Raw genomic sequence first — 56,586 nt, 5'->3', positions numbered from 1 at the left:
CGTGCAGATCAACTCGCCGATCATCCGCATCGTCGACGCCTCACGGCTGGAAGCCACGTTGAATGTGCCCGAGCGCGAGATCGCCAAGCTCAAGCCGGGGCAGGCCGTCGGGCTGGCGGTGGATGCACTGCCGGGCAAGAAGTTCACGGGTACGGTGGATCGCGTCGCGCCGGTGGTCGACAACGGAACCGGTACGTTCCGCGTGGTGGCCTCGTTCTCCGGCGACGGCGAATTGCAGCCGGGCATGTTCAGTCGCCTCAACATCAACTACGACCAGCGCGCCGATGCGTTGGTGGTGCCGCGCACCGCCCTGCTGGAAGACGGCGGCGAGCCTGCCGTGTACGTGGTCCGTGATGGCAAGGCGCAGCGCGCTGTACTGAAGCTGGGTTACAACGATGCCGGGTGGGTCGAAGTGCGCGAAGGTCTGAAGCCCGGCGACCAGGTCGTGATCGCAGGCAAGGCAGCGTTGCGCGAAGGCAGCGCCGTGCAGGTGATCGGACAGGACAAGAAGGCTGCCACCGTGGCCAAGGCGCCGGCCGCAGAAGCGAGCAAGCAATGAGTGCGCACGGACCTTCGTCCGGCGGTGGCTTCGACCTGATCGAGTTCTCCACGCGCCGGCGCGTCACCATCGCGATGATGACGCTCACCCTGGTGCTGTTCGGCCTGATCTCGCTGTCCAGCCTGAAGGTCGAGCTGCTGCCGGACCTGAGCTATCCGACGCTGACCGTGCGCACCGACTATGAAGGTGCGGCGCCGGCGGAAGTGGAAACGCTGATCTCGCAACCGGCGGAAGAGGCCCTGGGCATCGTCAAGGGCCTGCGCAAGCTCAAGTCGATCTCGCGCACCGGGCAGAGCGATGTGGTGCTCGAGTTCGCGTGGGGCACCGACATGCAACAGGCCGGCCTGGACGTGCGCGACAAGATGGAAACGCTGCAGCTGCCCCTGGAGGCCAAGGCTCCGGTGCTGCTGCGCTTCAATCCGTCCACCCAGCCGATCATGCGCCTCGCACTGTCTTCGAAGCAGGAGGCCGGCAACGAGGCCGATGCGATCCGCCGACTGATGGAGTTGCGTCGTTACGCCGACGACGACCTCAAGCGCAAGCTCGAGCCGGTTGCGGGCGTCGCCGCCGTCAAGGTCGGCGGTGGCCTGGAAGACGAAGTCCAGGTCGACATCGACCAGCGCAAGCTGGCCCAGTTGGGCCTGTCGCTGGATACCGTGATCCAGCGTCTGCAGCAGGAGAACGTGAACCTCTCCGGTGGCCGCCTGGAGGAAGGCTCGCAGCGTTACCTGGTGCGCACCGTCAATCAGTTCACTACGGTCGAACAGATGCGCGAGATGCTGCTGACCACGGCGGCAGGATCCTCGTCCAGCAGCTCGACCGGCACCAACCAGCAGCTGATGACGGCGATCCTGGGCAGCAGCGATCCCAACGTGATCGCCGCGCTTCGCAGCGACGCCAGCGGTGGTGCGCCCAGCGTGCGTTTGAAGGACGTGGCCGATGTGCGCCAGGGTTACAAGGAGCGCGAAGCGGTGATCCGCAGCGCCGGCCACGAGGCGGTGGAACTGGCGATCTACAAGGAAGGTGACGCCAACACCGTGTCGACCGCCGATGCGCTGGAACAGCGCCTGGAAATCATCCGCAAAGAGTTGCCCAAGGACATCGAGATGACGGCCGTGGAGGACCAGTCGGTCTTCATCCGCCACGCCATCAAGGACGTCAAGGTCGATGCGGTGATCGGTGGCCTGCTGTCCATCCTGATCATCTTCCTGTTCCTGCGCGATGGCTGGAGCACCTTCGTCATCTCGCTGTCGTTGCCGATCTCGATCATCGCCACATTCTTCTTCATGGGCCAGTTGGGCCTGAGCCTGAATGTCATGTCGCTGGGTGGCCTGGCCCTGGCCACCGGCCTGGTCGTCGACGACTCGATCGTGGTGCTGGAGTCCATCGCCAAGGCCCGCGAACGCGGCATGGGCATCCTTGAAGCGGCGATCAAGGGCACGCGTGAGGTGTTCATGGCGGTGGTGGCATCGACGCTGACCACGATCGCGGTGTTCCTGCCGCTGGTGTTCGTCGAGGGCATCGCCGGCCAGCTGTTCCGCGACCAGGCGTTGACGGTGTCGATCGCCATCGCGGTGTCGCTGGTGGTGTCGATGACGCTGATCCCGATGCTGAGCGCCCTGAAGGGCCGTCCGCCGCTGGAATTCCCGGCCGAGACGCCGCGTGAGCCGTGGCGTCCGGAGAGCCGCTGGAAGAAGCCGGCGGCCTATGCGGGACGTGGTATCGGCGCCCTGTTCCGTTATGGCTTCTTCTGGCTGGTGTGGCTGGTGGTGCGGATCTTCCGCGGCCTCGCCGCGGTGATCGGGCCGGTGATGCGCAAGGCCAGTGACCTGGCGATGGCGCCGTATGGGCGGGCCGAAGCCGGCTACCTGCGGATCCTTCCGGCCGCGTTGAAGCGTCCCGTCCCCGTGCTGGGCGGCGCGGCGCTGGCGTTCGCGCTGACCCTCGCTGCGCTGCCGCTGCTGGGCGTGGACCTGATTCCGCAGCTGGCGCAGGACCGCTTCGAAATGACCGCCAAGCTGCCGCCGGGCACGCCGCTCGCACAGACCGACGCCCTGGTGCGCGAGGTGCAGCGTGCGCACGCGGGTGAAGATGGCGTGCGTCTGCTTTACGGGGTATCCGGCACCGGCACGCGGCTCGACGCCAGTCCCACCGAAAGCGGCGAGAACATCGGCAAGCTGTCGGTGGTGATGACCGACAACGCGCGCGAGCAGGGGCTGACCGAACGTTTGCGCGAGACGATGAAGCAGTGGCCGGAGGCCCAGGTCGACTTCGCCCGCCCGGAGCTGTTCGCACTGGCGGCGCCGCTCGAGATCGAGATCGAGGGCAACAACCTGGAGTCGATCCGCGTGGCAGGCAACCGCCTGGCCGAGCTGCTGCGGCAGAGCCCGCACTACGCCGACGTGAAGTCGACGGTGGAGCAGGGCTTTCCGGAAATCCAGATCGTGTTCGACCAGGACCGCGCAGCTGCGCTGGGCCTGACCACGCGACAGATCGCCGATGCCGTGGTCAACAAGGTGCGCGGCAACGTCGCCACGCGCTACAGCTTCCGCGACCGCAAGATCGACGTTCTGGTGCGCGTGCAGGAATCCGAGCGAGCCTCGGTCGACGACATCCGCCGCCTCATCGTCAATCCCAGCGGCAACAAGCCGGTGGAGCTGATCTCGGTGGCCGACGTCATCGCCACCACCGGTCCGAGCGAGATCCACCGTGCCGACCAGCGTCGCGTGGCCATCGTTTCGGCCAACCTGCGCGACATCGACCTGGGCACTGCCATCACGGAAGTGCGCGACATGGTGGCGGAGAACCCGCTGGGCACCGACGTGGGCATGCGCATCGGCGGCCAGGGCGAGGAGCTGGGCGAGTCGATCAAGTCGCTGCTGTTCGCGTTCGGTCTGGCGATCTTCCTGGTCTACCTGGTCATGGCGTCGCAGTTCGAATCGCTGCTGCATCCGTTCGTCATCCTGTTCACCATCCCGCTGGCGCTGGTCGGTGCGGTGGCGGCCCTGCTGCTGTCCCGTTCGCCGGTGTCGGTGGTGGTGTTCATCGGCCTGATCCTGCTGGTCGGCCTGGTGGTGAAGAACGCCATCATCCTGATCGACAAGGTCAACCAGTTGCGCGAAGAGGGCGTGGCCAAGCGCGTCGCGTTGGTGGAGGGCGCTCGCTCGCGCCTGCGCCCGATCATGATGACCACCCTGTGCGCGGTGTTCGGGTTCCTGCCGCTGGCGCTCGCCTTCGGCCAGGGTGCCGAAGTGCGCTCCCCGATGGCGATCACGGTGATCGGCGGCCTGCTGGTGTCCACGCTGTTGACGCTGCTGGTGATCCCGGTGGTGTACGACCTGCTGGACCGCAAGCCGGATGAGTTCTACGCCGAACGCGGTCGTCGCGCGCGACTGGTCGCCGCGCAGGCCGAGCAGGTGATCTCGCACGAGGACGATCCTCTCGGCGGCGTCGAGGGCTGATCCGGATGAACATTACCGAGCTGTCCATCCGGCGTCCCGTCACCACCATCATGCTGTTCGTGTCGATGGTGGTGATCGGCCTGATCGCCTCGTTCCGGCTGCCACTGGAGGCCGAGCCGGAAGCCACCATCCCGTTCTTCTTCGTGTCGTTGCCGTATCCGGGATCGACCCCGGAAGAGGTCGAGCGCAACCTGCTGCGTCCGGTGGAGGAAGCCATCGCCACGATGCCGGGCATCAAGACGATGAACTCGCGCGCCAATGCCGAAGGCGGCCAGATCCAGGTCGAATTCAGCGATTGGGACCGGGACATCGCGATGGCCGCCTCCGAGGCGCGCGAACGCATCGATGCGGTGCGGGACGAGCTGCCGGACGATTTCCGCCGCTATTACGTGCAGCGCTGGAGCACCAGCGACCAGGAGGCGATCAGCCTGCGCCTCAGTAGCCAGGAAGACCTGACGGCCCGCGCCGATCTGCTGGAGCGCAGCATCAAGCAGCATCTGGAGCGGCTGCCGGGCGTGGCACGCGTGGAGGTGGAGGGCGTGGCCAGGCAGGAAGTGCTGGTGGCGCTGGACAAGGATCGCATCAGCGCGCACGGGGTCGCGCTCAACGAGCTGGTCAGCAAGTTGCAGGCGGCCAACTTCTCCGTGTCCGCCGGGCAGATCACCGAGAACGGCCGTCGCCTGCGCGTGCAGCCGCGCGGCGAGTTGCTCGAACTGCAGGCGTTGCGTGACCTGCCTATCGATGGCCGCGGCACGCGCCTGTCCGATATCGCCGATGTCAGCCTGCAGCCGCAGCGCATGAACTACGTGCGCAAGATGGAAGGCAAGCCCAGCGTAGGCGTGGACATCTACAAGGAGCGTTCGGCGAACCTGGTGGACCTGTCGAGGACGGTGGGCAAGGAAGTCGAGGTGCTGCGGCAGGACCCGGCCATGCGCGGGGTCGACATCGAGGTGGCCTGGGACTCGGGCAAGGCGGTGACCAGTTCGCTGCTCGCGCTGGCCGAGGCCGGTGCGATCGGCCTGGTGCTGTCGGTGATCGTGCTGTACGCATTCCTGCGTCACTGGCCATCCACGCTGATGGTGTCGATGGCGATCCCGATCTGCTTCATCATGACGCTGGGCTTCATGTACTTCGTCGGGATCAGCCTGAACATCATCTCGATGATGGGCCTGCTGCTGGCGGTCGGCATGCTGGTCGACAACGCCGTGGTGGTGGTCGAGAGCATCTACCAGGAGCGGGAGAAGTTCCCCGACCAGCCCGAGGTAGCCTCGATCATCGGCACGCGGCACGTCGCCATCGCGCTGTCGGCCGGCACCCTGTGCCACTGCGTGGTGTTCCTGCCGATGATGTTCGGCGAGAAGAACATCATCACGATCTACCTGTCGCAGCTGGCGGTCACCATCTCGTTCTCGCTGCTGGCGTCGTGGCTGGTGGCGGTGAGCCTGATCCCGATGCTGTCGGCACGGATGAAGACGCCGCCTGCGGTGAAATCGCCGCTGATCAGCCGTCTGCAGGCCCGCTACGCACGCGTGCTGCGCTGGACACTGGAGCACCGCGGCTGGAGTGTCGCCGGCATCCTGCTGATCTCGGCGATCAGCGTCTTCCCGATGATGAACACCAGCGGCGGTGGCGACGAGAACGATCCTGACGAGATCAACATCTTCTACCAATGGAAGGGGGCTTATTCGAAGGAGGAGATGGGCAAGGAAGTGCAGCGGGTTGAGGATTTCGTCAATGCCAACCGCAAGGAGTTCCATATCAAGCGGGTGTACAGCCGCTATTCCGAGCAGGGCTGGGCGCAGACGCGGCTCTACCTGGACATCGATGACCGCGAGGTCAGCAAGAAGATCGAAGAGGAGGTCCGCAAGGGCTTGCCGCAGTCGGCGCGGGCCAAGATCGGTATCGGCTGGCCGGGCGGCATGGGCAGCGAAGGCCAGGGCGTACGCTTCAGCCTGATCGGCGATTCCAGCCAGACCCTGCAGGAGTTGGCCGAGGACATCATGCCGATCCTGGCGCGCGATCCGAAACTGCGCGACGTGCGCGTGGATGTCGGCGACGCCAATTCCGAGCTGGCGGTCCAGGTGAACCGCGAGCGTGCTGCGTCCTACGGCTTCAGCGCGCAACAGGTGGCGCAGTTCGTCGGCATGGCATTGCGCGGATCGTCGCTGCGCGATTTCCATCGCGACGACGTGGAGATCCCGGTCAACGTGCGCTTCGCCGGATCGGACCACTACGGCATCGAGGATCTGTCCTCGTTCATGGTGCGCAGCGCCTCGGGTCAGGAAGTCCCCCTGCTGGCGATGGTCGACGTCAACGTCAATCCCGCTGCCACGTCCATCCAGCGCCTGAACCGACAGACCATGCTGCGGATCGAGGCGGGGCTCGCCAAGGATGTGTCGATGGAGGACGCGCGCAAGTCCGTGGAAACCACGCTGGACGGCATGGAGTTCCCGCCCGGCTACGGCTACACGTTCAACGGCGCCGGCTTCAACATCAACTTCGACGGCATGGACCAGATGGTGACCGCGATCATGATCGCGCTGGTGCTGATGCTGGTGATCATGGCGGCGGTGTTCGAGTCGCTGCTGTTCCCGGTCGCCATCATGTCCTGCGTGCTGTTCTCGATCTTCGGCGTGTACTGGCTGTTCTGGTTGACGGGAACGGAGATGAACATCATGGCCGTGATCGGCATCCTGGTGCTGATGGGCGTGGTGGTCAACAACGGCATCGTGATGATCGAGCACATCAACAATCTCCGGCGGCGTGGCATGGCGCGGACGGATGCGCTGGTGGAAGGCAGTCGCGAACGCCTGCGCCCGATCATGATGACGATGGGCACGGCGATCCTGGCCATGATCCCGATTGCGCTGAATACGCAGACGGCCGACGGCATGCCGCCCTACCACCCGATGGCGCGCGCCATCGCCGGTGGCCTGGCGTTCTCCACCGTGGTCAGCCTGCTGTTCCTGCCGACCATCTACGCATTGCTGGACGACTTGCGCAGCGGGACGGCCCGTTCGATCAAACGCGCTCGCCAGCGCCGCGGCGAGTCGCCTGTCGTGGCAAGCGCCGCCAGCCCGCAAGGGGATTGATGCGGACAGCAAAAAAGCCGGGCAATGCCCGGCTTTTTTCTTTGGATGGATATCGCAGGGGACTCAGCCGACCAGCTTGCCCAGCATGCGCAATCCGCCTGTCCATACGCCGATGGCGGTGCCGAGGCTGGTCAGGAAGAAATTCAGCAGCACGCGGGCCACGCGATTCTTCCACCAGCCGCGCATGGTCTGCACATCGTCGCGCAACGCCATGAAGTCGGCGTACGTCGGCTTGCGCAGCGTGGCCTCCACGAAGGCGCTGACCGTGCCCGAGGCGAGCGCAGGATGCAGGGGCGTGAGCGGGGACGAGATGAAGGCGGCGAGGATGCTGAGCGGATGTCCGCCTGCGATCGCGCACCCGATGGCGCCCAGGATGCTGGTGGCCAACACCCATTGCAGCAGCAGGTCCGAACCCACTTCGACGCCGCCCTGCCAGAAGCCCCAGGCGAAACCGCCGACGAGGAACAGGCCGATGATGACTTCCATCCACGGGAAGCGCGACTTGGCCTTCACCACTTCGAGTGATCGACGCAGTTCGGCCGGGTCGGCGGTGTCGTCCTGCAGGTGCCGGGTCAGGCCGGGCAGGTGGCCCGCACCGACCACCGCGAGGACGCGGTAGGGCGATGCGGCGTCGGCCGGCTTTCCGGCGGCGACCTGGCGCAGCGCCGCCGCCATGTACTGGTCGCGCTCGGCGATGATGGTGCGGTACAGCTGCGGGCTTTCGGCGGCGAACTCGCCGAAGCTCGACTCCATCATGTCGCCCTGCTTGAGCTTCTCGATCTCGTCGTCGCCGACTTCCTCGTCGCCGAACATGCTGGCCATGATGCCGGCGCCGACCTTGGTCCGCTGCCACCAGCCCAGCGACTGCAGCGCGCGCTTGAAGGTCAGCCCGACTTCGCGGTCGATCAGGTGCACGGGCAGGCCCCGTGCCTGCGCATCCAGTGCGCCAGCCTTCAGTTCCTCGCCGGGTTCGACGTCGAGTTGCTCGGCCAGGCGCCGCTGGTAGGCGGCCAGCGCCAGGTTGGCGGCGAATAGATGTGTCTTGCCCTCGCGGATCACCTTCACCAGGTCCAGGCGCGCCAGGGTGTCCGGATCGGTCAGCGACTGCAGTCGGCCGGCGTCCAGTTCCACCGCGACGCTGTCGTAGTCGCCACTGGCGACGGCAGCGCGGACGGCGTCGACGCTGGCGCGCGACACGTGCGCCGTGCCGAGCAGGGTGAAGTGCACGCCGTCGCGTTCGACGATCTCGTGGGGCTGGCCGTGCAGCGGATCGGCGACGGCGGTATTCGATTCGGTCATCGTGTCATTCGTCTTGCGGAGGCGCGGTGGTACCGGCGCCGAGGGTTCGTTGCATCTGCACGGTGTCCAGCCAGCGGTCGTGCTTCCAGGCGATGCCGCGGAAGATGCCGACCAGGGTGAAGCCGAACTTCTCGTGCAGCCGGATGGAGGCGGTATTGGTGGGCTCGCCGATCACCGCGATCATCTGCCGGTAACCGCGCGCTTCGCAGGCATCGATCAAGGCCTGCATCAACGCAGCGCCGATGCCCTGGCCCTGCTGGCCGGGCACGACATAGACCGAGTTCTCCACCGTCTTGCGGTAGCCGGCGCGCGCGCGATAGCTGCTGGCGTAGGCATAGCCGACGAAGTGGCCATCGAGCTCCGCTACGAGGTACGGATAGCCGGCGTCCAGCACGCCCTGCATGCGCCGCGCCATCTCGGCGTCGTCCGGCACGTCGTACTCGTAGGTGTTGACGTGGTGGCGGACTTCGTCGGCGTAGAGAGCGGCGATGGCCGGCACATCGGCCGGCACGGCATCACGGACGATCAACGGCACGGTGCGGTCTCAGTCGATGTAGCGCTTGAGCAGGTCGCCGTACGCGTCGATGCGGCGGTCGCGCAGGAACGGCCAGATGCGGCGCACGTGTTCGCTGCGCGCCATGTCGACCTCGGCCATCAGGATGGTTTCATCGGTGCCGGCTTCGGCGATGAACTCGCCCTGCGGTCCGAGCACGTGGCTGTTGCCCCAGAACTGGATGCCGGATGCGCCGAGCGGCGAAGGCTCGTGTCCGACGCGGTTGCAGCTGAGCACCGGCAGGCCGTTGGCGACGGCATGGCCGCGGTGGCTCAGCACCCATGCGTCGCGCTGGCGGTTCTTCTCGGGCTGTTCGTCGTCCGGATCCCAGCCGATCGCGGTGGGATACAGCAGCAGGTCGGCGCCGGCCAGCGCCATCAGTCGCGCGGCTTCCGGATACCACTGGTCCCAGCACACCAGCACGCCAAGGCGGCCGACGGAGGTATCGATGGGCGTGAAGCCGATGTCGCCCGGCGTGAAATAGAACTTTTCGTAGAACCCGGGATCGTCCGGGATGTGCATCTTGCGGTACTTGCCCGCGATGCTGCCGTCCTTTTCATAGACGACGGCGGTGTTGTGGTACAGCCCGGCGGCGCGGCGTTCGAACAGCGAGGACACGAGGACTACGTCGTGCTGCTTGGCCAGCTGGCCGAGGCGCTCGGTGCTGGGGCCCGGGATCGGCTCGGCCAGGTCGAACTCGCTGACGGACTCGTGCTGGCAGAAATAGGCGCCGTTGTGCAGTTCCTGCAGCAGGACCAGCTTCGCGCCCTGCTTGGCCGCTTCGGCGACGCGCGCCTCGATCACCGACAGGTTGGCGTCGGCATCGCCGTGGTTCTTTTCCTGGATCAGGGCAACGGGCAGGGTGGTGCGGCTCATCGTGCGAGGCGGGGGCTATCGAGGGGAGGGCGCATGGTACCGCGTCCTCCGTGACGGCAGGCGTCCCCGGGGTGAACGCGCGGGTCAGGTGACCTCGCGCGCCGCTTCCAGCCGTTTCTGCCGTCGCCCCAGCGCCACACCGGTGATCGCCCAGGCCGCCGCCACGCCGGCACCGATGAACATCGCCGCCGCGGGATGCTCGGCCAGCACATCGAGCGCGCGTTTGACCCAGCCGCTCAGCGCATCGCCGCCGCGATAGACCACGGTGTCGATGAAATTCTTCGCCTTGTACTTCTGCTCGGCGGGCACGACCGTGTACAGCATCTCGCGGCCGGGCCGCACGAAGGCGTATTCGCCCGCGCGACGCACCACCATCACCACCACGAAGACGGCGAACACCGGCGCCAGTGCCAGCCACAGGAAACCCGCTGCGACGACCACCGGCACTGCCGCCAGCAGCACACCGACGCCGAGCTTCTGCGCAATGCGGCCGGTGATGAATACCTGGCTGATGATGGCGAGTGTCTGCACGACGGTATCGATCAGGCCGAAGACCTGGGTCTGCTCTTCCTTGCTGGTGAAGCGTTCGGCGACCAGCTTGGCCTGCTCGAAATAGAGGAACGTGGTCACCGTCGCCAGCAGCAGCACGAAGAAGGCGATGCCGAGCAGATACGGCGACCGGAATACCGCCGTGGCGCCGGCGAACGGATTGCCGCCCAGTGGCCGCTGCCGCTGTTCCGCGGAGCTGGCGCCGGCGGGCAGGGGATGGCGGTCGCGCCAGCGGTGCAGCCAGGTCGCGGTAGCGGCGCTCGCGCCGATCAGCAGCGCCGACAGCAGCATCAGGCCGCCATGGCCCAGCGGTTTCACCAGCAGCGTGGTCAGCAGCGGGCCCGCCAGGCCGCCGAGGCTCGCACCCGCGGCGATCAGGGCGAACAGGCGCTTGGCTTCGTGGCTTTCCATCACGTCGGCCAGCACGCTCCAGGCCAGCGAGATCATCAGCAGGTTGATCACCGAGACCCAGATGTAGAACGTGCGCGCCAGCCACACGTCGTCCGGCGTCGCCAGCATCGCCGCGCCATAGCCCAGCAGGCTGGCAACGACCACGCCGAAGACCCAAGGCACGATCCTGCGTCGCGAGACACGGGACGCGATCCAGCCATACAGCGGCAGCACTGCGAGCGTGGCGACGAACGTGCCCGTGAACAGCCACTGCAGGTTGTCGACGCCACCTGCCACGCCCATCGTTTCGCGGATCGGGCGGAGCATGAAGTAACCCGCGAACAACAGGAAAAACATCGCCAGCCCCGCGCCGACCACGGGCGCTTCGTGGTCGCGGACATTGAACAGACGGGCAAGCCAGCCGGCGGCGCCGGGCGCAGTAGGCGATGGCATCGGGTCAGGCCACGGCAGCGATCAGCGCGTCTCGCTGCGCCGGAGTCAGGTCGGGACCCGTGCCAGCCTTCAGGTTGTCGGTCTGTCGATCGGGCTTGCCCGTGGCGGGAATGACGGCCGTCACCGCCGGATGGCTGAGCGCGAACTTCAGGAAGGCTTGCGCCCACGAGGTGACGCCCGCTTCGGTCAGCGCCGGCGGAACGGGCTTGTCCTTGACCTGCGCGAACAGTTTGCCGTCTTCGAAAGCCCGGTTGATCAGCACGGCGACGCCCAGCTCCTGCGCGAGCGGCAGCACGCGCTGCTCGGCGCCCCGGCTGATGACCGAGTAATTGATCTGCAGGAAGTCGGGCTTCTCGGCCTGCACGACATTGGCGAGTTCGTCCTGGGCGCGTTCGACGTAATGCGTCACGCCGACGTACTTCACCTTGCCTTGTGCCTTCAGTTCGCGCGCCACGGCCATCTGGGTCTTCAGATCGCCCAGGTTGTGGACCTGCAGCAGGGCGACCTTCTCGGTCTTGAGGCGACGCAGTGTGTCTTCGAACTGCGCGATGCCGGCTTCGCGTCCCGTCACGCCGGACAGCTTGGTCGCCAGCCAAGCCTTGCCCGTGAGCGCCTGCTCGGCAAGGAGTGCGCCCATGACGTCCTCGGCGACGCTGTAGGTGGGCGCGGTGTCGATCAGCGTCGCACCGGCGGCGAAGAAGCGCTTCAGCACTTCGCGCAGCGGATCCAGTTCGGCCGTGCTCTGGCCAACTTCGAAGCTGCCCGAGGTGCCCATGCCGATGACGGGGATACGTTCGCCGGTGGATGGGATGGCACGGGTATTCAGCGGCCCCGGTGCGGCTTCGGCTGGGGCGGACACCGCCGTGACAGCAGGCGGTGTCGCACCTACGCCACCTGCCTGCGCCGCGTCGCGGCAGGCGGCCAGCCCGAGGCCGGCGGTGGCCAGCGCAGTGGTCGTCAGGAACTTGCGTCGTGAATACACGGCCGTCTCCTCGATCAATGGGAAACGGTGGTTATCCGGGATCAGGCAAGGCGAGATGTAAACGAAGCGTTCAATCTGCGCCCAACTGATGTCACGGTGCCACGAGCCGTGGCGCCGTGGCGGCAATCAGCCCAGCACGCCTGCCGGGAGTTGCATGGTGATGCAATGCAGGCTGCCGTTCTGCCAGATCAGCGCGCGGCAAGGTACCTGCACGATCTCGCGATCCGGGTAGGCCTTTGCCAGCACGGCGGCTGCCTTATCGTCCGCCGCATCGCCGTAGGCCGGCATCAGCACGGCGCCGTTGATGATCAGGTAATTCGCGTATGACGCCGCCAGCCGGCGGCCGTTGTCGACCACCGGTTGCGCCCACGGCAGCGGGAACGGCGTGTACGGACGGCCATCGGCGGTGCGCAGGGCGGCGATATCGGCCGCCATGGCCTGCAGTTCTGCATGGTGCGTGTCGCTTTCGTCGTCGCAGGCCTGATAGACGATCGCATCGCCCGGCGCGAAGCGGGCGAGGGTATCGATATGGGCGTCGGTGTCGTCGCCTTCCAGATACCCGTGGTCCAGCCACAGCACGCGGTCCTGCTTCAGCCAGCGCGCGAGCTTCTCCGTCAGTTCCTCACGGGAAGCGTCCGGATGGCGCTCGTGCAGGCACTGCCACGTAGTCAGCAGAGTGCCCGCGCCATCGGTCTCGATGGCGCCACCTTCCAAAGCAAAATCAATGCTTTGCACGAAATAGTTGTGAAACAACTGCATGCCGGACAGTTCGCCGACCAGTCGGTCGTCGCGGCTGGCTTCGTATTTGCCGCCCCAGCCGGTGAAGCGGAAATCGAGCAGCTTGAAGCGATCGCCATCTCGCAGGGTGATCGGCCCGGAGTCGCGCAGCCAAGTGTCGTCGTATTCGGCCGGCACGAAACGTACGCGCGCCATGTCGACGCGTGCGGAACGAAGGCGTGCCTCGGCGTAGATCTGCAGGTCGTCGTCGGCGACGCAGATCACCACGTCCTGGAAGCGCGTGATGGCGGCAACCAGGGCGACATAGGTTTCTTCTACGTCGGCCAGGCGGTCGGCCCAGTCGGTCTCGGCGTGCGGCCACGCGATCAGGACCGCGGATTGGGGTTCCCACTCCGCGGGGAAGCGAAAGGCATCGGTCATGGCATCAATGTCGCGGCCGCGCCGCGCAGGTGTCAGCGGATGGGGGGCTTCGGGCCGATTTCCTCGGCGCTGGCCTTGTTGATCACCACGTCAATGACGCGGCTCGTTTCAAAGTATACGGTGAAACCCGGATACACCCAGCGCTGGATCACCGGCCATTGGCGCTTCTGTCCACCGCGCGGCTCAAGCTTCTGCTGCGGGGCGCCGAAGCGGGCTTCGACGTCGGCGGCGGTCTGGCCGCGGACCGGTGCGGCGGCAGGCGTTTCCTGCGTACGCTCGATCAACAAGGTGTCGGCCAGTGCCGGGCCGGACAGGCCGAGCAGGGCGATCAAGGGCAGGGCAAGGACGCGACGGCTCATGGTTGGGTTCCCCTAGGTGACCCGCCATTTATAACAAAAGGTCGAAAACAAAAAGCCGCCGCGCCGCAAGGAATGGGAAGGGTCGGACGGTCGGTGGTTCGCCACAGGTCCGAGCAACGAATGGGCAGCAACAAAAAAGCCGCCTTGCGGCGGCTTTCTGCGCATTGCCTGATCGCCATGCGGCGGTCAGGCAAGCCACGGTTCTCAGCGCTGGCGCGCCTTGAAACGGGGGTTGGACTTGCAGATCACGAAGACCTTGCCGCGGCGGCGGACCACCTTGCAGTCGCGGTGACGGGCCTTCGCCGACTTCAGGGAGGACAGGACCTTCATGAGTTGAAACCTCGGCGTAAAAGAATATGGGGTGAAGCGAAGCCCGCTATTCTAGCGGCAATTCCATTGGCTTATCAAGCGGTTGCATCGCATGACCGCGGAGGCGGCCTCGTCATGCCGCCTCGGACGCCATAATGGCGCCAGAAAATCCTCTGGAGCACCCATGTCCGATACCGTTCCCGTCCTCACCATCGATGGCCCCTCGGGGGCCGGCAAGGGTACCGTGAGCCGCCTGGTGGCAAGCCGCCTGGGCTGGCACTACTTGGATTCCGGGGCCTTGTACCGGGCGGTGGGTGTCGCGGCCAGTTGGGCGGATCTGGACGTTTCCGATCCCGCCGCCCTGGTCCGCTGCGCGTTCGACACCCGGGTCAGCTTTCGGGAGAGTGAGGCGGGATTGCGAGTGATCGTCGACGATCTGGACGCGACCGACGAGCTTCGTCTGGAAACGACCGGCGCCCTGGCGTCCGCCATTGCTGCCATCCCGGAAGTCCGTGCGGCCCTGAGGGAGCGGCAGCGGGCCTTCCGTCAGATGCCTGGGCTGGTGGCGGACGGTCGCGACATGGGGACGGTCATCTTTCCGGACGCTGCTTACAAGGTGTTTCTGACGGCAAGCGCCGACGAGCGGGCGGAAAGGCGCTATAAGCAGTTGAAAGACAAAGGGGTTTCCGTCACAATCGACGGTCTGCTGCGCGAGATCCTCGCCCGCGATGCCCGTGACGCCCAGCGCACGGTGGCGCCCCTGAGGCCGGCCGACGACGCCGTCCTCATCGACACCACCGGCCTAGGCATCGACGCCGTCGTCGAACGCGTGTTGGCCCTGGTGCCTGCACGCAAGGACTGATTCTCGTACTGCAGAAGGTCCGCGCGGAATCCTCCGTGCGGTTTTCCAACCACAACACTCACGGCCATACGCATCCCGCGCAGGCCGACAACGGGTGGACCGTACGCACTTCCTGTGCAGCGGTCTGTGTCATCAACCGAGTATTTTTCAATGACCGAATCATTTGCCGAACTGTTTGAACAGAGCCAGACCCAACTGGCCAAGCTGAAGCCGGGCGCCATCGTCACCGGCGTCGTCGTGGAAGTCCGCAACGACGTCGTGGTGATCAACGCCGGCCTGAAGTCCGAAGGCATCGTGCCGATCGAACAGTTCCGGAACGACGCCGGCGAAATCGACGTGGGCGTGGGCGACGAAGTGAAGGTGGCCCTCGACTCGATCGAGAACGGCTTCGGCGAAACCGTCCTCTCGCGCGAGAAGGCCAAGCGCGCCATGGTGTGGGACGAGCTGGAGCAGGCGCTCGAGAAGAACGAAACCATCACCGGTCGCATCAGCGGCAAGGTCAAGGGTGGTTTCACCGTCGACATCAAGGACGTCCGCGCGTTCCTGCCGGGTTCGCTGGTCGACGTGCGCCCCGTGCGCGACCCGGGCTACCTGGAAGGCAAGGAGCTTGAGTTCAAGCTCATCAAGCTGGATCGCAAGCGCAACAATGTGGTCGTCTCCCGCCGTGCGGTGGTCGAGAGCGAGCATTCGGAAGAGCGCGAGCAGCTGATGGACAAGTTGCAGGAAGGCGTGGTGCTGAAGGGTGTGGTCAAGAACCTCACCGACTACGGCGCGTTCGTCGACCTGGGCGGCATCGACGGCCTGCTGCACATCACCGACATGGCGTGGAAGCGCGTGCGTCATCCGTCCGAAGTCGTGGAAGTCGGCCAGGAGCTGGATGTCCGCGTGCTGAAGTACGACCGTGAGCGCAACCGCGTCTCGCTGGGCCTGAAGCAGCTGGGCGAGGATCCGTGGGACAACATCGCCCGCCGTTACCCGGCCAACAGCCGCGTGTTCGGCAAGGTCTCCAACGTCACCGATTACGGCGCGTTCGTCGAGATCGAGCCGGGCGTCGAAGGCCTGGTCCACGTGTCCGAGATGGACTGGACCAACAAGAACGTCAATCCGTCCAAGGTCGTGCAGGTCGGTGACGAAGTCGAAGTGATGGTGCTGGACGTGGACGAAGAGCGTCGCCGCATCTCCCTGGGTATGAAGCAGGTTGCTGCCAATCCGTGGGAAACCTTCGCGGCCACCCACAAGAAGAACGACAAGGTGTCCGGTCAGATCAAGTCGATCACCGACTTCGGCATCTTCATCGGTCTGGATGGCGGCATCGACGGCCTGATCCACCTGTCCGACATCAGCTGGAACACCACCGGCGAAGACATCGTGCGCAACTTCAAGAAGGGCGACACGCTGGAAGCCGTGGTGCTGGCCGTTGACCCGGAACGCGAGCGCATCAGCCTGGGCGTGAAGCAGCTGGAGCAGGATCCGTTCGGCCAGTACATGGCGGCGCACCCGAAGGGCTCGAAGGTCGAAGGTACGGTGAAGGAAGTGGACGCCAAGGGCGCCACGGTCGAACTGGCCGACGGCATCGAAGGCTACGTGATGGCCCGCGACATCAGCCACGACCGCGTGGACGATGCCAGCCAGCACCTGAAGGTCGGCGACAAGGTCGAAGCCAAGTTCATCGGCATGGACCGCAAGGGCCGCACCCTGCAGCTGTCGATCAAGGCGAAGGACGAAGCCGAGACCGCCGAGGCGCTGGCCGAGTACAACAAGTCGGCCGCCGAAGCGTCCACCGGTACCACCAGCCTGGGCGCGCTGCTGCGTGCACAGCTGGACGGTGGCAAGTCCGAGTAAGCGGCTCGCGCCGTTGCCGTATCACCCGCAGTAACGTTCCCCACCGGCCCGGCGACCCCGGGCCGGTGCGGGTACATCCGCCCGAATTCCGCATGCGATGACCAAATCCGAACTCATCGAGATCCTCAGCCGCCGCCAGCCGCACCTCAAGGCGGAGGACGTGGATCTGGCCGTCAAGGCACTGCTGGAGATGATGGGCGGCGCCCTGTCACAGGGCGATCGCATCGAGATCCGTGGCTTCGGCAGCTTCTCGCTGCATTACCGTCCGCCGCGCATGGGCCGCAACCCCAAGACGGGCGAGTCGGTCGCGCTGCCGGCCAAGCACGTTCCCCATTTCAAGCCGGGCAAGGAGCTGCGCGAACGCGTCAGCGACGTCACGCCCATCGAGGAAAGCGGCGAGTAAGCCCGCCCTTGGCGCGTGTCGTCCCGCGCCGACTCCGTTAAGCTAGGCGCCGTCCTGCAAGGAGTCGCCTGATGAACATGTTCCGCCTGGTCGTCGCACTGCTGTTCTTGGCCTACGGACTCATCATCGGCGTGCTCAATACGCAGCCGATCACGCTGAAACTCCTGTTCACCGAATTCCAGACCTCATCCGGGGTCGGCATCATGCTGTCCCTGCTCCTGGGGGTGGTGGTGGGGGGGCTGATCGTGGTTGCCACCCTGGTGTGGCCGCTGTACGCGAAGCTGCGCAAAGCAAACCGCGCAGCGTCGGTGACGACGAACGCAAACTCTTCCGCCGTTGACGGCGGTCTCTGAGCCATGGCCTTCCTGACCGAATGGTTCTGGTTCTTCCTGTTCCTTCCGCTGGCCGCACTCAGCGGCTGGATCATCGGACGCCGCGGTGGCCAGCGGCACGGTGATACACAGGTCAGCCGGTTGTCGAGCACCTATTTCCGCGGCTTGAACTACCTGCTCAACGAGCAGCCGGACAAGGCGATCGAACTGTTCCTGCACATCGCCGAGCTGGACAAGGAAACCTTCGAGACGCAGGTCGCGCTGGGACACCTGTTCCGCCGCAGAGGTGAAGTGGATCGCGCGATCCGGTTGCACCAGGGGCTGGTGCAGCGCACCGACCTGAGCGACGCCCAGCGCGTCCAGGCCCTGCTGGCCCTGGGCGAGGATTACATGCGTTCGGGGCTGCTGGATCGGGCGGAGACCGTCTTCACCGATCTGGCTCAGATTGATCAGCGCGCGCCGCAGGCGCTCAAGCATCTGATCGGTATCTACCAGGCCGAGCGCGACTGGGAGAAGGCGATCGACAACGCCCGTCGCTATGAAGAAGTGACGGCCGAACCGATGGGCAAGCTGGTGGCCCAGTTCGAGTGCGAACTTGCTGAGCGGCAGCGCACGGCGAACAACATCGAGGCCGCGCGGGCCGCCGTGGCGCGCGCATACCAGGCGGATGCAGGCAGCGTTCGCGCCGGCATCATTGAAGGGCGCATCGAGTCGGATGCCGGCAACGCCGAAGCGGCCGTCCGCGCCTTCGAGCGCGCCGCGCGGCACGATCCCGACTATCTACCCGAGGTGCTGCCCAGCCTGCTGGCCAGCTATGAGCAGGTGGGCGACCTGTCGGGCGCGCGCGCTTTCCTGTCGGAGATGTGCGAGCACTACCGCGGCATCGCGCCGGTGCTGGCCCTGACCAAGCTGGTCGAACGCCAGGAGGGCGTGGCGGCTGCTCGCGCCTATCTCGCCCGACAGCTGAAGGATCGACCTTCGGTCAGGGGCGAGGCGTCGCTGATCGACCTCACGCTGGCTGAGGGAGCGGATCCCGCCGCCACGCTGCACGACCTCAAGCACATCACCGATCAGTTGCTGGTACGCAATCCCAGCTACCGCTGCACGCGTTGCGGGTTCGGTGCGCGCACGCACCATTGGCAGTGCCCGAGCTGCAAGGAGTGGGGGACGGTCAAGCCCCTGCTGAACTACGCGGTGGTTTGATGCCCGGCGTGTATGTCTGGGTGGGGTTGCTGGCCGCGGGCACCGCAGCAGGAACCTGGTTGGCGCGTTACTACGCGCTGCGGGGCAATCTGATGGATCAGCCGGGCGACCGGCGCAGCCATGCGGTCGCCACGCCCCGTGGTGGAGGCATCGCCATCGTGCTGGTTGTGCTGGTGGCAGGCCTTTATCTGATGGTCCGACAGGTGCACATGCCTGCATTGTGGCTGGGGTTTCTCCCCGGTCTCCTGATCGTGGCCGGCATCGGCTGGTGGGATGACCATCGTCCCTTGTCTCCCTGGTTGAGGCTGGCAGTCCAAGCGGTGGCGGCGCTGATGCTGGCTGTCGGAGCGGGGTGGCATAGCGGCCACTGGCTGCCCGCCGTGGTGGCATTCGGTAGCGCGATGGTGCTGGTCAATGTCTGGAACTTCATGGACGGCATCAACGGTCTGGCGGTGACCCAAGCCGGGTTGGCCGCCGCCGGCTACGCCGCCGTACTCTCCGGAGACTGGTACTGGCTGGCACTGGGGTTGTTAGCGGCCTGCGCGGGATTCCTGCCCTTCAATTTTCCCAAGGCCCGGATATTCCTGGGGGATGTCGGCAGCGGCGCGCTTGGATTTGCGCTGGCCGGTCTGCTGGCGGCAGCCCTGGTCAGCGTGCCGGCGGCCACTGCGCCTTTGCTGATCCTGCCCTTCTGCGTGTTCCTCGTCGACGCGGGCTTCACATTGGCGCGGCGCATCCTATGCAATGAGCAGTGGTGGGCGCCCCATGTCACACATGTGTATCAGAGGGCGGCACGCCGGTTCGGGCATACAACAGTCACCCTGGTCTATGCGACCTTGAGTGCCGTTACACTCGCACTGATGCTTGGCTGGTCTCATGTCACTCTGAGTCAGTCCGTCTGGGTAGTGGCGGTTGCCTATCTGGTTGTTTCGTTGTGCTGGTTTGCCGTGCGCAGTGGATTGCGTGATTAGGCGGGGGAGAGGGACCTGATGAATTCCTGGCGGGATCGATTGAGCAGCGGCTTGCCGCGCTTCCTTGTGGCAGCCCACGATCTGGCGATGGTGTGGCTCTGCTGGCAGGTACTGCACCACCTCCGCTATGCGATGGTGGCGCATGCCCCCGATTTCCCGGTCTGGTCCAACGAGATCCTGATCGTCCTGCTCGCCCAGGGTGCCGTGTTCTGGTGGATGGGGCTTTACCGCGGGCTGTGGCGCTTTGCCAGCCTCCCCGATCTTTGGAACATCGTGAAGGCCTGTGCCTTGGGCTTCCTCGGCATCGTCGTAGGCCTGTTCTTCTACAACCGCTTCGGCTCGACGCCGCGTGCCGTCCTGGGCTTCTATCCGTTTGCGCTCGTGGGTTTCCTGGGGCTCCCCAGGCTGATCTACCGCGCATGGAAGGATAGTCAGGTCAAGCGCGCGCAGGACACCTCCTCGCGTGTGATCATCCTCGGCGCGGGCCGGGCAGGTGAGGCCCTGGTGCGTGAGCTGCGCAGGACGGGGGTGTACCACCCCGTCGCGTTCCTCGACGATGCCGTACGCCTGCACGGGTCGAAGCTGCAGGGCGTGCCGGTACTGGGTGGTCTGGAGACCGCCGCTGCGGTCGCACGCGAGACTGCAGCCAGGATGCTCGTCATCGCCATGCCATCACTCGACGCGCCGGCGATGCAGCGCGTCGTGGCGATCTGCGAGAGCACCGGCTTGCCGTTCCGGATGGTCCCGCGGCTGGTCAATGTCCTGGAAGGGCAGTCGATGCCGGGCGACCTGAAAGAGGTCGCGATCGAGGACCTCCTGGGCCGCAAGTCGGTCACGCCGGACTGGAAGCTCATTCGCGGCTGGTTGGGCGGACGCACGGTCATGGTCACCGGCGCGGGCGGCTCGATCGGTTCGGAACTCTGCAGGCAGTGCGCACGCCATGGCGCGCAGCGCATCGCGCTGGTCGAAATCGATGAACTCGCGCTCATCACTATCCAGGGCGACCTGCGGCGAGCCTTCCCCGATCTCGAGGTGCTGCCGGTGCTTGGCAACTGCGGCGATCCCGCAGTCATCGCGCACGCGATGCGCCTGGCGGAACCGGACGCCGTATTCCACGCCGCCGCCTACAAGCAGGTGCCGTTGCTGGAGGGGCACCTGCGCGAGGCGGTGGGCAACAACGTGCTGGCCACGGAAACGGTGGCGCGCGCCTGCCGCGAGGCCGGGGTGGGGACGTTCGTTCTGATCTCGACCGACAAGGCGGTGGATCCGGCCAACGTGCTGGGCGCGACCAAGCGGCTGGCCGAAATGGCATGCCAGGCACTCGATGACGGCCGTTCCAGCACGCGGTACGTGACCGTGCGGTTCGGCAACGTCCTGGATTCCGCCGGCAGTGTCGTGCCGCTGTTCCGCGAACAGATCCGCAAGGGCGGGCCGGTCACCGTCACCGACCCGGACGTGACCCGCTACTTCATGACCATCCCGGAGGCCTGCCAGCTGATCCTGCAGGCGGCGTCGGGTGCGGCGCATGCGTCGATCTACACGCTGGACATGGGCGACCCCGTACCGATCCGCCTGCTGGCCGAGCAGATGATCCGCCTGGCGGGCAAGCAACCAGGGCGGGACATCGCCATCGTCTACACCGGGCTGCGGCCGGGCGAGAAGCTGCACGAGACGCTGTTCCACGCGGACGAGCGTTACCAGCCGACGTCGCACTCGAAGATCATGAAGGCGCTGGCCCGCGATGTGTCGGCGGATTTCCTCGAGCTTTCCCTGCAGCGCCTGCGTGCTGCGTATACCCGGTATGACACCGCTGAGTTGGGCGAAGTGCTGAAGATCGCCGTCCCCGAGTTCGCACCGCTGTCAAATGATCATGACGAGGCATCGGCTAACATCGTGGTCTTCCCAGGCAGAGAAGCACGCAGGATCCGATGACCCACGCCAGAATCCGCAAGGCCGTGTTCCCCGTGGCGGGACTCGGCACCCGTTTCCTGCCGGCGACCAAGACCGTTCCCAAGGAAATGCTGCCGATCATCGACCGGCCGCTGATCCAGTACGCCGTGGACGAGGCGATCGAGGCCGGCTGCGACACGCTGATCTTCGTCACCAACCGCTACAAGCATGCGGTGGCCGATTACTTCGACAAGGCGTATGAGCTCGAGCAGAAGCTGGAGCGTGCGGGCAAGACCGAGCAGCTGGAACTCGTGCGCAACGTGCTTCCGCCACATGTACGGGCCGTGTTCGTCACCCAGGCCGAGGCGCTGGGTCTGGGGCATGCCGTCCTGTGTGCAAAGCCCATCGTGGGCGACGAGCCGTTTGCGGTGCTGTTGCCTGATGACCTGATCTGGAACCGTGGCCCCGGCGCGCTCAAGCAGATGGCCGATGCGGCGGAAGCCAGCGGTGGCAGCGTCATCGCGGTGCAGGATGTGCCGGCGGAACAGACGGCGAGCTACGGCATCGTGGCCACCGACACTTTTGCGGGTCGCGAAGGACGCATCAGCGCCATCGTCGAAAAGCCCAAGCCCGAGGTGGCGCCGAGCACGCTCGCCGTGGTCGGCCGCTATGTTCTGGATGCGCGTATTTTCTCGCTGCTGGAAAGCACCACGCCCGGTGCCGGCGGCGAAATCCAGCTGACCGACGCCATCGCCGCCCTGCTGGCGGAGAAGCCCGTGCATGCCTACCGCTTCCAGGGCACGCGTTTCGACTGCGGTACGCATATCGGGCTGATCGAGGCCACGATCCGCTACGCGCTCGATCACGAGAAGCTCAGCGACGCCGCGCGCGATACGATGCAGAACGCACTGGATGAGCTTGGGGTGCGGGACCTCGGTTGACGGTCCCGGCATCGGCAACGTCCGATGCGTTTCCTGCTTTCAACACCCCCGGAAACGACGCCGTGCAGATGTCGTCACGCAACTACTACGTGGACACGGCGGGCGGCGCGCCCGCCTTGCCGGCGCTTGCCTCTCGAGTGGGCGCTGCGGTTTGCGTCGTGGGTGGCGGCTTTGCCGGCCTGAACACCGCGCTCGGCCTGGCCGAACGCGGCATCCGTGATGTCGTGTTGCTCGAGGCCGACACGCCGGCCTTCGGTGCATCGGGCCGCAATGGTGGCTTCGTTTTCGGCGGCTTTTCGCGGGGCGAGTCGGCGCTGCTGCACGATCTAGGCCCTACCCGGGCGAAAGCGCTGTACGCCGGCACGACGCAGGCCGTGGAGCTGATCCGCGACCGGATCGCACGGCACGGCATCGATTGCGATGACACCCAGGCCGGCATCCTGTGGGCGAACTGGTTCCGCGACCAGGACGTGCTCCGCCAGCGGCAGACGTTGCTTGCCGAGACATTCGGGCAAGACTGGCAATGGATGGGCCGCGACGATGTCCGCCAGCGGCTGCGCACGACGCGTTACCACGACGCCCTGTTCGAACCGAGCGCCTTCCACTTCCATCCGTTGAAGTACGCGAACGGGCTGGTGCGTGCTGCAGGCGAGCACGGTGTCTCGATCTTCGCGCATTCGCCCGCGGTATCGCTGGCGAAGGTTGGCGAAGGCTGGCGTATCACGACCCCATCGGGCAGTGTCGACGCCAGGCAGGTGGTGCTGGCCTGCGGTGGCTATCTGGCGGGCCTGCACCGGCGGGTGGATGCCGGCGTGCTGCCGATCGCGACCTATGTGATGGTCACCGAACCACTCGGCGAACGCATGGATGACGCGATGCACACCCGGGCGGCGGTCTACGACACCCGCTTCGCCTTCGACTACTACCGTCCGTTGCCGGATTCGCGAATGTTGTGGGGTGGGCGTATTTCGATCCTTGATCGGTCTCCGCAGGCGGTCAGGCGCTTGTTGTACCGCGACATGCTGAAAGTCTTCCCGCAACTGGAGGGCATAGGCATCGACTACGCTTGGTCCGGCCTGATGAGTTATGCGCGCCATGAGATGCCGCAGATCGGCCAGGTCGAACCGGGGCTCTGGGTGGCGCAGGCATTTGGCGGACATGGCGTAGCGCCTACGACGCTCGCCGGCGAGGTCATCGCGGCCGCCATCGCGGAAGGCGACGAGCGCTGGCGTGAGTTCTCGGCGTATGGGCTGGTGTCGGCGATGAAGCCGGCAGGCTTCCTGGGCGCCCAGGTGAGTTACTGGTGGGCCGAGGCCAAGGACGCTTGGAAGGCGCGGACAGAGGGGAGGGTGGGGACATGACGGAGCGGATGGACGTCATCGCATGGGATGACTTCATGCGCGTGCAGCTTTGCGCAGGCACCGTGTTGCGGGTGGAGCCGTTCCCCGAAGCGCGCAAGCCCGCGTGGAAGCTCTGGGTCGACTTCGGCCCGCATGGTGTCAGGAAGACCAGTGCGCAGATCCAGGCGCTTTACGCGCCGGGTGACCTGGTCGGCCGACAGATCGTCGGTGTGATCAACTTTCCGCCGAAGCAGGTAGGCCCATTCGTGTCGGAGTTCCTGCTGACCGGCTTCCATACCGATGAGGGCGTGGTGATCACCACGATTGAGCGCCCGGTACCCGACGGCGCACGCATGGCGTGAAGCTCGCCGCTGACGGACAAGGAAATGGCGCCTTTCGGCGCCATTTCTTCTTGCTACATGCAACGGATGCGCCTACAGCGACTCGAAGATGCCTGCCGCGCCCATGCCGGTGCCGATGCACATCGTCACCATGCCGTACTTCTGCTGGCGGCGACGCATGCCGTGCACGATCGTCGCGGTACGGATCGCACCGGTGGCGCCCAGCGGATGGCCAAGCGCGATCGCACCGCCCAGCGGGTTGATCTTCGACGCATCCAGCTCACTGTCGCGGATCACCGCCAGCGCCTGCGCGGCGAAAGCTTCGTTGAGCTCGATCCAATCCAGCTGGTCCTTGGTCAGGCCGGCCTGCTTCAGCGCCTTCGGGATCGCGGCGATCGGGCCGATGCCCATCACTTCCGGGCGCACACCGGCGACCGAGAAGCTGACGAAGCGGGCGAGCGGGGTCAGGCCGTAATCCTTGATCGCTTGCTCCGAGGCCAGCAGCACGCCGGCTGCGCCGTCGCTCATCTGCGACGAGGTGCCTGCGGTCACGGTGCCGCCGAACTGCGGGTTGCGGAACACGGTGCGCAGCTTGGCGAGACCTTCCAGCGACGTGTCGGCGCGCGGGCCTTCGTCCTGCTCGACCAGCAGCTTCTTCAGGCGCACGGTGTTGCCGGCCAGGTCAGGCTGGCGCGAGATCACTTCGTAGGGGCTGATCTCGTCCCTGAATTCGCCGGCTGCCTGAGCGGCCAGTGCCTTCTGGTGCGAAGCGACGGCGAAGGCATCCTGGTCCTCGCGCGAGATTTTCCATTCCTCGGCGACCTTCTCCGCGGTGATGCCCATGCCGTAGGCGATGGCCACGTGGTCGTTGTCGAACACGCTCGGCGCCATCGCGATCTTGTTGCCCATCATCGGCACCATGCTCATGCTCTCGGTGCCGCCGGCCAGCATCAGGTCGGCGTTGCCCAAGCGGATCTGGTCCGCCGCCATCGCCACAGCCTGCAGGCCGGACGAGCAGAAGCGGTTGATGGTCTGCGCGGCGATGGTGTTCGGTAGGCCGGCCAGCAGCAGGCCGATGCGCGCCACGTTCATGCCTTGCTCGCCCTCCGGCATCGCGCAGCCGATGATGGCGTCGTCGATGCGGCTGAGGTCGATGCCCGGCGCTTGCGCCACGACCGACTTCAGCACGTGCGCCAGCATGTCGTCCGGGCGGGTGTTGCGGAACACGCCCTTGGGCGCCTTGCCGACCGGCGTGCGGGTGGCGGCGACGATATAGGCTTCTTGTACTTGCTTGCTCATGTCTCGGTGTCCTGTGTCGTCGGTCAGTTACGCAGCGGCTTGCCGGTCTTCAGCATGTGCGCGATGCGGGCCTGGGTCTTTTCCTGCTGGGCCAGCTCGACGAAGTGCTGGCGTTCAAGCTTCAGCAGCCACTCCTCGTCGACCAACGCGCCGCGATCGATCTCGCCTCCGCAGAGCACGGTGGCGATGCGCACCGCGATCTCGTAGTCGTACGGGCTGATGAAGCGGCCTTCCAGCATGTTGACCAGCATCATCTTGAAGGTCGCGATGCCGACGTCGCCGGCCACCTGGATACGGCGGGCGGGCAGGGGCGGGCGATAGCCGCTCTCGGCCAGCTGCAGCACCTGCTGCTTGGCCACGTACAACTGCTCGTAAGCATTGAACACGACCAGATCGTTGTCACGCACCAGGCCCAGCTCCTTCGCCTCGACGGCGGAGGCTGACACCTTGGCCATCGCGACCGTCTCGAAGGTCTTCTTCAACTCGGCAAACACATCACCGCCCGGGCCGGCAGCCTGCGACGCACGCACGGCGATTTCCTTGAGTCCGCCACCGGCCGGCAGCAGGCCGACGCCGGCTTCGACCAGGCCGATGTAGCTTTCCAGCGACACGACGGAGCGGGCGCTATGCATCTGGAATTCGCAGCCGCCGCCCAGCGCCAGGCCGCGCACCGCAGCCACGACCGGCACCAGCGAGTACTTGATGCGCTGGCTGGTGGCCTGGAAGTTGGCGACCATCGCCTCGAACTCGGCAATCTTGCCCGCCTGCAGCGCACCGAGTGCACCCGCGAGGTCGGCACCGGCGGAGAAGGGCTCCTTCGGCTGCCAGATCACCAAGCCCTTGAACGTCTGCTCGGCAATCGTGATCGCCTGTTGCAGGCCGTCCAGCACGGCGTCGGACACGGTGTGCATCTTGGTCTTGAAGCTGACCACGCCGATGCCGTCGCCGTCGGTCCACAGGCGGACGCCGTCGTTCTCGAACACCGTCTCGCCCTGCGGGAACACTTCACCCAGCAGCGGATCGGGGAAGCGCTGGCGCTTGTACACGGGCAGCGAAGAGCGCGGCAGCTTGGCGTTCTTGGCCGGGCTGTAGCTGCCCTCGGCGCCATGCACGCCTTCGCGACCGTCGAACACCCAGTTCGGCAGCGGCGCGCTGCTCATGGCCTTGCCGGCCACGATGTCGTCGGCGATCCATTGTGCCACCTGCTTCCAGCCGGCCGCCTGCCAGGTCTCGAACGGGCCCAGCGACCAGCCGTAACCCCAGCGGATGGCCAGGTCGACGTCGCGCGCGGTCTCGGCGATGTCGGCCAGGTGGTAGGCGCTGTAATGGAACAGGTCGCGGAACACCGCCCACAGGAACTGCGCCTGCGGATGCTGGCTCTCGCGCAGCTTGGTGAACTTCTCGGCCGGGTTGCGGATCTTCAGGATCTCGACCACTTCCGGCGCCGCGGTGCGGTCGGACGGACGATAGTCCTGCTTGGCCAGGTCGAGGACCACGATGTCCTTGCCGACCTTGCGGAAGATGCCGGCGCCAGTCTTCTGGCCCAGCGCACCCTTGGCGATCAGGGCTTCGAGCCACTTCGGCGACTTGAAGTAGCCGTGCCACGGATCATCCGGCAGGGTGTCGGCCATCGTCTTGATGACGTGGGCCATCGTGTCCAGGCCGACCACGTCCGAGGTGCGGTAGGTCGCCGACTTCGGGCGGCCGATCAGCGGACCGGTGATGGCGTCCACCTCGTCGAAGCCCAGCTTGAACTCACCGGTGTGGTGGGCGGTGGCCAGGATCGAGAACACGCCGATGCGGTTGCCGATGAAATTCGGCGTGTCCTTGGCGTACACCACGCCCTTGCCGAGCGTCGTGGTCAGGAAGGTCTCCAGGCCTTCCAGCACCGAGCCGTCGGTGGACTTGGCCGGGATCAGCTCGGCGAGGTGCATGTAGCGCGGCGGATTGAAGAAGTGCACGCCGCAGAACCGATGGCGAAGCTGTTCGGGAAGAACTTCCGCCAACTTGTTGATTCCCAAGCCCGACGTATTGCTGGCCAGCACCGCGTGATCGGCCACGAAGGGGGCAATCTTCTTGTACAGGTCCTGCTTCCAGTCCATCCGTTCGGCGATGGCTTCGATGATCAGGTCGCAGCCCTTCAGGTGCTCGAGACCGGTTTCGTAATTGGCCGGCGTGATCGCCTCGGCCAGGGACTTGCTGGCCAGCGGCGCGGGGCTCAGCTTGGCCAGGTTGGCGATGGCCTTCTGCACGATGCCGTCGGGATGACCGTCCTTGGCGGGCAGGTCGAACAGCACGGTATCGACGCCGGCATTGGTGAGGTGCGCGGCGATCTGCGCGCCCATCACGCCGGCGCCCAGCACGGCCGCCTTGCGAACAAGCAGGGGGTTGGACATGGGATTTCCTTGGATTGCAGGGGTTGTCAGGTGTGGTCGGCGCGCAGGCCGGCCTCGGCGAAGCGGATCAGTTCACGGGCGGCACGCTCACGGTGCGCCGCTTCCGTGACACCCGTGGGGCGCTTGATCAGGCCGAAATCGGCCATGGCGTAAGTCAGTGCGCCGGAGAAGAAGTCCAGCCGCCAGTAAAGCTCTTCCTTGCTCAGGCCGGGGACGCAGGCGGCGATGGCCTTGCCGAACTCGCGCAGCACATGGCCGTAGTGGTCCGACAGAAACTTGCGCAGCCCGTCGTTCTTCTCGGCGTAGGCGCGGGCAATGACGCGGACGAAGGCGCCGCCGCCATGGCGGTCCTGGGCCAGGGCGAGGGCGGGTTCGACGAAAGCAGCAAGGATCGGCTCGAGCTCACCGGGGCGGTCGGCGAGGGCCTTCTCCAGCAGCGATAGACGCGCTGCGGTCATGTCGTCCATGCGGCGGCGGAACACCTCGTTGACCAGGTTTTCCTTGCTGCCGAAGTGGTAGTTGACCGCCGCGATGTTGACGTCCGCCCGGCTGGTGACCTGCCGCAGGGAGGTGCCCGCGAAGCCGTGCTGGGCGAACAGCTCTTCGGCCGCGCCGAGGATCCGCTCCTTGGTCGAAAAATGCGTGGTGTTGCCCATGACCCCCTCCGGGACTGAATCAAACGCTTGTTTGACTCATTGTCTGCCCGGCGGGTCGGGGTGTCATGTTGCGAAGCAGCAAAATCGTCGCCGGCCGGCTGCACAGTTCCGCCGGATACGTTAGAATCTCGCTACGCTTTCTGGTCTAAGCCCGCGTTTCGACGCGGGTTTTTCATGTTAACCTCGGGTCCTCAGTGGCCCGCCCGAACGGAGAAATCCCCATGGCGCTGGAGCGCACCCTGTCGATCGTCAAGCCCGATGCCGTCGCAAAGAACGTCATCGGCGAAATCTACGCCCGTTTCGAAAAGAACGGCCTGAAGATCGTCGCTTCGAAGATGAAGCACCTGTCGCGTCGCGAAGCCGAAGGTTTCTACGCCGTCCACCGCGAGCGTCCGTTCTTCAACGCACTGGTCGAGTTCATGATCTCCGGTCCGGTCGCCATCCAGGTGCTGGAAGGTGAGAACGCCGTGCTGAAGCATCGCGACATTCTCGGTGCCACCAATCCGAAGGATGCTGCGCCGGGCACGATCCGCGCCGACTTCGCCGACTCCATTGACGCCAATGCCGCGCACGGTTCGGACTCGGTCGAGAACGCAAACATCGAGATCGCGTACTTCTTCGCCGCAACCGAAGTGTTCGCGCGCTAAGCGAAAGCGATGAGCAGCCACGAACTGCCGCCGATCGAGTTGAAGCTGGCCACGGACGCTCCGTCCGTGGCCATCGGTGTGCCTGTGTCTGCAAAGCAGAACCTGATGGACCTGGATCGCGAAGGTCTGGAGCAGTTCTTTGTCGGCAAGCTGGGTGAGCAGAAGTTCCGCGCTCACCAGGTGATGAAGTGGATCCACCACCGCTATGTCACCGATTTCAATGAGATGACCGACCTCGGCAAGAACCTGCGCGCCAAGCTGCAGGAACATGCCGAAGTGGTGGTACCGCAGGTCGTATTCGACAAGCCCTCTGCAGACGGTACGCACAAGTGGCTGCTCGGCATGGGCGTGGACGGCAAGAATGCCGTCGAAACCGTCTATATCCCCGACAAGAACCGCGGCACGCTGTGCGTGTCGTCGCAGGTCGGTTGTGGCCTGAATTGCACCTTCTGCTCGACGGCCACGCAAGGCTTCAACCGCAACCTGACCACCGCCGAAATCATCGGACAGGTGTGGGTAACGGCGCGCCATCTGGGCAATGTGCCCGCACAGAACCGCCGTCTCACCAACGTGGTGATGATGGGCATGGGCGAGCCGCTGCTGAACTTCGACAACGTCGTGCGCGCGATGAACATCATGCGCGACGATCTTGGTTACGGCCTGGCGAGCAAGCGCGTCACGCTGTCGACCTCCGGCTTGGTGCCGATGATCGACCGACTCTCCACCGAGACCGACGTATCGCTCGCGGTCTCGCTGCATGCGCCCAACGATGTGCTGCGCGAGCAGTTGGTGCCGCTCAACAAGAAGTACCCGATCGCCGAACTGATGGCGTCGTGCGTGCGCTACCTGCGCGCGAACAAGAAGCGCGACTCGGTGACGTTCGAGTACACGCTGATGAAGGGCGTCAACGACCAGCCCGAGCATGCACGTCAGCTTGCACAGCTGATGCGCAAGTTCAGCAATGCCGCGCAGCTCAAGGATGCCGGCAAGGTCAATCTGATTCCGTTCAACCCGTTCCCCGGTACCCGCTACGAGCGTGCGCCCGAGGAAGACATCCGCGCCTTCCAGAAGCTGTTGCTCGACGCGCAGGTGCTGACCATGGTCCGCCGGACACGCGGCGACGACATCGACGCCGCCTGTGGCCAGCTGAAAGGCCAGGTGATGGACCGCACGCGCCGGCAAGCCGAGTTCCGTCGGCAACTGCAGGAACAGGGCATCGACGATGCGGCTTAAGGCGTTCTGCCTGCTGCTCATCACCCTCCTGCTGGCGACCGCCTGCAGTCGCCTCACCTTCGTTCGCCCCAAGGGAAAGATGGGCCAGCTGTCGGGCCAGGAAGAGGTGGCCGACTATACGGTCAAGGACAGCCCGGAAGTGAAGCGCAGGCAGGGCGTCCAGACGATCCTTGCGCGTACGCTGCAGCGGCTGCAGGAGGGCGAGCTTGAGGCGGCCGAGAAAGAGGCTAGGTCAGCGTTGAAGCTCGACGCCGCTTCCGTCGACGCGCTCACGCTGCTCGCCGTGATCGAGGATCGCCAGGGTCGTCACGACAAGGCGGGCGAGTCCTATCGGCGTGCCGCCGAACTGGCGCCTGGATCGGGTGCCACGCAGAACAACTACGGCACGTGGCTGTGTGCAAATGGGTTCGCTGCCGAGTCGCTGGTCTGGTTTGATCGGGCGATCCAGGCGCCGGGCTACGCCACGCCAGGGGCTGCGATGGCCAATGCGGGTAGTTGCGCACTCAAGTCCGGCCAGAAGGAGCGCGCCGCGCGCGACTTGCGTCAGGCGCTGGCGCTCGAGCCCGCCAATGCGGTGGCACTGGGATCCATGGCCGAGCTTGAATTTGGCCAGCAGCAGTACCTGTCGGCGCGCGCGTTCGTCGAGCGGCGGCTGGCGGCCGCGCCGGCAAGCGCGGCGGTGTTGAAACTCGCATCACAGATTGAAGACAGACTCGGCGACAAGGCTGCTGCCAGTCGATATGTTCAGCGCATTCGGGCGGAGTTCCCCGACGCGCAGGACGTCACAACCGGGGGAAATGCAGGGCCATGATGCAGTCTGTAGTCGGGGATTTGCCTCCGCCGCAGGGGTGCGGTGAGGCGTTGAGGGCGGCGCGCGAGCAGGCCGGTCTGTCATTGCAGGAAGTCGGTCAGCGGCTGAAGATGCCCGCCAAGGTGCTGCATGCCCTCGAAGCAGGGCAGTGGGACCAGTCCGGTGGCGCCGTCTTCGTTCGCGGCCAACTGCGCAGCTACGGTCGCCTGCTGAAGGTGGATGTCGAGCCGTTCCTGCAACAGGCGGACGCCGTGGTAGCGAGGCCGGCCGAACTGGTCAGTCATAGCCATACGCCGCGCTTCCAGTATTTCTTCGAGAGCTTCAAGCGTCGCGCGATCTATGTCGTGCTGACGTTGGTCATCGCGACGCCCGTCTGGATGGCGCTCCGGCCGTCCTCCGGACCGGTATCTGATGCCACGACCGCCTCGCTGGATGTCGTGCCCGGCACGCAAGGAGCCCCCAGCGAGCCAGCGGGCGAATCGCCGCAGCCGGCCATCAAGCCGCCGGCGGCCCCGTATGTCGCTTCCATGGCACCACTGCCGCGAACTGCGACCTCTTGGTTGTCGCTGTCCTTCAAGGGCGACAGCTGGGTCGAAGTGAATGCTCCTGATGGACGCAAGGTCGAGCACGCACTGCTGAAGGCGGGCGATGAGCGCCGCTATGCGCAGGGCGAGGTCGGGCGCGTCAAACTGGGCGATGCGACGGCGGTCGAGGTTCAGCAATCCGGGAGTACGGTGGACCTGACACCGTACCAGCGAGCGAACGTTGCACGCTTTACGGTATCCTCTGAGGGTTCCCTGGCGCCGGTCGTTGACTGACCCGCGTGCGGGTTTGTCCAACCTAGACCGAGACCCCGCCTGAGACGGGGCAAGAGAGCGCATGGCGATTGACGATCTGCTCGACGAGCACGAACAAAGCGAACGTGTCCGCAGCTGGCTGAAGAACAACGGTGCCGGCTTGCTGGGGGGTGTGGTCCTGGGGCTGGGCGTGATTCTCGGCTGGCAGTGGTGGCAGAAGGACCAGGCTGGCAAGAAGGAGCAGGCGTACCAGAGCTACCAGACGGCCGTCGAAGGTCTTGCCAAGGGCGACCTGAAGCAGACCCAGGGCGCCGTCGACGCGCTGGTCAAGGAGGACGAACTGTATGCGGACGTCGCCGGCCTGCAACTGGCGAAGGCCCAACTCCAGGCGGGCGAGCGCGATGCCGCCATCGCCACGTTACGCACACTTACGCCCGATGATGCCCTGCGTCCGCTGGTCAACCTGCGTCTCGCGCGACTGCTGATCGACGCCGGCAAGCACGACGAGGCGCTGAAGGTGCTGGAGAAGGCGGACGACGCCTCCAGCCTGGAAGTGCGCGGTGATGCATTGCTGGCGACTGGCAAGGCGAAGGAAGCGCAGGAGGCCTACACCCGCGCGCTGACCACGTTGGATGCGGTGTCCCCGCAGCGCCGTCTGGTGGAGCTGAAACTGATTGACGCCGGCGGTACCCCGCCGAAGACCGGAGGTGCGGCATGAAGCGTACGTCTGGACCCGCAGTCCGCCTGATCGCGGCTGTCGCGATCGTTGCCGCGCTCGGCGGCTGCAGCACCGTGAAGGGCTGGTTCTCCGGCAAGGACAAGGAGGGCGAGAAGCCGGTCGAGCCGGCCGAACTCATCGACATCACGCCGACGGCGTTCGTTTCCAAGATGTGGAGTGCCAATGCAGGCAAGGGCGAGAAGCGCCTCGGTCTGCAGCAGGTCCCCGCAGTGGACGATGGTCGCGTCTACGCAGCAGCGGTGGACGGCGGCGTCCGCGCTTTCGACCTGCAGACGGGCAAGCAGGTATGGCAGTACAAGTCCGACTTGCGTTTGTCGGGCGGTCCGGGTGCCGGACAGGGTCTGGTCGTGGTCGGCACGCTGGACGGTCAGGTGATCGCGCTGGATGCAGCCACGGGTGCCGAGAAGTGGCAGGCCAAGGTGCCGAACGAAGTCATTGCGGCACCAGCCGTGGGCCAAGGCATCGTGTTCGTCCGCAGCAATGATGGCCGCGTTACCGCTCTGGCAGCAGATACCGGCGAGCGCCGCTGGTTCTGGACCAGTGAACTTCCCAGCCTGACGGTTCGCGGCAACGCGCCAGTGGTGGTGGGGCCGGGCGTGGTGTTCGCCGGCAGTGACGACGGCACGGTGACCGCGCTGGCTGCCAACGACGGGCGCCCGATGTGGACGCAGGCGGTCGGTATCGGGGAAGGACGCAGTGAGTTGGAGCGCATGGCCGACGTCGACGGCGCCCCGGTGCTGGAAGGGTCGACGCTGTACGCCACCAGTTTCAAGAAGGAAACCGTCGCCCTCGAAGGTCCGTCGGGACGTCCGCTGTGGACGCGCGACAACGGTGGCGCAGGTGGCTTGGGCGTGACGAGCAGCGCGGTCGTCGTCTCCGATCCGGCCGGCACGGTGTGGGGTTTGGACAAGTACAGCGGCGGCGCACTGTGGTCGAACACGACCTTGGCCCGCCGCTCGCTGACCGCACCGACCATCCACGGCGACTACGCGGTGGTGGGTGACTTCGACGGCTACCTGCACTGGTTGAGGACGGACAATGGCGAAGTGGCGGCGCGCGCGCGCGTTGGCGGCAAAGCCATCCGTGGCAAGCCAGTGGTGGCCGACGGCATCCTGCTGGTGCAGGACGTGGAAGGCGGCCTGACGGCGTTCGGCTTCAAGTGATCCATCGGAGGAGCGGCGAAGGCCGCTTCTTCATGTTCCCGGAAAGGGCCGCATTGCGGCCCTTTTTCGCGGAAGAGGGCGTATTCCGCTACCATGGCGGCCCCTTGACCGACCGGAGCAGTCGCGCCACCCGCGCGACGGCGAGTCTCCGGCGACCCTCCTCTTCACGGTTGCCTCCTTCATGCTGCCCCTCGTCGCCCTGGTGGGCCGTCCCAACGTCGGCAAGTCCACCCTGTTCAATGCGCTGACCCGCAGTCGTGACGCGCTGGTGCACGACCAGCCCGGCGTGACCCGCGACCGCAACTACGGTGTCTGCCGTCTGGACGAGGAAGACCCCTTCCTCGTGGTCGATACCGGTGGCATCGCCGGTGAAGAAGAAGGCCTGGCCGGTGCCACGGCGCGTCAGGCGCGGGCGGCGGCCGAGGAGGCCGACCTGGTGCTGTTCATCGTTGATGGCCGCGAGGGTGCCTCCGCGCTCGACGACGAAATCCTGGCCTGGCTGCGCAAGACGGCGCGACCCACGCTGCTCGTCATCAACAAGATCGACGGCATCAACGAGACCACCGCCATCGCGGACTTCGCGCGCTATGGCTTTGCCGATGTCATCACCATTTCGGCCTCGCACCGCCAGGGCATCGACGACCTGCTGGAAGAAGTGCAGCAGCGGTTGCCGGAAGAGGGTGCAACGGTCGGACTCGACAACGACCCTGACCGCATGCGCGTGGCGTTCGTCGGCCGCCCGAACGTGGGCAAGTCCACGCTGGTGAACCGCCTGCTGGGCGAAGAGCGCATGATCGCCTCGGAAGTGCCCGGCACCACGCGCGATTCCATCGCGGTCGACATGGAGCGCGACGGTCGCCAGTACCGCCTGATCGATACCGCAGGCCTGCGCCGCAAGGGCAAGGTGGAAGAGGCGGTCGAGAAGTTCAGTGTGGTCAAGACGCTGCAGGCGATCGAACAGTGCCAGGTCGCCGTGCTGCTGCTGGACGCCACCGAAGGCGTCACCGACCAGGATGCCAGCGTACTGGGGGCCGTGCTCGACGCCGGCCGCGCCCTGGTGGTCGGCATCAACAAGTGGGATGGACTGACCACCTACCAGCGCGAACAGGCCGAGGCGCTGTTGGCGCGCAAGCTGAGCTTCGTGGAATGGGCGGAAGTGGTCCGTATCTCGGCGCTCCATGGCTCGGGCATGCGCGAGCTGTTCAAGGCGATCCACCGTGCGCACGCCTCGGCGACGAAGCAGTTCGGCACAAGCGAGGTCAACAAGGCCCTGGAGATCGCCTACGAAACCAATCCGCCGCCGAGCATCCGTGGCCACGTCTCCAAGCTGCGCTACGTGCATCCGGGCGGCGAGAATCCGCCGACCTTCATCGTGCATGGCACTCGCCTGAAGGTGCTGCCGGAGTCCTACAAGCGCTACCTGGAAAACTTCTTCCGCAAGCGCTTCAAGCTGGTTGGCACGCCGGTCCGCTTCATCTTCCGCGAGGGAGCTAATCCCTACGAGGGCAAGAAGAACGTGCTGACCGAGAAGCAGATCGCCAAGAAGCGCCGCCTCATCCGGCACGTCAAGCGCGGCAAGTGACGGGTTACCCGACCCGTATCGATTTCGCCACCGCTGCGGAAATCATCCGCAGCGTCGCCGGCAACCGGATGCTGAAGGCCGAACGCATGCCGGTCAGCCGGGCCAGTGGTCGCATACTGGCGGAGGGCATCGTTTCGCCGATTGCGCTGCCGCCGTTCGACAACAGCCGCATGGATGGCTTTGCGTTTGCCCACGCCAGCCTCGCACAGGATGACGCTACGACGTTGCGTCTCGCCGGTGAGCAGTTCGCCGGCCCGTTGCAGGACCTCGATGTGGGCATCGGAGAATGCATCCGCATCACCACCGGTGCGCCGCTTCCGGCCGGTACCGATACCGTCGCCATGAAGGAAGCCTGCGTTGAGGTCGATGGTCAGGTCCGCGTCCCGGCGGGACTGTCGCGGGGCAACGATGTGCGCCGTGCCGGCGAGGACGTGGTGGCCGGCGCGCATGTGCTCTCGGAGGGGCAGTGCCTGACGCCGGCGCGCGTCTCGCTTGCCGCGGCCCTGGGCATTGCGTCGCTGGCGGTCACGCAGCGGCCGACCGTCGCCGTGTTCACCACCGGTGACGAACTGGTGGAACCCGGGCTGCCCTTGGCGCCTGGCCAGATCTACAACAGCAACCGCGAACTGCTGATGGGGCTGCTGCGTGCGGAGGGCCTTGAGCCGACGGCGTGGCCGACGCTGCCCGACGATCCCGAACGCATGACGACCATGCTCACCGACGCGGCCGCCGCGTTCGACGTGGTCATCACCTGCGGCGGCGTGTCGGCGGGCGAGAAGGATCATCTGCCTGGACTGCTGGCTGCGCAGGGCCGCATCCAGTTCTGGAAAGTGCGCATGAAGCCCGGCATGCCGGTGCTGTTCGGCGAAATGGACCGTGCCCTGTTCCTCGGCCTGCCGGGCAATCCGGTATCCGTGCTGGCGACGTTCCTGACGCTGGGTCGCGAACTGCTGGATGGCCTGCAACGCCGGCGTGAACCACGACCGCAATGGAAGGCCGTCCTCGCCGCGCCCTGGCGAAAGACCCACGAGCGGCTTGAATTCCTGCGCGGCTCGCTGGCCAGCGGGACCGATGGTCGCCTTCAGGTAGTGCCGAACGGGGCCGATGCCTCGCACCAGCTGCGTGCAGCCGCCGACAGCAATGCACTGATCGTGCTGCCCGAGGGCCTGCAGGATTACCGTGTCGGCGATGTCGTCGACGTGATCGGCTGCTGATCCGGACGGCATCGCGACTTGCGCGATAATCGCCGCATGGCCATCCGCGAAATCGAACCCTGTGACGTCGCCGCGCTGCTCGCGCAGGGTGGCGTGTTCATCGACGTGCGCGAGGAGCACGAGCGCGCCAGCGGACAGGCGGAGGGCGCGCGCGGCATCGCGAAAGCCACGCTGGAGCGCGACCCGGCCGCCCATCTGCCGGACCGCGACGCCACCATCATCCTGATCTGCCAGAAGGGCGGCCGCTCGCTGGACACCGCGCGCGTGCTGGAAGCATCCGGTTACACGCGTCTGGCGTCCGTCGCAGGCGGAACCTCGCGCTGGATCGAAGAGCGCCTCGCAATCGTCGTGCCGGTGCAGTCGGACGACCAGCGCGACTTCAACGAACGCTACTCACGTCATCTGTTGCTGCCCGAAGTCGGGGTGGCGGGCCAGCAGCGCTTGCAGCGTGCGCGCGTTCTGATGATCGGTGCAGGCGGGCTTGGGTCGCCCGCCGCGTTCTACCTGGCGGCGGCCGGGGTAGGCCAGCTGCGCATCGCGGACGACGACGTCGTCGACCGCAGCAACCTGCAGCGGCAGATCCTGCATACCGAAGCGCGCATCGGCGAGCCGAAGGTCGCGTCGGCGCAGGCGACGCTGGCGGCGCTGAATCCACGCACTCGCGTGGAAGCGATCGCCGAACGCGTCACGGCGGAGAACGTCGAGCGCCTGCTCGAAGGCGTGGACGTGGTGCTGGATGGCGCGGACAACTTTCCTGCCCGGTATCTGCTCAACGACGCCTGCGTGAAACTGGGCAAGCCGCTGGTCTATGGCGCCGTGCAACGGTTCGAAGGGCAGGTGAGCGTGTTCGATGCCGGGCGTCACCGTGGCGAGCAGCCGTGCTACCGCTGCCTGTTCCCCGAACCACCGCCGCCGGAGTTCGCACCCAACTGCGCCGAAGCCGGCGTGCTCGGCGTGCTGCCGGGAGTGATCGGCCTGCTGCAGGCCACGGAAGTGATCAAACTGCTGCTGGGCACCGGCGACACGCTGGCGGGCCGACTGCTGCATTTCGATGCGCTGGCCATGCGCTTCCGCGAGACCCGGCTGCGCCACGATCCGGACTGCCCGGTGTGCGCGGCAGGACGGCCATTTCCGGGCTACATCGACTACGCCGCGTTCTGCCGCACCGGCTGATCAGTAGGTCGCGCGCATGCGCAGGCCGTCGCGGAACTGCCGCGGCGTGATGCCGGTGTCGCGTTTGAACGCGGCGCTCAAGTGGCTGTGGCTGGCGAAACCGCAGGCGAGCGCGATATCGGTGATGTCGTCGCTGCGGTTGAGCAGGTACCAGCGTGCGCGGCGCAGCCGCTGCGCCAGGATGTACTGCGCGGGTGTCGTGCCGAAGGTGCGCCGGAACGCAATCAGCAGCTGGTGCACGCTCAGGCCGGCCAGTGCTGCGAGGTCGGACAGTGCAATGCGCTGGCCCAAGGCGCTTTCGATGTGGTCGCTGAGCTGGCGCGCCATGCGGGGCGCGAGTGATGTCGGCGACATCGTGGGCGGAACAGGCAACCGGTAACCCTCGTACAGATGCTGGCGCAGCAGCAGCTGCAGGCGCTCAGCCATCATCGTCGACACATCGTCGTCCTGCTGGCTGAGCCGCCCCAGCCGGGCGACGCTGTAGTGGAGGAACTCGTCACGATGCCCGAGCCTCGGCATCAGGCCTTCGATCGGGACACGCCGGTCGACGCCGACATCCACGTCGGCCATCGGCGAGACACGCAGTTCGGCGTAGGTGATGACCTGTCCTGTCGCCTGGCTGGCGTAGCGCTTTCCGGCGGGCACCAGCCAGATGTCCCCGGGCGAGGGCGGAATATGGGTGGCACCGACGCCGTCGATCTCGGTGTCCAGTTCGCGCATCGCGCCGCCAAGATGGACGATGACCGTGTGGCGCGGTTCGTCGATGGCCCACAGCGTGCGCTGGCGGATGTCTTCCCGGCACAGCAGCAATTCCACGCCCGGCCAATGCGCCTGCGCCAGTACCCGGTATTGCGGCATGGAGCCGGGCACTGGATCGTCCGCCGGCGAGCCCGTCTCATGCGTCTCACTAATGTGAGCTGACACCGGAGAATTTGATAGCGGATGGGACATCGTGAAAGCCCGCCGGAATGCTTCCACCGCATCTTAGACGTGCCTCGTCGCGCTGCCCACTCCACGGTTGCCGGCGAGTCTCCGTCCCCTGCCAGGAGCATTCCCATGACCGATCATTCCATCCAGGGCAAAGTCGCCCTGATTGCCGGCGGCGCCAAGAACCTCGGCGGCCTGATTGCCCGCGATCTCGCACAGCAAGGCGCTGCTGCCGTTGCTATCCACTACAACAGCGCGGCCAGCAAAGCCGATGCGGAGGCAACCGTCGCCGCCGTCCAAGCCGCGGGAGCGCAAGCCGTGGCGCTGCAGGGTGACCTGACCACCGCCGCCGCAGTCGAACGCCTGTTCGCCGACGCGATTGCGGCGGTCGGCCGTCCCGACATCGCCATCAACACGGTCGGCAAGGTGCTGAAGAAGCCGATCACCGAGATCTCTGAAACCGAATACGACGAGATGTCGGCGGTCAACGCCAAGACCGCGTTCTTCTTCCTGAAGGAGGCCGGCAAGCACGTCAACGACAACGGCAAGGTAGTCACGCTGGTCACCTCGCTGCTGGGCGCGTTCACCCCGTTCTACGCCTCGTACGCCGGCACCAAGGCGCCGGTGGAGCATTTCACCCGTGCTGCGGCCAAGGAGTTCGGCGCGCGCGGCATCTCGGTGACGGCGATCGGTCCGGGGCCGATGGATACCTCGTTCTTCTATCCGGCCGAGGGCGCGGACGCCGTGGCGTACCACAAGACCGCCGCCGCGCTGTCGCCCCACAGCAAGACCGGCCTGACCGATATCGAAGACGTGGTGCCCTTCATCCGCCATCTGGTCAGCGATGGCTGGTGGATCACCGGGCAGACCATCCTGATCAACGGCGGTTACACCACCAAGTGAGTCCTGCGGCCGGGCGGCGTCCTGCCGCCCGTCCCGTCTTGCCCCATGTCGCGCGGTACGCCCTTGCGATAACGTGGGTGCACCGGATCACCACCGCAGAGGAAGACCTTCATGCGTACCTTGATCTTCATCGTTGTCGGCCTGTTGCTGGTGGGCATCGCGATGTGGCTGACCCGGCCCGGCAAGCGCCCTGCCGCTGCTGCGGTCTTCAGCATTGGCTGGCTTGCGGCCGTGCTCTGGAACCTGCGTACCGGCATGTCGCACGGATATTCGTTGCAGGAAGAACTGCCGATCCAGGCGGTCATTTATCTGGTGCCGGTCGCGGCGGCGTGGTGGTTGGCGTGGAAGACGAAGCAGCGCTGACACTTCTGTCTAACCCGGACGTTTGCTCATGAAAACACCCGCGCATCCCCTGTTGCGGCCGGCAGGGCAGCCTGCCCGCGTGGCCAACGTCGAACTGTTCTTCGACCTGGTCTACGTGTTTGCCATCACCCAGCTGTCTCATCACCTGCTGGAACACCTGACCTGGCTCGGTGTACTGCAGACGGCGACGCTGTGGTTCGCGGTCTGGCTGGGCTGGCAGTACACCGCCTGGGTCAGCAACTGGTTCAACCCCGAGCATCTGGTCATCCGCACGATGCTGATGGTGCTGATGGGCGTGGCGCTGCTGGTATCCGCTGCCATTCCGGAGGCGTTTGGCGAGCGCGGCTTGCTGTTCGCCTGCAGCTTCGCCGCCATCCAGGTTGGGCGCACGCTGTTCGTGCTGTACAGCCTCGGGCGTGGACACGTACTGACGCCCAACTTCCTGCGCATGTTGTGCTGGCTGCTGGTGTCGGCGGGGCTGTGGATCGCGGGCGGGTTGAACGAGGGAAGCACGCGCCTGGCGTTGTGGCTGTTGGCGGTGGGCTGCGAATACCTGTCGCCGATGGCCGGCTTTCCGGTTCCCGGGCTGGGGCGCTCGCGGACCTCGGACTGGACCATCGACGGTGGCCATCTGGCGGAGCGTTGCCAGTTGTTCGTCATCATCGCGCTGGGCGAATCGGTACTGGCAACCGGCGCGTCATTCGGTCAAGCGGCGCACCCGGGACCCGCCGTGTGGCTCGCCTTCCTGGTGTCCTTCATTGGCTGTGTCGCGATGTGGTGGATGTACTTCGACACCTCCAGTGGCGATGCGGCGCACGTGATCGAGCACTCGGACGATCCGGGACGGTTGGGCGCCTACTTTCACTACGTGCATGTGCTGCTGATTGCCGGTGTCATCGTCTGTGCAGTGGCAGACGATCTGGTGGTGGCGCATCCACTGGAGTCGGTGAAGGCGAAGTACGCGGCGGTGCTCGTCGGTGGTCCGTTGGTCTACCTGCTGGGCAACGCGCTGTTCAAACGTGTCGTGTACGGGCGCTTCCCGTTGTCGCATACCATCGGCATCGGTGTATTGCTCGCGATGTGGCCGGTGCTTCCCCGGGTCAATCTGCTGGTCGCAGGCGCGCTCACCACGACCGTGATGGTGCTGGTGACGGTATGGGCGGCGTACTACCGGCGCCATGGCCGAGGCATCGCGCACGCGCATACCCCAGGCTAGGGACGGCAAGGCGGGCACCATCCGGTAGACTGCCGGCATGAGTGCAGAATCCGGTGCCAGCCAACTGGTCAGTGTCGTCGCCCTGTTGGGCGCCGCGGTCGTTACGGTGCCGCTGTTCCGGCGGCTGGGTCTGGGATCGGTCCTGGGCTATCTGGCCGCCGGCCTTGCGATCGGCCCGTTCGGACTGAAGTGGTTCTCCGATCCGCAGTCCATCCTGCATGTCGCCGAACTCGGCGTAGTGATGTTCCTGTTCGTCATCGGCCTGGAGATGCGGCCGAGTCACCTGTGGAGCCTGCGCAAGCAGATCTTCGGGCTGGGCGCACTGCAGATCGCCGTATGCACGTTGCTGCTGACCGGTGTCGGCCTGCTGTTCGGCTATTCGCTGCCGGTGTCGTTCATCGGAGGCATGGGCTTCGTGCTGACGTCCACCGCCGTAGTGATGCAGCTGTTGGCCGAGCGCGGCGACGTGGCGCTGCCGAACGGCCAGAAGGTCGTCTCGATCCTGCTGTTCGAAGACCTGTTGATCGTGCCGCTGCTGGTGCTGGTCGCCTTCATGTCGCCGCAGGTGGTGCAGCCGGAGGAGGGCTCCCGCTGGGTGTCGATCGGCATCGCGGCGGCCTCGCTGGGCGGATTGGTCGCCGCCGGCATCTGGCTGCTGAATCCGTTCTTCCGCATCCTGGCCGCCGCCAAGGCGCGCGAGGTCATGACTGCGGCGGCACTCCTGGTGGTGCTGGGTGCTGCCCTGCTGATGCAGCTGGGCGGGCTGTCGATGGCCATGGGCGCGTTCCTGGCTGGCGTGCTGCTATCCGAGTCGACCTTCCGTCACCAGATCGAAGCCGATATCGAGCCGTTCCGCGGCATCCTGTTGGGCCTGTTCTTCCTCGGCGTAGGCATGGCGCTGGACCTGGCCGTGGTGGCCGCTAACTGGCCGCTGATCGTCAGCGCGGTACTGGCGATGATGGTGGTGAAGGCTGTCTGCATCTACGTGGTGGCGCGCATGACCCGCAGCGCACACGCAGAGGCGCTGGACCGTGCGGTGCTGATGGCGCAGGGCGGCGAGTTCGCCTTCGTGCTGTTCGCTGCTGCGGCGTCGGCCGGCATCATCGATGCTACGGTCAACGCCAACCTGACCGCCATCGTGGTGCTGTCGATGGCGCTGACGCCGCTGTTCGTGCTGCTGCTGCGCCGGTTCACCCATCCGGACAAGCCCTCGATGGAGGGCATCGAAGAAGCCAAGGGTCTCAGCGGCAGCGTGCTGATCATCGGCTTCGGGCGCTTTGGCCAGGTGATGAGCCAGTCGCTGCTGGCGCGCGACGTGGACGTGACCATCATCGATACCGACATCGAGATGATCCGTAGTGCCGAGGAGTTCGGCTTCAAGATCTATTACGGCGACGGCACCCGCCTGGACGTGCTGCGTGCCTGCGGTGCGCAGACGGCGCAGTCGATCGCCATCTGCATCAACGACAAGGACGCCGCCAGCCGCATCGTCGAACTGGTCCGGCATGAGTTCCCGCAGGCGCAGGTGCTGGCGCGCTCGTTCGACCGCGAGCATTCGCTGGCGCTGATCGCCGCCGGTGTCGATTTCCAGATCCGCGAGACGTTCGAGTCGGCGGTGGAGTTCGGCAAGGCAGCATTGATGAGTGTCGGCACCTCGCCGGAAGACGCGGACGCGATTGCGCTGGAGATCCGCCGGCGCGACGCCGAGCGGTTCGAACTCGAGATCGCAGGCGGTGGCGACCTCAGATCCGGCATCCCCGCGCTCTACGGCAATGCCAAGCCGGCCAAGCCCACGCCGACCCCGTTCACCAAACCCAAGCGCGAGGCGAAGGCGTTGAACGAGGAGGCCGCTGAGGCGATTGGCGAGGAAGAAGAGGAGTAGCCGACGACGATCAGTCGGCAGGCGTGAGGAAGCTGCGGATCGCCGGCCAGTAGGCGGGATCCGCCGACAGGTCGTCGTGGCCTGCACGCGGAAAGTCCACCACCTGTGGCTGTCCCTTGTATGCGGCCAGCAGCCGGTCGGTATGCGGCGGCGGTACCACCACGTCCCGGCCGGCGCGCAGCACGAGCAGTTTTCCCTTGTAGCCGGGCAGACGTGCAGCGGAATCGTAGCGGTCCTTCAGCAACAGGCCGACCGGAAATGCCGGGTAGTGCGATTGCGCGACGGCGGCCAGGCTGTCGAACGGCGTCACCAGTACCAGGTTCCTGACCGGGCGCGCCGACGCCACATGGGTCGCCACGCCACTTCCCAGGCTGCGGCCGATTACGGCCACGTCGCCCTCTGGATGGCGTCGCGCGATGTCGTCATACACCGCAAGCGCATCGGCCTGCAGCGCAGCCTCCGACGGTTCACCATCGCTCGCGCCGTAGCCACGATGGGCCACCAGATAGACCGTGCGGGACGGCAGCCACTGGGCGAACACGTCGCGGTTGGCTTCCACCGCTTCCGCGTTGCCACCGAAGTACAGCACTGCATCCGGATGGCCGGGGTTGACGATCCAGCCTCGCAGGACGGCATCAGGTCGGGTGACCGCGAAGTCGGTCTGGTCCGCGGCCACCCGCGTGAACTGCGGGTAGTAGATCAGCCGGCGTTGCTGGACGTAGAGCAGGGCGCACAGTGCCAGATAGATGGCGAGGACGGCGAGGGCGCCCCACAGCAGCATGCGTCGGAGGCGAACCTCAGCCATGGCGCTCCTGCGCGGCCTTGAACGCGGCCAACTGCTCAGGCGTCGCCTCCTGCTGGTGCTGCGCCTTCCAGTCGCCGAACGGCATGCCGTAGACGCGTTCGCGCGCTTGTTCCTTATTCATCGCGATGCCGACGTCCTCCGCAGCCTCGCGATACCAGTCGGCCAGGCAGTTCCGGCAGAAGCCCGCGAGGATCATCAGATCGATGTTCTGCACGTCCGGACGGTCCTGGTTGAGGTGTTTCAGCAGGCGGCGAAACGCGGCGGCTTCGAGGGCGGTGGTGTCGGTCATGGTGTGAAGACGTCCTGGACGCGCGAAGCGGGTCGCGCAGGGTGGGGGGAATCGGGGACAATACGCATCGACTCTACACCGCCCCTGCTCATGACTGCCCGAATCCTGGACGGCCGCCGCATTGCCGAGAACCTGCTGGACGAACTGAAAGTCCGGGTCGACGCGCGCGTGTCGGCGGGCCTGGGCAGGCCGGGCCTGGCGGTGGTGCTGGTGGGGGGTGATCCGGCATCCACCGTGTACGTGCGCAACAAGCGTCGGGCGGCGGAGAAGGTCGGCATCGAGGCGTTCGACTACGACCTGCCGGCGGGCACGACCGAGGCGCAGCTGCTTGCGCTGATCGACCAGCTGAATGCCGATCCCAAGATCCACGGCATCCTGGTGCAGCTGCCGCTACCGGGCATTCCCGATGCGACGCGCCTGATTGAACGCATTGATCCGCGGAAGGACGTCGATGGCTTCCATCCGGCCAACGTCGGCCATCTGGCGCTGCGCCAGTTCGGCCTGCGCCCGTGCACGCCGCGCGGCATCACCACGCTGCTGGCCTATACCGACCAGCCGGTGCGCGGTCGCAACGCGACGATCGTCGGTGTCAGCAACCATGTGGGCCGACCGATGGCGCTGGAGCTGCTGATTGCCGGCTGCACCGTCACCAGCTGCCACAAGTTCACTCCGCGCGAGGTGCTGCAGGCCCGCGTCGGCGATGCCGACATCCTGGTGGTCGCGGCGGGCAAGCCCGGCCTGGTCCCGGGCGAATGGGTCAAGCCGGGCGCGGTTGTCATCGACGTGGGCATCAACCGTCTGGACGACGGACGGCTGGTGGGCGATGTCGGCTTCGATGCCGCCCGGGAGAGAGCCAGCTGGATCACGCCGGTGCCGGGCGGGGTGGGGCCAATGACCGTGGCCACGCTGATGCAGAACACGCTGGAAGCGGCCGAAGCGGGCCTCTGAGCCGCGCTTTTTGCTGGTTGTGGGAGCGACGCAAGTCGCGATGAGGTGCCCGGACTCCCCACCGCGACTTGCGTCGTTCCCGCACCTGGGCATGGCGGCGCCGGGAAAGCATCGTTCCAGCTGCGCAAGCAGGCGGAAGCCTCGCCGATCAGGGTATAATGCCGCGCTTCCCCAACTATCCGGGCCCGCCGATGCTGCGCATCCAGGCTGAAGCACTGACGTACGACGACGTCTCCCTCGTCCCCGCCCATTCCACCGTCCTGCCCAAGGATGTCAGCCTGGAAACGCGCCTGACGCGCGACCTGCGGCTGAAGCTGCCGATCGTCTCGGCCGCCATGGATACCGTCACCGAGGCCCGCCTGGCCATTGCCATGGCCCAGTTGGGCGGCATCGGCATCCTGCACAAGAACCTGACCGTCGAACAGCAGGCCGCCGAAGTGGCCAAGGTCAAGAAGTTCGAGGCCGGCGTGATCAAGGAGCCCTTCACCGTCGGGCCCGAAACGACGATTGCCGAAGTGCTCAAGCTCACCCGCGCGCGCAACATCTCCGGCGTGCCGGTCGTCGATGGCGGCCAGCTGGTCGGCATCGTCACCAGCCGCGACATGCGCTTCGAAACGAAGCTCGACGATCCCGTCCGCCACATCATGACCAAGAAGGATCGCCTGGTCACGGTGCGCGAAGGCGCCAGCGACGGCGAAGTCCTGCAGCTGCTGCACAAGCACCGCATCGAGAAGGTGCTGGTGGTCAACGACGCGTTCGACCTGCGCGGTCTGATCACCGTCAAGGACATCCAGAAGAAGACCGACAACCCCAACGCCGCCAAGGACAGTGCCAGCCGCCTGGTCGTCGGCGCTGCGGTGGGTGTTGGCGGCGATACCGACCAGCGCGTCGAAGCCCTCGTTGCCGCAGGCGTGGACGTGATCATCGTCGACACCGCGCACGGCCACTCTCAGGGCGTGCTCGACCGCGTCAGCTGGGTCAAGAAGCGCTTCCCGCAGCTGCAGGTCATCGGCGGCAACATCGTCACCGGCGACGCCGCGCTGGCGCTGATGGACGCCGGTGCCGATGCCGTGAAAGTCGGCGTGGGCCCGGGCTCCATCTGCACCACGCGTATGGTGGCCGGTGTAGGCGTGCCGCAGATCACCGCGATCGACATGGTCGCCGAAGCGCTGCAGGACCGCATCCCGCTGATCGCCGATGGCGGCATCCGCTACTCGGGCGACATCGGCAAGGCGATCGCCGCGGGCGCGTCGACGGTGATGATCGGCGGCCTGTTCGCTGGCACCGAAGAAGCGCCGGGTGAAGTCGAACTGTTCCAGGGCCGCAGCTACAAGAGCTACCGCGGCATGGGTAGCCTGGGCGCGATGGAGAAGGGGTCCAAGGACCGCTACTTCCAGGACGCCAGCGACGCCGACAAGCTGGTGCCGGAAGGCATCGAAGGTCGTGTGCCGTACCGCGGTTCGGTTGGCGGCATCATCCACCAGCTGGTCGGCGGCCTGCGCGCCACGATGGGCTACGTGGGCTGCGCGACCATCGAGGACATGCGCAGCAAGCCCAAGTTCGTCGTCATCACCGGCGCGGGCCAGCGCGAAAGCCACGTGCACGACGTGCAGATCACCAAAGAGCCGCCGAACTACCGGATGGGCTGATCGTTGCCAGAGAAGGGAGACGCCAGCGTTTCCCTTCTTCGTTTATAGCCGCAGGACACCATGACGAATATCCATACCGACAAGATCCTCATCCTCGACTTCGGCGCGCAGTACACGCAGCTGATCGCCCGCCGCATCCGCGAGATCGGCGTCTACTGCGAAATCTGGGCGTGGGACCACGACCCGGAGGAGATCGCGAAGTTCGGCGCCAAGGGCATCATCCTGTCGGGCGGTCCGGAATCCACGACCCAGCACGGTGCACCCGCCGCGCCTCAACAGGTATTCGACAGCGGCCTGCCGATCCTCGGCATCTGCTACGGCATGCAGACCTTGGCTGCGCAGCTGGGCGGCGCGACGGAAGCCGCCGACGCGCGCGAGTTCGGCCATGCCGAAGTGCAGCTGGTCGCGCACGACGCGCTGCTGGGTGGCCTGAGCGACCACCAGGGCGAGCCGCGCATCGACGTGTGGATGAGCCACGGCGACCATGTCGCCAAGGCGCCGCCGGGCTGGACGATCACCGCCACCACCGACCGCATCCCGGTCGCGGCGATGGCGCTGGAAGAGAAGCAGTGGTACGGCGTGCAGTTCCATCCGGAAGTGACGCATACCAAGCAGGGCCAGACGCTGCTGCGCCGCTTCGTCGCCGACATCTGCGGCTGCAAGACGCTGTGGACCGCCGCCAACATCATCGACGACCAGATCGCGCGCGTGCGCGAGCAGGTGGGCTCTGATGAAGTGATCCTGGGCCTGTCCGGTGGCGTGGATTCCTCCGTCGTCGCTGCGCTGCTGCACAAGGCTATCGGTGAACAGCTGACCTGCGTGTTCGTCGACACCGGCCTGCTGCGCTGGCAGGAAGGCGACCAGGTGATGGCGATGTTCGCCGAACACATGGGCGTGAAGGTCGTGCGCGTCAATGCCGCCGACCGCTACTTCAAAGCGCTGGAAGGCGTCGCCGACCCGGAAGCCAAGCGCAAGATCATCGGCAACCTGTTCGTCGAGATCTTCGAGGAAGAGTCGAACAAGCTGAAGAACGCCAAGTGGCTGGCGCAGGGCACGATCTACCCGGACGTGATCGAGTCGGCCGGCAGCAAGACCGGCAAGGCGCATGTCATCAAGAGCCACCACAACGTTGGCGGTCTGCCCGAGCACATGAAGCTGGGCCTGGTCGAACCGCTCCGTGAGCTGTTCAAGGATGAAGTGCGTCGCCTCGGCGTCGAGCTCGGCCTGCCGCGCACGATGGTCTACCGCCATCCGTTCCCCGGTCCGGGCCTGGGGGTGCGCATCCTCGGCGAGGTCAAGCCGGAGTACGCCGAACTGCTGGCCAAGGCCGATGCCATCTTCATCGACGAACTGCGCAAGGCCGACCTGTACGACAAGACCTCGCAGGCGTTCGCGGTGTTCCTGCCGGTGAAATCGGTAGGCGTGGTCGGCGATGCGCGCGCCTACGAGTGGGTCATCGCGCTGCGGGCGGTCGAGACGATCGACTTCATGACCGCGCATTGGGCGCACCTTCCGTACGACTTCCTCGGCACGGTCAGCAACCGCATCATCAACGAGCTGCGCGGCGTATCGCGCGTGGTCTACGACATCTCCGGCAAGCCTCCGGCCACCATCGAGTGGGAGTGATGGTCGAGCCCGGCCACGAACACTGGATGCGGCGCGCGTTCGCATTGGCGGATCGCGCCGAGCGCGAGTTCGACGAGATTCCCGTTGGCGCCGTGCTGGTAGGCGCTGACGGCCACGTGCTGGGCGAAGGCTGGAACCGCAACATCCTTGACCACGATCCCACGGCACATGCCGAGATCGTGGCGATGCGCGAGGCGGGCAGGGCGGTGGGCAACCATCGGCTGCTCGGCAGCACGCTGTACGTCACCTTGGAGCCCTGCGCAATGTGCGCGATGGCGCTGGTGCATGCACGCGTGGCGCGTATCGTCTACGGGGCGACCGATCCCAAGACCGGCGCCTGCGGCAGTGTGTTCGACCTGGTAGCGGATCCGCGCCACAACCACCGCATCGAGGTGCTGGGTGGTGTACTGGGCGAAGAGGCGGGTCGCCGGCTGACCAACTACTTCCGTGCGAAGCGCGGTCGACCGCTGGTCTAGGGCGTCGGAAACTTCCGCTTTACCTTGCGGTGATCCATTTCTTCGTTGATCGCCGTGACCGCCAGCGTGGACTCGCGCGCCAGCAGCAGGCTGGCCGCCAGCATCGCGACCACGCCCAGTGCGGCCAGCCACGTGGGCAATGAGCCCAGCCGGTGCCCTGTGAACGTGTCCACCGCCACTGCCAGGCTGGTGCCGACGAAGCAGCTGATCGCGGCATAGAGCAACTGGCCCGCGCGCAGGATGATCAGGCTGCGCAGGCGCTGCAATGCGATGCGCCGCTCAAGCAGCGAACGCTCGGTCTCGTCCTCGACGTCCGCCAGTTCACGCAGCAGGGTGCGGGCGCGGTCGATGATGCGCGCCAGGCGGTTGTTGGCCGACAACAGCAGCGATGCGGTCGCGGTCAGGAAGAACGCCGGTGCGAGCATCGCGGTGAGGACGGCGTGATCGGTGGTGGGGTTCATGGGCCGGTCGCCGGAGTGGTCTGCGTTATCATGACACGATGCGGCACGACCGCATTCCCGGTGTGGAACGGCCGGACCTCCTTCCTGTCATGGACTGCTGCATGGCCTCGAACAACGCGAGTACCGACCGCCTGATCTGGATCGACCTGGAAATGACCGGGCTCGACACCGACCGCGACTCCATCCTGGAGATCGCCACGGTCGTCACCGATTCGAAGTTGAACGTACTGGCCGAAGGTCCGGAGTTCGCCATCGCCCATCCGGTGTCCGTGCTGGAAGCGATGGACGACTGGAACCGCAACCAGCATGGTCGCTCGGGTCTGTGGAAGCGGGTCGTCGAGAGCGAGGTGTCGCTGGGACAGGCCGAGGCGCAGACGGTGGCCTTCCTCAACGAGTGGCTGCCGGCCGGCGCGTCGCCGATGTGCGGCAACTCGATCTGCCAGGACCGTCGGTTCCTGCACCGGCTGATGCCGCGCCTGGAGAAGTATTTCCACTACCGCAATCTCGACGTCAGCACGTTGAAAGAGCTCGCGCGCCGCTGGGCGCCACAGGTGCTGGAAGGCGTCCGCAAGCAGGCCAGCCACACCGCGCTGAGCGACGTGCGTGATTCCATCGAAGAACTACGCCATTACCGCAAGCATATGGCGGCACTGGCAGAGTGATGCGTAGAGCGGAGCTTGCTCCGCCGCGCTAGCAGTACAGCCGAGCAGGCTCGGCTCTACGCCACCGGCTTGGCAACGTCGCCATCATCAGCGACGCCCTTGGTGATGATGTCCGTCAGCGGCGTGCCGTCGCTGTTGTGGTGGTACACGTGCAGGTCGCGCTGTGGATACGGGATGTTGAGGCCGTTGCCGATGATCTCGGTCCGCACGGCTTCGGTCAGATCGCTCTTGGTTTCGCCGAAGTCCTTGGTTTTGGTCCACGCCAGCAGGATCAGATCGACGCTGCTTTCGCTCAGCTTGGACACGATGACGCTGGGCGCCGGCTCCGGCAGCACATGCGGGTGATCTTGCGCGATCTTCAGCAGAATCTGCTTGGCGCGCTTGAGGTCGTCGTCGTAGCCCACGCCTACCGGGATGTCGATGCGGCGATGCGGCTTCGCGGTGAAGTTGATGATCGGCGCCGTGGTGATCAGGCTGTTCGGCAGCACGATCAGGCGGTTGTCGAGCGTACGCATGCGCGTCTGGAAGATACGGACCTCTTCGACCACGCCTTCCAGCCCCGCCGCCTGCACGAAGTCCCCATCGCGGAACGGACGCAGCACGATCAGCATGACGCCGGACGCGATATTCGACAGCGAGTCCTTCAGTGCCAGGCCGACGGCGAGGCCGGCGGCGCCCAGCACCGCGAGCATCGAGGTCGGGTTCACGCCCAGCGAGGTGAGCGCGGTGATGATCACCAGAACCATCATGGCGGCGTAGCTCGCACGGCGCAGGAACCCGCCCAGCGTGGCATCCGCGTGCGTCCGGCCCAGCACGCGCTCCAGTCCCGTGCTCAAGCGCTTGGCCAGCCACATGCCGACCAGGAAGATCAGGGCGGCGGCGAGCAGCTTCAGTCCCCAGGTTTCCAGCAACTGCAGCCAGTCGATGCCGCGCAGTTCGCGCATCAGCGCCGCAGGTTCGGTGGGGATCTCGGTAAGGGCGGGCGCGGTGGCGGTGGCAGCGGGGGTCGGCATGGGCACTCCTGAAATGCAGCACGCCCCATCAGGGGCGTGCCGGGTTTACAGGAGGATGGTAACCGCCTTCGCGTGAAGAAGGTCGCAGCCGGTATCAGCCGGCCTTGGTCTTCGCGAGTCGCAACCAGGTGTCGACCACGGTGTCGGGATTCAGCGACACCGATTCGATACCTTCGGCCATCAGCCACTCGGCCAGGTCCGGATGATCGCTCGGCCCCTGACCGCAGATGCCGACGTACTTGCCCTTGGACCGGGCCGCCTTGATGGCCATCGACAACAGCTTCTTGACCGCAGGGTTCCGCTCGTCGAACAGGTTGGCGACGATGCTGGAGTCGCGATCCAGGCCCAGGGTCAGCTGGGTCAAATCGTTGGAGCCGATCGAGAACCCGTCGAAGATGTCGAGGAACTCGTCGGCGAGCAGCGCATTCGACGGTACTTCGCACATCATGATGATCTTCAGCCCGTTCTCGCCCTGGCGCAGGCCATGCTTGGCCAGCACCTCGACGACCTTGCGGCCTTCTTCCAGCGTGCGGACGAACGGGATCATCACCCACAGGTTGTCCAGGCCCATCTCGTCGCGCACGCGGCGCACGGCCTGGCATTCCAGTGCGAACGCCGGCTCGAACGACGGATCGACATAACGGCTGGCGCCGCGGAAACCGATCATCGGGTTCTCTTCATGCGGCTCGTAACGCGTGCCGCCGATCAGGTTGGCGTACTCGTTGGACTTGAAGTCCGACAGGCGCACGATGACCGGGTGCGGCGCGACCGACGCGGTGATCGTGGCAATGCCTTCCGCCAGGCGATCCACGTAGAAGCTGACCGGGTCGGTGTAGCCGGCGGTCTTGGCGTCGATCTTCTTGCGGACGTCCAGGTCCTGGCGGTCGTATTCCAGCAGCGCCAGCGGATGCACGCCGATGTGGCTGGCGATGATCATCTCCAGACGGGCGAGGCCGATGCCGGCATTCGGCAACTGGCCGAAATCGAATGCGCGCTCGGGGTTAGCGACGTTCATCATGATCTTGAGCGGCGCTTCCGGCATCGCGGCCAGATCGGTGGTGGTGCGCTCGAACGGCAGGTTGCCGGCATAGATGAAGCCGGTGTCGCCCTCGGCGCAGCTGACGGTTACTTCGACGCCGTCCGCGACCAGGTCCAGCGCGTTACCGGTGCCGACCACGGCGGGGACGCCCAGTTCGCGCGCGATGATGGCGGCATGGCAGGTACGCCCGCCGCGGTTGGTGACGATGGCGCTGGCGCGCTTCATCACCGGCTCCCAATCGGGATCGGTCATGTCGGCGACCAGCACGTCGCCCGGCTGCACGCGCGCCATGTCGTCCAGCGAGCGCACCACGCGGGCGACGCCGCTGCCGATCTTCTGGCCGATGGCGCGACCTTCGGCGATCACCTCGCCGCGCTTCTCCAGCGCATAACGTTCGATCTGCGTGGCCTTGGCTCGCGACTTCACCGTCTCCGGCCGTGCCTGCACGATGAAGAGCTTGCCCGTCACGCCGTCCTTCGCCCATTCGATGTCCATCGGGCGGCCGTAATGCTGCTCGATGACCAGCGCCTGCTTGGCCAGTTCGTGTACGTCCGCGTCGTTGATGGAAAACGTGCCGCGCAGTTGGGCCGGCGTGTCCTCGGTGCGCACGCGCTCACCGGGAACATCTGAATACACCATGCGCAGCGCCTTGCTGCCGAGCGCGCGGCGGAGGATCGCCGGCTTGCCCTGCTTCAGGGTGGGCTTGTAGACGTAGAACTCATCAGGATTCACCGCGCCCTGCACGACCATTTCACCGAGACCGAAACTGGAGGTGACGAACACGACGTCCCGGAAGCCGGATTCGGTATCGAGCGTGAACAGCACGCCTGACGAGCCCACGCCCGAGCGCACCATCAGCTGCACGCCCGCGGACAGGAACACGTCCTCGTGCTTGAAGCCATGGTGCACGCGATAGGCGATCGCGCGGTCGTTGTAGAGGCTGGCGAAGACTTCCTTCACCTTGTGCACGACATCGTCGGCGCCGGTGACGTTGAGGAAGGTCTCCTGTTGGCCGGCGAACGAGGCGTCGGGCAGGTCTTCAGCGGTGGCCGACGAGCGCACGGCCACGGCGACATCGCCGCCACCGTTGTCGGCCGAGAGCTTGGCGTAGGCCGTGCGGATGTCGGCATCCAGATCGGGCTGCAGCGGGGCGTCGATGACCCAGCCGCGGATCTCCTTGCCGGCCGCCGTCAGCGCCGGCACGTCCTCGACGTCCAGCGTGGCCAGCTTGTCGAAGATGCGCTTGGACAGGTCGTTGTGCGCGATGAAGGCCTTGAAGGCCTCGGCGGTGGTCGCATAGCCTCCCGGGACCGAGACGCCCAGGTTGGCCAGATGGCCGATCATTTCGCCCAGCGACGAATTCTTGCCGCCGACGCGGGCCAGGTCGGCCAGGCGCAGCTCGTGCAACCACAGGATGTTCTCGTTCAAGCGCAATGCTCCGAAGCAGGCCGCGCCATGCCGATGACCATCGGCGTGGGGTGCCGTGTCCATGGGGAAAGAAGCGATATGATGCAGTGCATACCAATTGCAGACAAGCTTGATCTGACGGGGGTTTCCATGGTGAAGCGGGGAAGGGTGGGGCATGTCTGAGCTGCGACCGGTGTTTTATGTTTCGGATGGAACCGGTATCACCGCCGAGACCATCGGCCACAGCCTGCTGACCCAGTTCGCCGGCATGCGGTTCCAGACCGACCGCCTGTCCTTCGTCGACGACGAGGAGAAGGCGCGGGACGCCGCCGACCGCATCCGCCGGACGGGGGAACGGCTCGGCGCGCGCCCGATCGTGGTGAGTTCCTGCGTGGATCCCGGATTGAGCGCCCTGATCGCCGAGAGCGGGGCGCTGATGCTGGACGTGTTTGCCCCCTTCATCGAGCCGCTGGAGCGCGAGTTGGGCGAACAGCGGCAGTCGCGTGTCGGCCAGGCCCACGGCCTGGTGGATTTCGAGACCTACCATCGCCGCATCAATGCGATGAATTTCGCCCTGACGCATGACGACGGCATGGCGGTGAATTACGACGAGGCCGACGTGATCCTGGTGGCGGTATCGCGCGCCGGCAAGACGCCGACCTGCGTCTACCTGGCGCTGCATTACGGCGTGCGTGCTGCGAACTATCCGCTGACCGATGGCGATCTCGAGACCGACCGCTTGCCAGCCCGGTTGCGACCTTACCGGCGCAAGCTGTTCGCCCTGACCATCGACCCCGAGCGCCTGCACCAGATCCGGCAGGAGCGCAGGCCCAACTCGGGCTACGCGAAAATGGAGACCTGCAAGCGCGAAGTCGCGGCGGCGGAAGCGATGTTCCAGGTGGAACGCCTGCCGACCCTCAGTACGACCAACAAGTCGATCGAGGAAATCTCCAGCAAGGTGTTGTCCACGCTGGGCTTGCAGCGCGAAATGTACTGAGTAGCGGAGCCGCGGCGGCAGGCGGTAAAACGGCGCGCCGGGAATCCTTAACTTAGGCCGCATGCGGCAGTACGTCAATGCTGCCGCGACGGGGATTCGCCGTGTAGGATCGGCCCATGTCCCAGGCTCTCGCACGTACTGCGCGCATCCCCCGGTTGGGCCGGTTTGGCTGGCTTATGGCGCTGTACGCGGAGAACCACGCCCGCCTGACGCGCCTGTTTGCACCGGAACACCTGCAGGTGGGGACGTACGTCTCCAGCATCGGCGACGGACTGGACCTGCGGCTGGAGGTCATCGAGACGCACCGCTACACGGTGGAGCTGCGACTGACCTACGACATCTGCGATCCACTGACTGGCGAACCGGACCCCTCCGCGTTCGTCCGCCTGTATCGCGATGCACGCCAGGCTGAAGCGACGCATTGCTATGTGGGCAAGCGCTGGCAGGACGTGATCGGCCTGTACCCGCCGCCGGCGGAGGTGATCAGTCACCGCATGCGCATGAATACCTTTCTCGGCAAATGGCTCGAGTATCTCGGCGAGCAGGGGCATGGCGTCGCCACCCTGCACCCCGTACGGGCCGCACGCGACGTCGCCTGAAGCCGTTGCCTCAGGTGACGCGGACGAAGCGGATCGCGTTGAGCCTGCGCAGACCGTGATGGGCATCGCGCGACAGGTTCATCACGTCGACCGTGCCGAGTGTCTCCAGTTCGAGCAGGCGTTGCGCGACGCCATCGAAGGTCGCGTCGTCCAGTCCCAGTGATCCCGCTGTCCAACGCGTGTCGCGATGGAGTGGCAGTTGCGAGATCAGTTCGTCAGCGAGTGCATCGTGTGTCATGGCTGCGGCTCCGCGAAGGTGGGATCCACTTCGACTACACCAACCCTGCGCGCCCGGCGATGTCGCCACGGCGAGCGCATGGCGCAAGCTTCTACGCCGTCCGGGGTGAGGTTCTTGTAAACGCGGGCGCAAGGGCCCGACAGGCGCCCTTGGAGCAAAAAGAAAGGCCCGGTTTCCCGGGCCTTGAAGAGTTGGCGTCCCCACGGGGATTCGAACCCCGGTCGCTACCGTGAAAGGGTAATGTCCTAGGCCTCTAGACGATGGGGACGCACGAAAGTGTTACCAGATTTTCTTTCCAGACGGCCTATTGTCCGGAAGTTGGTGGAGCCAGGCGGGATCGAACCGCCGACCTCCTGCATGCCATGCAGGCGCTCTCCCAGCTGAGCTATGGCCCCACGTGCTGGCAGGAGCGGAATAATAGCTAGGCTCTTTCCGATGCGCAAGCATTCGTTACGAAAATTTTCACGACTGGCGAATGCGTGGGCATGCGGGTGAAATACGACGCTTGAAGAATGACGGGACCACGCGCAGCGCATGATCGGTTTGTCGGTTAAGGAGTGGGCGGCCTGGGCGCCGGGGCTGGTCGATCAATCGGCATGGTCCGCATGGGCGCGGGCGCCGTGGGTGCCGATGGGCGAGGAGACGCCGGCGTTGTCGGAGGTCCCGGCAATGCAGCGTCGACGGATTGAACGACTGGGTCGCATGGCGATCCAGACCGCCTTCTGGTGTCAGCGAGCCGATGCGGGCGGCGCGCCGCTGGTCTTCGCGTCGCGACACGGCGACGTCGCACGCTCGATGGAGTTGCTCGAGGCGCTGGTGGCGGGGGAGTCGCCATCGCCGACGACGTTCGGCCTGTCCGTGCACAACGCCATCGCCGCGCTGTATTCCATCCTGCGCGGCGAGCGCGGCAACTACGTCGCTACGGCAGGCGGTAAAGCGACCGTCGAAACCGCGTGCATCGAAGCAGCGTCACTGCTCGCCGACGGTGCGCCCGAAGTGCTGCTGGTCATCTATGACGCCCCGTTGCCTGGCGTGTACGCCGGATTCGCGGACGAGCCGGATGCCGGATTCGCCTGGTGCTGGCGTCTTGTGGCGGCTGACGCCGCTCTGCCCACACTGCACCTGGCATGGAAGGCTGATGGTGCGGACGACACCGCCGGCCCCTTGCCACACAGTCTGGACGTGTTGCGCTTCCTGTTGGCCGGCGACGC

52 protein-coding genes and 2 tRNA genes (2 of these 54 running past the window's edge) are annotated in these 56,586 nt (G+C 65.9%); 34 read left to right on the top strand and 20 right to left on the bottom strand.

The window, feature by feature from the left end:
• The 3 genes in view from IB225_RS20000 to IB225_RS19990 are tightly spaced (at most 5 nt apart) and all read left to right on the top strand, a layout consistent with a single transcriptional unit that may run on beyond the window.
• Positions 1-559, top strand: partial view of an efflux RND transporter periplasmic adaptor subunit gene (locus IB225_RS20000; RefSeq protein WP_192314704.1) — the 3' portion only. Its footprint begins 584 nt before the window's first position; the window shows 559 of its 1,143 coding nt (coding positions 585-1,143); its start codon lies beyond the left edge, outside the window; it ends in the stop codon at positions 557-559.
• Complete coding sequence (locus IB225_RS19995; RefSeq protein ID WP_192314701.1) at positions 556-4,020, top strand: efflux RND transporter permease subunit; 3,465 nt, start codon at positions 556-558, stop codon at positions 4,018-4,020. Before IB225_RS20000 ends, IB225_RS19995 begins: the two co-directional genes overlap by 4 nt.
• Positions 4,021-4,025: 5 nt before the next feature.
• Entirely contained in the window at positions 4,026-7,112 is a 3,087-nt protein-coding gene (locus IB225_RS19990; protein ID WP_192314698.1) for an efflux RND transporter permease subunit, read from the top strand.
• 63 nt (positions 7,113-7,175) lie between these two features.
• Here the strand turns inward: IB225_RS19990 and IB225_RS19985 are convergent, their stop codons facing one another.
• The 8 genes from IB225_RS19985 to ykgO all read right to left on the bottom strand — a co-directional run bounded on the left by IB225_RS19985 (position 7,176) and on the right by ykgO (position 14,061).
• Positions 7,176-8,411 carry a TraB/GumN family protein gene (locus IB225_RS19985; RefSeq protein WP_192314695.1) on the bottom strand — a complete coding sequence of 412 codons (1,236 nt, stop codon included), beginning with the start codon at positions 8,409-8,411 and terminating at the stop codon, positions 7,176-7,178.
• A 4-nt stretch (positions 8,412-8,415) separates the two neighbouring features.
• Complete coding sequence (locus IB225_RS19980; RefSeq protein WP_192314692.1) at positions 8,416-8,946, bottom strand: GNAT family N-acetyltransferase; 531 nt, start codon at positions 8,944-8,946, stop codon at positions 8,416-8,418.
• A gap of 9 nt (positions 8,947-8,955) precedes the next feature.
• Complete coding sequence (locus IB225_RS19975; RefSeq protein WP_192314689.1) at positions 8,956-9,840, bottom strand: carbon-nitrogen hydrolase; 885 nt, start codon at positions 9,838-9,840, stop codon at positions 8,956-8,958.
• Between the two features lie 84 nt (positions 9,841-9,924).
• Complete coding sequence (locus IB225_RS19970) at positions 9,925-11,232, bottom strand: MFS transporter (RefSeq protein ID WP_192314686.1); 1,308 nt, start codon at positions 11,230-11,232, stop codon at positions 9,925-9,927.
• 4 nt (positions 11,233-11,236) lie between these two features.
• Positions 11,237-12,214 carry an aldo/keto reductase gene (locus IB225_RS19965; protein ID WP_345776654.1) on the bottom strand — a complete coding sequence of 326 codons (978 nt, stop codon included), beginning with the start codon at positions 12,212-12,214 and terminating at the stop codon, positions 11,237-11,239.
• 126 nt (positions 12,215-12,340) lie between these two features.
• Positions 12,341-13,372, bottom strand: a complete 1,032-nt coding sequence (locus IB225_RS19960) for an agmatine deiminase family protein (RefSeq protein ID WP_192314683.1) — start codon at positions 13,370-13,372, stop codon at positions 12,341-12,343.
• Between the two features lie 32 nt (positions 13,373-13,404).
• Entirely contained in the window at positions 13,405-13,731 is a 327-nt protein-coding gene (locus IB225_RS19955) for a hypothetical protein (protein WP_192314678.1), read from the bottom strand.
• A gap of 204 nt (positions 13,732-13,935) precedes the next feature.
• Positions 13,936-14,061 carry a type B 50S ribosomal protein L36 gene (ykgO, locus tag IB225_RS19950; protein ID WP_010342887.1) on the bottom strand — a complete coding sequence of 42 codons (126 nt, stop codon included), beginning with the start codon at positions 14,059-14,061 and terminating at the stop codon, positions 13,936-13,938.
• Positions 14,062-14,224: 163 nt separating this feature from the next.
• Between ykgO and cmk the strand changes: the two genes are divergently transcribed.
• The 10 genes from cmk (at position 14,225) to IB225_RS19900 (ending at position 24,186) form a co-directional block, all read left to right on the top strand.
• Entirely contained in the window at positions 14,225-14,902 is a 678-nt protein-coding gene (gene cmk / locus IB225_RS19945; RefSeq protein ID WP_192314676.1) for a (d)CMP kinase, read from the top strand.
• Positions 14,903-15,052: 150 nt separating this feature from the next.
• Positions 15,053-16,744: a 30S ribosomal protein S1 gene (rpsA, locus tag IB225_RS19940; RefSeq protein ID WP_192314674.1), complete on the top strand. Its 1,692-nt coding sequence runs from the start codon at positions 15,053-15,055 to the stop codon at positions 16,742-16,744.
• Between the two features lie 97 nt (positions 16,745-16,841).
• Entirely contained in the window at positions 16,842-17,147 is a 306-nt protein-coding gene (locus tag IB225_RS19935; RefSeq protein ID WP_055944733.1) for an integration host factor subunit beta, read from the top strand.
• A 71-nt stretch (positions 17,148-17,218) separates the two neighbouring features.
• On the top strand, positions 17,219-17,500 hold the full coding sequence (locus IB225_RS19930; protein WP_192314672.1) for a lipopolysaccharide assembly protein LapA domain-containing protein: 282 nt from the start codon (positions 17,219-17,221) through the stop codon (positions 17,498-17,500).
• A gap of 3 nt (positions 17,501-17,503) precedes the next feature.
• Positions 17,504-18,682 (top strand): lipopolysaccharide assembly protein LapB, encoded by a 1,179-nt coding sequence (lapB, locus tag IB225_RS19925; RefSeq protein ID WP_192314669.1) that lies wholly within the window; start codon positions 17,504-17,506, stop codon positions 18,680-18,682.
• On the top strand, positions 18,682-19,653 hold the full coding sequence (locus IB225_RS19920) for a lipopolysaccharide biosynthesis protein (protein WP_192314666.1): 972 nt from the start codon (positions 18,682-18,684) through the stop codon (positions 19,651-19,653). The genes lapB and IB225_RS19920 overlap by 1 nt, the downstream gene beginning before the upstream one ends.
• Before the next feature lie 18 nt (positions 19,654-19,671).
• Entirely contained in the window at positions 19,672-21,585 is a 1,914-nt protein-coding gene (locus IB225_RS19915) for a nucleoside-diphosphate sugar epimerase/dehydratase (RefSeq protein WP_192314662.1), read from the top strand.
• Positions 21,582-22,484, top strand: a complete 903-nt coding sequence (gene galU / locus IB225_RS19910) for a UTP--glucose-1-phosphate uridylyltransferase GalU (protein ID WP_192314659.1) — start codon at positions 21,582-21,584, stop codon at positions 22,482-22,484. Before IB225_RS19915 ends, galU begins: the two co-directional genes overlap by 4 nt.
• 68 nt (positions 22,485-22,552) lie before the next feature.
• On the top strand, positions 22,553-23,845 hold the full coding sequence (locus IB225_RS19905) for an FAD-binding oxidoreductase (RefSeq protein ID WP_192314737.1): 1,293 nt from the start codon (positions 22,553-22,555) through the stop codon (positions 23,843-23,845).
• The gene (locus IB225_RS19900) at positions 23,842-24,186 is read left to right on the top strand and encodes a tRNA-binding protein (RefSeq protein ID WP_345776653.1); all 345 of its coding nucleotides are present in this window, start codon (positions 23,842-23,844) and stop codon (positions 24,184-24,186) included. The genes IB225_RS19905 and IB225_RS19900 overlap by 4 nt, the downstream gene beginning before the upstream one ends.
• Before the next feature lie 72 nt (positions 24,187-24,258).
• Here IB225_RS19900 and IB225_RS19895 read toward each other — a convergent pair whose 3' ends face one another.
• From IB225_RS19895 to IB225_RS19885, 3 genes are read right to left on the bottom strand one after another with little or no spacing between them, the layout of a single operon-like run.
• Positions 24,259-25,464: an acetyl-CoA C-acyltransferase gene (locus IB225_RS19895; RefSeq protein WP_192314656.1), complete on the bottom strand. Its 1,206-nt coding sequence runs from the start codon at positions 25,462-25,464 to the stop codon at positions 24,259-24,261.
• A gap of 23 nt (positions 25,465-25,487) precedes the next feature.
• The gene (locus IB225_RS19890) at positions 25,488-27,860 is read right to left on the bottom strand and encodes a 3-hydroxyacyl-CoA dehydrogenase/enoyl-CoA hydratase family protein (protein ID WP_192314653.1); all 2,373 of its coding nucleotides are present in this window, start codon (positions 27,858-27,860) and stop codon (positions 25,488-25,490) included.
• Positions 27,861-27,886: 26 nt separating this feature from the next.
• On the bottom strand, positions 27,887-28,516 hold the full coding sequence (locus tag IB225_RS19885; RefSeq protein WP_192314649.1) for a TetR family transcriptional regulator: 630 nt from the start codon (positions 28,514-28,516) through the stop codon (positions 27,887-27,889).
• 221 nt (positions 28,517-28,737) lie between these two features.
• On the opposite strand from IB225_RS19885, the gene ndk reads away from it, so the two are divergent.
• The 9 genes from ndk to moeB all read left to right on the top strand — a co-directional run bounded on the left by ndk (position 28,738) and on the right by moeB (position 37,875).
• The gene (ndk, locus tag IB225_RS19880) at positions 28,738-29,163 is read left to right on the top strand and encodes a nucleoside-diphosphate kinase (protein ID WP_192314646.1); all 426 of its coding nucleotides are present in this window, start codon (positions 28,738-28,740) and stop codon (positions 29,161-29,163) included.
• Positions 29,164-29,172: 9 nt separating this feature from the next.
• Positions 29,173-30,396 (top strand): 23S rRNA (adenine(2503)-C(2))-methyltransferase RlmN, encoded by a 1,224-nt coding sequence (rlmN, locus tag IB225_RS19875; RefSeq protein WP_192314643.1) that lies wholly within the window; start codon positions 29,173-29,175, stop codon positions 30,394-30,396.
• Positions 30,397-30,475: 79 nt separating this feature from the next.
• On the top strand, positions 30,476-31,207 hold the full coding sequence (gene pilW / locus IB225_RS19870) for a type IV pilus biogenesis/stability protein PilW (RefSeq protein ID WP_225584165.1): 732 nt from the start codon (positions 30,476-30,478) through the stop codon (positions 31,205-31,207).
• The gene (locus IB225_RS19865; protein WP_192314638.1) at positions 31,204-32,025 is read left to right on the top strand and encodes a RodZ domain-containing protein; all 822 of its coding nucleotides are present in this window, start codon (positions 31,204-31,206) and stop codon (positions 32,023-32,025) included. Before pilW ends, IB225_RS19865 begins: the two co-directional genes overlap by 4 nt.
• 61 nt (positions 32,026-32,086) lie before the next feature.
• Positions 32,087-32,722: a tetratricopeptide repeat protein gene (locus IB225_RS19860; RefSeq protein WP_192314636.1), complete on the top strand. Its 636-nt coding sequence runs from the start codon at positions 32,087-32,089 to the stop codon at positions 32,720-32,722.
• Positions 32,719-33,906 (top strand): outer membrane protein assembly factor BamB, encoded by a 1,188-nt coding sequence (gene bamB / locus IB225_RS19855; protein ID WP_192314634.1) that lies wholly within the window; start codon positions 32,719-32,721, stop codon positions 33,904-33,906. Before IB225_RS19860 ends, bamB begins: the two co-directional genes overlap by 4 nt.
• Positions 33,907-34,087: 181 nt before the next feature.
• A complete protein-coding gene (der, locus tag IB225_RS19850; RefSeq protein ID WP_192314632.1) occupies positions 34,088-35,488 on the top strand; it encodes a ribosome biogenesis GTPase Der in 1,401 nt (466 codons plus the stop codon).
• Positions 35,485-36,702, top strand: coding sequence for a gephyrin-like molybdotransferase Glp (gene glp / locus IB225_RS19845; protein ID WP_192314630.1), 1,218 nt, complete (start codon positions 35,485-35,487; stop codon positions 36,700-36,702). The genes der and glp overlap by 4 nt, the downstream gene beginning before the upstream one ends.
• An 18-nt stretch (positions 36,703-36,720) precedes the next feature.
• Positions 36,721-37,875 (top strand): molybdopterin-synthase adenylyltransferase MoeB, encoded by a 1,155-nt coding sequence (gene moeB, locus IB225_RS19840; protein ID WP_192314628.1) that lies wholly within the window; start codon positions 36,721-36,723, stop codon positions 37,873-37,875.
• Here the strand turns inward: moeB and IB225_RS20695 are convergent, their stop codons facing one another.
• Positions 37,876-38,745 carry an AraC family transcriptional regulator gene (locus IB225_RS20695; RefSeq protein ID WP_192314625.1) on the bottom strand — a complete coding sequence of 290 codons (870 nt, stop codon included), beginning with the start codon at positions 38,743-38,745 and terminating at the stop codon, positions 37,876-37,878.
• 186 nt (positions 38,746-38,931) lie between these two features.
• Here IB225_RS20695 and IB225_RS19830 point away from each other — a divergent pair, with 186 nt between their 5' ends.
• From IB225_RS19830 to IB225_RS19815, 4 genes are all read left to right on the top strand, one after another.
• Positions 38,932-39,705 carry an SDR family oxidoreductase gene (locus tag IB225_RS19830; protein ID WP_192314622.1) on the top strand — a complete coding sequence of 258 codons (774 nt, stop codon included), beginning with the start codon at positions 38,932-38,934 and terminating at the stop codon, positions 39,703-39,705.
• Between the two features lie 111 nt (positions 39,706-39,816).
• The gene (locus IB225_RS19825) at positions 39,817-40,068 is read left to right on the top strand and encodes a hypothetical protein (protein WP_192314619.1); all 252 of its coding nucleotides are present in this window, start codon (positions 39,817-39,819) and stop codon (positions 40,066-40,068) included.
• Between the two features lie 28 nt (positions 40,069-40,096).
• Positions 40,097-41,284 (top strand): low temperature requirement protein A, encoded by a 1,188-nt coding sequence (locus IB225_RS19820; RefSeq protein WP_192314616.1) that lies wholly within the window; start codon positions 40,097-40,099, stop codon positions 41,282-41,284.
• A 37-nt stretch (positions 41,285-41,321) separates the two neighbouring features.
• The gene (locus IB225_RS19815; protein WP_192314613.1) at positions 41,322-43,166 is read left to right on the top strand and encodes a monovalent cation:proton antiporter-2 (CPA2) family protein; all 1,845 of its coding nucleotides are present in this window, start codon (positions 41,322-41,324) and stop codon (positions 43,164-43,166) included.
• Positions 43,167-43,176: 10 nt separating this feature from the next.
• Here the strand turns inward: IB225_RS19815 and IB225_RS19810 are convergent, their stop codons facing one another.
• Positions 43,177-43,971: an alpha/beta hydrolase gene (locus tag IB225_RS19810; RefSeq protein ID WP_225584147.1), complete on the bottom strand. Its 795-nt coding sequence runs from the start codon at positions 43,969-43,971 to the stop codon at positions 43,177-43,179.
• The gene (locus IB225_RS19805; protein WP_192314579.1) at positions 43,964-44,260 is read right to left on the bottom strand and encodes a DUF1244 domain-containing protein; all 297 of its coding nucleotides are present in this window, start codon (positions 44,258-44,260) and stop codon (positions 43,964-43,966) included. The genes IB225_RS19810 and IB225_RS19805 overlap by 8 nt, the downstream gene beginning before the upstream one ends.
• A 90-nt stretch (positions 44,261-44,350) precedes the next feature.
• Between IB225_RS19805 and folD the strand changes: the two genes are divergently transcribed.
• From folD to tadA, 4 genes are all read left to right on the top strand, one after another.
• Positions 44,351-45,208 (top strand): bifunctional methylenetetrahydrofolate dehydrogenase/methenyltetrahydrofolate cyclohydrolase FolD, encoded by an 858-nt coding sequence (folD, locus tag IB225_RS19800; protein ID WP_192314575.1) that lies wholly within the window; start codon positions 44,351-44,353, stop codon positions 45,206-45,208.
• 191 nt (positions 45,209-45,399) lie between these two features.
• Positions 45,400-46,857 carry an IMP dehydrogenase gene (gene guaB, locus IB225_RS19795; RefSeq protein WP_192314731.1) on the top strand — a complete coding sequence of 486 codons (1,458 nt, stop codon included), beginning with the start codon at positions 45,400-45,402 and terminating at the stop codon, positions 46,855-46,857.
• A 60-nt stretch (positions 46,858-46,917) separates the two neighbouring features.
• On the top strand, positions 46,918-48,483 hold the full coding sequence (gene guaA / locus IB225_RS19790; RefSeq protein WP_192314572.1) for a glutamine-hydrolyzing GMP synthase: 1,566 nt from the start codon (positions 46,918-46,920) through the stop codon (positions 48,481-48,483).
• Positions 48,483-48,959 carry a tRNA adenosine(34) deaminase TadA gene (gene tadA / locus IB225_RS19785; protein WP_192314569.1) on the top strand — a complete coding sequence of 159 codons (477 nt, stop codon included), beginning with the start codon at positions 48,483-48,485 and terminating at the stop codon, positions 48,957-48,959. The genes guaA and tadA overlap by 1 nt, the downstream gene beginning before the upstream one ends.
• Here tadA and IB225_RS19780 read toward each other — a convergent pair.
• Positions 48,956-49,420: a DUF2721 domain-containing protein gene (locus IB225_RS19780; protein ID WP_192314566.1), complete on the bottom strand. Its 465-nt coding sequence runs from the start codon at positions 49,418-49,420 to the stop codon at positions 48,956-48,958. The two genes, tadA and IB225_RS19780, sit on opposite strands and share 4 nt — an antisense overlap.
• A gap of 101 nt (positions 49,421-49,521) precedes the next feature.
• Between IB225_RS19780 and orn the strand changes: the two genes are divergently transcribed.
• Positions 49,522-50,082 carry an oligoribonuclease gene (orn, locus tag IB225_RS19775; RefSeq protein WP_192314563.1) on the top strand — a complete coding sequence of 187 codons (561 nt, stop codon included), beginning with the start codon at positions 49,522-49,524 and terminating at the stop codon, positions 50,080-50,082.
• Positions 50,083-50,138: 56 nt separating this feature from the next.
• Here the strand turns inward: orn and IB225_RS19770 are convergent, their stop codons facing one another.
• Together IB225_RS19770 and ppsA are read right to left on the bottom strand one after the other, a co-directional pair.
• Positions 50,139-51,095 carry a mechanosensitive ion channel domain-containing protein gene (locus IB225_RS19770; RefSeq protein ID WP_192314560.1) on the bottom strand — a complete coding sequence of 319 codons (957 nt, stop codon included), beginning with the start codon at positions 51,093-51,095 and terminating at the stop codon, positions 50,139-50,141.
• Between the two features lie 94 nt (positions 51,096-51,189).
• Positions 51,190-53,562 carry a phosphoenolpyruvate synthase gene (ppsA, locus tag IB225_RS19765; protein ID WP_192314557.1) on the bottom strand — a complete coding sequence of 791 codons (2,373 nt, stop codon included), beginning with the start codon at positions 53,560-53,562 and terminating at the stop codon, positions 51,190-51,192.
• A 154-nt stretch (positions 53,563-53,716) separates the two neighbouring features.
• Here ppsA and IB225_RS19760 point away from each other — a divergent pair, with 154 nt between their 5' ends.
• Positions 53,717-54,538 (top strand): pyruvate, water dikinase regulatory protein, encoded by an 822-nt coding sequence (locus IB225_RS19760; protein WP_192314554.1) that lies wholly within the window; start codon positions 53,717-53,719, stop codon positions 54,536-54,538.
• A 116-nt stretch (positions 54,539-54,654) separates the two neighbouring features.
• Positions 54,655-55,137: a DUF1249 domain-containing protein gene (locus tag IB225_RS19755; RefSeq protein WP_192314551.1), complete on the top strand. Its 483-nt coding sequence runs from the start codon at positions 54,655-54,657 to the stop codon at positions 55,135-55,137.
• 10 nt (positions 55,138-55,147) lie between these two features.
• On the opposite strand, the gene IB225_RS19750 is transcribed toward IB225_RS19755, so the two are convergent.
• From IB225_RS19750 to IB225_RS19740, 3 genes are all read right to left on the bottom strand, one after another.
• A complete protein-coding gene (locus tag IB225_RS19750; RefSeq protein WP_192314548.1) occupies positions 55,148-55,375 on the bottom strand; it encodes a hypothetical protein in 228 nt (75 codons plus the stop codon).
• A gap of 192 nt (positions 55,376-55,567) precedes the next feature.
• A tRNA-Glu gene (locus IB225_RS19745) sits at positions 55,568-55,643 on the bottom strand.
• A gap of 51 nt (positions 55,644-55,694) precedes the next feature.
• A tRNA-Ala gene (locus IB225_RS19740) sits at positions 55,695-55,770 on the bottom strand.
• Positions 55,771-55,909: 139 nt separating this feature from the next.
• On the opposite strand from IB225_RS19740, the gene IB225_RS19735 reads away from it, so the two are divergent.
• Positions 55,910-56,586 carry the 5' portion of a beta-ketoacyl synthase chain length factor gene (locus IB225_RS19735; protein WP_192314546.1) on the top strand. Its footprint extends 55 nt past the window's final position, so 677 of the gene's 732 nt are visible here — the first part of the coding sequence; the start codon lies at positions 55,910-55,912; the stop codon falls past the right edge of the window.

It is taken from the genome of Pseudoxanthomonas sp. PXM02 (assembly GCF_014851805.1).
Lineage (GTDB): Bacteria > Pseudomonadota > Gammaproteobacteria > Xanthomonadales > Xanthomonadaceae > Pseudoxanthomonas_A.
This window is presented reverse-complemented; position numbering and strand designations above follow the sequence as displayed.

Excerpts from the sequence above, each read along its gene's own strand:
- IB225_RS19970 (WP_192314686.1), bottom strand. The coding sequence starts at position 11,232 with ATGCCATCGCCTACTGCGCCCGGCGCCGCCGGCTGGCTTGCCCGTCTG.
- IB225_RS19760 (WP_192314554.1), top strand. The coding sequence starts at position 53,717 with ATGTCTGAGCTGCGACCGGTGTTTTATGTTTCGGATGGAACCGGTATC.
- rpsA (WP_192314674.1), top strand. The coding sequence starts at position 15,053 with ATGACCGAATCATTTGCCGAACTGTTTGAACAGAGCCAGACCCAACTG.
- bamB (WP_192314634.1), top strand. The coding sequence starts at position 32,719 with ATGAAGCGTACGTCTGGACCCGCAGTCCGCCTGATCGCGGCTGTCGCG.
- guaB (WP_192314731.1), top strand. The coding sequence starts at position 45,400 with ATGCTGCGCATCCAGGCTGAAGCACTGACGTACGACGACGTCTCCCTC.
- IB225_RS19985 (WP_192314695.1), bottom strand. The coding sequence starts at position 8,411 with ATGACCGAATCGAATACCGCCGTCGCCGATCCGCTGCACGGCCAGCCC.
- ykgO (WP_010342887.1), bottom strand. The coding sequence starts at position 14,061 with ATGAAGGTCCTGTCCTCCCTGAAGTCGGCGAAGGCCCGTCACCGCGAC.
- IB225_RS19915 (WP_192314662.1), top strand. The coding sequence starts at position 19,672 with ATGAATTCCTGGCGGGATCGATTGAGCAGCGGCTTGCCGCGCTTCCTT.
- IB225_RS19805 (WP_192314579.1), bottom strand. The coding sequence starts at position 44,260 with ATGACCGACACCACCGCCCTCGAAGCCGCCGCGTTTCGCCGCCTGCTG.
- orn (WP_192314563.1), top strand. The coding sequence starts at position 49,522 with ATGGCCTCGAACAACGCGAGTACCGACCGCCTGATCTGGATCGACCTG.
- IB225_RS19825 (WP_192314619.1), top strand. The coding sequence starts at position 39,817 with ATGCGTACCTTGATCTTCATCGTTGTCGGCCTGTTGCTGGTGGGCATC.
- tadA (WP_192314569.1), top strand. The coding sequence starts at position 48,483 with ATGGTCGAGCCCGGCCACGAACACTGGATGCGGCGCGCGTTCGCATTG.
- IB225_RS19770 (WP_192314560.1), bottom strand. The coding sequence starts at position 51,095 with ATGCCGACCCCCGCTGCCACCGCCACCGCGCCCGCCCTTACCGAGATC.
- guaA (WP_192314572.1), top strand. The coding sequence starts at position 46,918 with ATGACGAATATCCATACCGACAAGATCCTCATCCTCGACTTCGGCGCG.
- IB225_RS19750 (WP_192314548.1), bottom strand. The coding sequence starts at position 55,375 with ATGACACACGATGCACTCGCTGACGAACTGATCTCGCAACTGCCACTC.
- IB225_RS19815 (WP_192314613.1), top strand. The coding sequence starts at position 41,322 with ATGAGTGCAGAATCCGGTGCCAGCCAACTGGTCAGTGTCGTCGCCCTG.
- IB225_RS19955 (WP_192314678.1), bottom strand. The coding sequence starts at position 13,731 with ATGAGCCGTCGCGTCCTTGCCCTGCCCTTGATCGCCCTGCTCGGCCTG.
- IB225_RS19820 (WP_192314616.1), top strand. The coding sequence starts at position 40,097 with ATGAAAACACCCGCGCATCCCCTGTTGCGGCCGGCAGGGCAGCCTGCC.
- der (WP_192314632.1), top strand. The coding sequence starts at position 34,088 with ATGCTGCCCCTCGTCGCCCTGGTGGGCCGTCCCAACGTCGGCAAGTCC.
- IB225_RS19810 (WP_225584147.1), bottom strand. The coding sequence starts at position 43,971 with ATGGCTGAGGTTCGCCTCCGACGCATGCTGCTGTGGGGCGCCCTCGCC.
- IB225_RS19865 (WP_192314638.1), top strand. The coding sequence starts at position 31,204 with ATGATGCAGTCTGTAGTCGGGGATTTGCCTCCGCCGCAGGGGTGCGGT.
- IB225_RS19960 (WP_192314683.1), bottom strand. The coding sequence starts at position 13,372 with ATGACCGATGCCTTTCGCTTCCCCGCGGAGTGGGAACCCCAATCCGCG.
- ndk (WP_192314646.1), top strand. The coding sequence starts at position 28,738 with ATGGCGCTGGAGCGCACCCTGTCGATCGTCAAGCCCGATGCCGTCGCA.
- IB225_RS19860 (WP_192314636.1), top strand. The coding sequence starts at position 32,087 with ATGGCGATTGACGATCTGCTCGACGAGCACGAACAAAGCGAACGTGTC.
- cmk (WP_192314676.1), top strand. The coding sequence starts at position 14,225 with ATGTCCGATACCGTTCCCGTCCTCACCATCGATGGCCCCTCGGGGGCC.
- galU (WP_192314659.1), top strand. The coding sequence starts at position 21,582 with ATGACCCACGCCAGAATCCGCAAGGCCGTGTTCCCCGTGGCGGGACTC.
- IB225_RS19905 (WP_192314737.1), top strand. The coding sequence starts at position 22,553 with ATGTCGTCACGCAACTACTACGTGGACACGGCGGGCGGCGCGCCCGCC.
- IB225_RS19755 (WP_192314551.1), top strand. The coding sequence starts at position 54,655 with ATGTCCCAGGCTCTCGCACGTACTGCGCGCATCCCCCGGTTGGGCCGG.
- IB225_RS19935 (WP_055944733.1), top strand. The coding sequence starts at position 16,842 with ATGACCAAATCCGAACTCATCGAGATCCTCAGCCGCCGCCAGCCGCAC.
- IB225_RS19990 (WP_192314698.1), top strand. The coding sequence starts at position 4,026 with ATGAACATTACCGAGCTGTCCATCCGGCGTCCCGTCACCACCATCATG.
- rlmN (WP_192314643.1), top strand. The coding sequence starts at position 29,173 with ATGAGCAGCCACGAACTGCCGCCGATCGAGTTGAAGCTGGCCACGGAC.
- IB225_RS19975 (WP_192314689.1), bottom strand. The coding sequence starts at position 9,840 with ATGAGCCGCACCACCCTGCCCGTTGCCCTGATCCAGGAAAAGAACCAC.
- IB225_RS19995 (WP_192314701.1), top strand. The coding sequence starts at position 556 with ATGAGTGCGCACGGACCTTCGTCCGGCGGTGGCTTCGACCTGATCGAG.
- IB225_RS19920 (WP_192314666.1), top strand. The coding sequence starts at position 18,682 with ATGCCCGGCGTGTATGTCTGGGTGGGGTTGCTGGCCGCGGGCACCGCA.
- IB225_RS19890 (WP_192314653.1), bottom strand. The coding sequence starts at position 27,860 with ATGTCCAACCCCCTGCTTGTTCGCAAGGCGGCCGTGCTGGGCGCCGGC.
- IB225_RS19930 (WP_192314672.1), top strand. The coding sequence starts at position 17,219 with ATGAACATGTTCCGCCTGGTCGTCGCACTGCTGTTCTTGGCCTACGGA.
- pilW (WP_225584165.1), top strand. The coding sequence starts at position 30,476 with ATGGGCCAGCTGTCGGGCCAGGAAGAGGTGGCCGACTATACGGTCAAG.
- IB225_RS19885 (WP_192314649.1), bottom strand. The coding sequence starts at position 28,516 with ATGGGCAACACCACGCATTTTTCGACCAAGGAGCGGATCCTCGGCGCG.
- IB225_RS19895 (WP_192314656.1), bottom strand. The coding sequence starts at position 25,464 with ATGAGCAAGCAAGTACAAGAAGCCTATATCGTCGCCGCCACCCGCACG.
- lapB (WP_192314669.1), top strand. The coding sequence starts at position 17,504 with ATGGCCTTCCTGACCGAATGGTTCTGGTTCTTCCTGTTCCTTCCGCTG.
- IB225_RS19900 (WP_345776653.1), top strand. The coding sequence starts at position 23,842 with ATGACGGAGCGGATGGACGTCATCGCATGGGATGACTTCATGCGCGTG.
- IB225_RS19830 (WP_192314622.1), top strand. The coding sequence starts at position 38,932 with ATGACCGATCATTCCATCCAGGGCAAAGTCGCCCTGATTGCCGGCGGC.
- folD (WP_192314575.1), top strand. The coding sequence starts at position 44,351 with ATGACTGCCCGAATCCTGGACGGCCGCCGCATTGCCGAGAACCTGCTG.
- IB225_RS19780 (WP_192314566.1), bottom strand. The coding sequence starts at position 49,420 with ATGAACCCCACCACCGATCACGCCGTCCTCACCGCGATGCTCGCACCG.